The 57,671-nt window shown below is 64.3% G+C and carries 35 protein-coding genes, 1 tRNA gene and 2 pseudogenes (1 of these 38 running past the window's edge); 17 read left to right on the forward strand and 21 right to left on the reverse strand.

The window, feature by feature from the left end; genetic code table 11:
- Positions 1–444: 444 nt before the first annotated feature.
- From FAF44_RS20545 to FAF44_RS20580, 8 genes are all read right to left on the reverse strand, one after another.
- Entirely contained in the window at positions 445–1,809 is a 1,365-nt protein-coding gene (locus FAF44_RS20545) for a tyrosine-type recombinase/integrase (RefSeq protein ID WP_237104833.1), read from the reverse strand.
- Positions 1,806–1,997, reverse strand: coding sequence for an AlpA family transcriptional regulator (locus FAF44_RS20550; protein WP_237104834.1), 192 nt, complete (start codon positions 1,995–1,997; stop codon positions 1,806–1,808). The genes FAF44_RS20545 and FAF44_RS20550 overlap by 4 nt, the downstream gene beginning before the upstream one ends.
- Positions 1,990–3,315, reverse strand: coding sequence for a replication initiator (locus FAF44_RS20555; protein WP_237104835.1), 1,326 nt, complete (start codon positions 3,313–3,315; stop codon positions 1,990–1,992). Before FAF44_RS20555 ends, FAF44_RS20550 begins: the two co-directional genes overlap by 8 nt.
- A 251-nt stretch (positions 3,316–3,566) precedes the next feature.
- Positions 3,567–3,728, reverse strand: coding sequence for a hypothetical protein (locus tag FAF44_RS20560; RefSeq protein WP_237104836.1), 162 nt, complete (start codon positions 3,726–3,728; stop codon positions 3,567–3,569).
- A gap of 13 nt (positions 3,729–3,741) precedes the next feature.
- Positions 3,742–4,071: a hypothetical protein gene (locus FAF44_RS20565; RefSeq protein WP_237104837.1), complete on the reverse strand. Its 330-nt coding sequence runs from the start codon at positions 4,069–4,071 to the stop codon at positions 3,742–3,744.
- Positions 4,072–4,080: 9 nt separating this feature from the next.
- Positions 4,081–4,779 (reverse strand): DUF2637 domain-containing protein, encoded by a 699-nt coding sequence (locus FAF44_RS20570; RefSeq protein WP_237104838.1) that lies wholly within the window; start codon positions 4,777–4,779, stop codon positions 4,081–4,083.
- Between the two features lie 21 nt (positions 4,780–4,800).
- Positions 4,801–6,135, reverse strand: a complete 1,335-nt coding sequence (locus FAF44_RS20575) for an FtsK/SpoIIIE domain-containing protein (RefSeq protein ID WP_237104839.1) — start codon at positions 6,133–6,135, stop codon at positions 4,801–4,803.
- On the reverse strand, positions 6,128–6,457 hold the full coding sequence (locus tag FAF44_RS20580) for a hypothetical protein (RefSeq protein WP_237104840.1): 330 nt from the start codon (positions 6,455–6,457) through the stop codon (positions 6,128–6,130). The genes FAF44_RS20575 and FAF44_RS20580 overlap by 8 nt, the downstream gene beginning before the upstream one ends.
- A 148-nt stretch (positions 6,458–6,605) precedes the next feature.
- Between FAF44_RS20580 and FAF44_RS20585 the strand changes: the two genes are divergently transcribed.
- The 3 genes from FAF44_RS20585 to FAF44_RS20595 all read left to right on the forward strand — a co-directional run bounded on the left by FAF44_RS20585 (position 6,606) and on the right by FAF44_RS20595 (position 8,829).
- Entirely contained in the window at positions 6,606–6,989 is a 384-nt protein-coding gene (locus FAF44_RS20585) for a winged helix-turn-helix domain-containing protein (protein ID WP_237104841.1), read from the forward strand.
- A 524-nt stretch (positions 6,990–7,513) separates the two neighbouring features.
- Positions 7,514–8,266, forward strand: a complete 753-nt coding sequence (locus tag FAF44_RS20590) for an AAA family ATPase (RefSeq protein ID WP_237104842.1) — start codon at positions 7,514–7,516, stop codon at positions 8,264–8,266.
- A complete protein-coding gene (locus FAF44_RS20595; RefSeq protein WP_237104843.1) occupies positions 8,263–8,829 on the forward strand; it encodes a guanylate kinase in 567 nt (188 codons plus the stop codon). Before FAF44_RS20590 ends, FAF44_RS20595 begins: the two co-directional genes overlap by 4 nt.
- Here FAF44_RS20595 and FAF44_RS20600 read toward each other — a convergent pair.
- Together FAF44_RS20600 and FAF44_RS20605 are read right to left on the reverse strand one after the other, a co-directional pair.
- On the reverse strand, positions 8,817–9,074 hold the full coding sequence (locus FAF44_RS20600) for a hypothetical protein (protein ID WP_237104844.1): 258 nt from the start codon (positions 9,072–9,074) through the stop codon (positions 8,817–8,819). The genes FAF44_RS20595 and FAF44_RS20600 overlap by 13 nt on opposite strands.
- Positions 9,075–9,109: 35 nt before the next feature.
- Positions 9,110–9,253 (reverse strand): hypothetical protein, encoded by a 144-nt coding sequence (locus tag FAF44_RS20605; RefSeq protein ID WP_237104845.1) that lies wholly within the window; start codon positions 9,251–9,253, stop codon positions 9,110–9,112.
- Positions 9,254–9,458: 205 nt separating this feature from the next.
- Between FAF44_RS20605 and FAF44_RS20610 the strand changes: the two genes are divergently transcribed.
- From FAF44_RS20610 to FAF44_RS20645, 8 genes are all read left to right on the forward strand, one after another.
- Positions 9,459–9,710, forward strand: coding sequence for a winged helix-turn-helix domain-containing protein (locus FAF44_RS20610; protein WP_237104846.1), 252 nt, complete (start codon positions 9,459–9,461; stop codon positions 9,708–9,710).
- A 34-nt stretch (positions 9,711–9,744) separates the two neighbouring features.
- Positions 9,745–10,218: an NUDIX hydrolase gene (locus FAF44_RS20615; protein ID WP_237104847.1), complete on the forward strand. Its 474-nt coding sequence runs from the start codon at positions 9,745–9,747 to the stop codon at positions 10,216–10,218.
- A 1,146-nt stretch (positions 10,219–11,364) separates the two neighbouring features.
- Positions 11,365–14,871 (forward strand): helicase-related protein, encoded by a 3,507-nt coding sequence (locus FAF44_RS20620; protein ID WP_237104848.1) that lies wholly within the window; start codon positions 11,365–11,367, stop codon positions 14,869–14,871.
- Entirely contained in the window at positions 14,868–17,615 is a 2,748-nt protein-coding gene (locus FAF44_RS20625; protein WP_237104849.1) for a DUF1156 domain-containing protein, read from the forward strand. The genes FAF44_RS20620 and FAF44_RS20625 overlap by 4 nt, the downstream gene beginning before the upstream one ends.
- A gap of 28 nt (positions 17,616–17,643) precedes the next feature.
- The gene (locus FAF44_RS20630; RefSeq protein WP_237104850.1) at positions 17,644–21,057 is read left to right on the forward strand and encodes a Swt1 family HEPN domain-containing protein; all 3,414 of its coding nucleotides are present in this window, start codon (positions 17,644–17,646) and stop codon (positions 21,055–21,057) included.
- Positions 21,058–21,157: 100 nt separating this feature from the next.
- Positions 21,158–23,149: a DUF262 domain-containing protein gene (locus FAF44_RS20635; RefSeq protein WP_237104851.1), complete on the forward strand. Its 1,992-nt coding sequence runs from the start codon at positions 21,158–21,160 to the stop codon at positions 23,147–23,149.
- 371 nt (positions 23,150–23,520) lie between these two features.
- Complete coding sequence (locus tag FAF44_RS20640) at positions 23,521–24,627, forward strand: hypothetical protein (protein WP_237104852.1); 1,107 nt, start codon at positions 23,521–23,523, stop codon at positions 24,625–24,627.
- Positions 24,628–24,642: 15 nt separating this feature from the next.
- Positions 24,643–25,665 carry a hypothetical protein gene (locus FAF44_RS20645; protein WP_237104853.1) on the forward strand — a complete coding sequence of 341 codons (1,023 nt, stop codon included), beginning with the start codon at positions 24,643–24,645 and terminating at the stop codon, positions 25,663–25,665.
- 1,342 nt (positions 25,666–27,007) lie between these two features.
- Here the strand turns inward: FAF44_RS20645 and FAF44_RS20650 are convergent.
- Entirely contained in the window at positions 27,008–27,172 is a 165-nt protein-coding gene (locus FAF44_RS20650; protein WP_237104854.1) for a hypothetical protein, read from the reverse strand.
- A gap of 575 nt (positions 27,173–27,747) precedes the next feature.
- On the reverse strand, positions 27,748–27,984 hold the full coding sequence (locus FAF44_RS20655) for a hypothetical protein (protein WP_237104855.1): 237 nt from the start codon (positions 27,982–27,984) through the stop codon (positions 27,748–27,750).
- Positions 27,985–28,289: 305 nt separating this feature from the next.
- On the opposite strand from FAF44_RS20655, the gene FAF44_RS20660 reads away from it, so the two are divergent.
- Complete coding sequence (locus FAF44_RS20660; protein ID WP_237104856.1) at positions 28,290–29,252, forward strand: RNA polymerase sigma factor; 963 nt, start codon at positions 28,290–28,292, stop codon at positions 29,250–29,252.
- Between the two features lie 2,393 nt (positions 29,253–31,645).
- Here FAF44_RS20660 and FAF44_RS20665 read toward each other — a convergent pair.
- Positions 31,646–32,068, reverse strand: a complete 423-nt coding sequence (locus FAF44_RS20665) for a hypothetical protein (protein ID WP_237104857.1) — start codon at positions 32,066–32,068, stop codon at positions 31,646–31,648.
- Positions 32,069–32,312: 244 nt separating this feature from the next.
- Between FAF44_RS20665 and FAF44_RS20670 the strand changes: the two are divergent.
- From FAF44_RS20670 to FAF44_RS20680, 3 genes and pseudogenes are all read left to right on the forward strand, one after another.
- Positions 32,313–32,961: pseudogene (locus FAF44_RS20670) on the forward strand (transposase family protein); the annotation flags it as partial.
- Positions 32,962–33,106: 145 nt separating this feature from the next.
- Positions 33,107–33,784 carry a transposase family protein gene (locus tag FAF44_RS20675; RefSeq protein ID WP_237104858.1) on the forward strand — a complete coding sequence of 226 codons (678 nt, stop codon included), beginning with the start codon at positions 33,107–33,109 and terminating at the stop codon, positions 33,782–33,784.
- A 12-nt stretch (positions 33,785–33,796) separates the two neighbouring features.
- Complete coding sequence (locus FAF44_RS20680) at positions 33,797–34,429, forward strand: transposase (RefSeq protein ID WP_237104859.1); 633 nt, start codon at positions 33,797–33,799, stop codon at positions 34,427–34,429.
- Between the two features lie 159 nt (positions 34,430–34,588).
- Here FAF44_RS20680 and FAF44_RS20685 read toward each other — a convergent pair whose 3' ends face one another.
- The 3 genes from FAF44_RS20685 to FAF44_RS20695 all read right to left on the reverse strand — a co-directional run bounded on the left by FAF44_RS20685 (position 34,589) and on the right by FAF44_RS20695 (position 44,552).
- Positions 34,589–34,831, reverse strand: a complete 243-nt coding sequence (locus FAF44_RS20685; RefSeq protein WP_237104860.1) for a hypothetical protein — start codon at positions 34,829–34,831, stop codon at positions 34,589–34,591.
- Positions 34,832–35,589: 758 nt separating this feature from the next.
- Positions 35,590–36,180, reverse strand: coding sequence for a hypothetical protein (locus tag FAF44_RS20690; RefSeq protein WP_237104861.1), 591 nt, complete (start codon positions 36,178–36,180; stop codon positions 35,590–35,592).
- A 41-nt stretch (positions 36,181–36,221) separates the two neighbouring features.
- Entirely contained in the window at positions 36,222–44,552 is an 8,331-nt protein-coding gene (locus tag FAF44_RS20695) for a DNRLRE domain-containing protein (protein WP_237104862.1), read from the reverse strand.
- A 1,508-nt stretch (positions 44,553–46,060) separates the two neighbouring features.
- On the opposite strand from FAF44_RS20695, the gene FAF44_RS20700 reads away from it, so the two are divergent.
- Positions 46,061–46,129: transfer RNA gene (locus tag FAF44_RS20700), tRNA-Arg, on the forward strand.
- Positions 46,130–46,381: 252 nt separating this feature from the next.
- Here FAF44_RS20700 and istB read toward each other — a convergent pair.
- Both istB and FAF44_RS20710 read right to left on the reverse strand, forming a co-directional pair.
- Positions 46,382–47,218 carry an IS21-like element helper ATPase IstB gene (istB, locus tag FAF44_RS20705; RefSeq protein WP_237104868.1) on the reverse strand — a complete coding sequence of 279 codons (837 nt, stop codon included), beginning with the start codon at positions 47,216–47,218 and terminating at the stop codon, positions 46,382–46,384.
- 92 nt (positions 47,219–47,310) lie between these two features.
- A pseudogene (locus FAF44_RS20710) lies at positions 47,311–48,122 on the reverse strand (IS21 family transposase); the annotation flags it as partial.
- A 331-nt stretch (positions 48,123–48,453) separates the two neighbouring features.
- Between FAF44_RS20710 and FAF44_RS20715 the strand changes: the two are divergent.
- Positions 48,454–49,137: an IS3 family transposase gene (locus tag FAF44_RS20715; RefSeq protein ID WP_237104863.1), complete on the forward strand. Its 684-nt coding sequence runs from the start codon at positions 48,454–48,456 to the stop codon at positions 49,135–49,137.
- A gap of 122 nt (positions 49,138–49,259) precedes the next feature.
- Here FAF44_RS20715 and FAF44_RS20720 read toward each other — a convergent pair whose 3' ends face one another.
- The 3 genes from FAF44_RS20720 to FAF44_RS20735 form a co-directional block, all read right to left on the reverse strand.
- Positions 49,260–49,499 carry a hypothetical protein gene (locus tag FAF44_RS20720; RefSeq protein ID WP_237104864.1) on the reverse strand — a complete coding sequence of 80 codons (240 nt, stop codon included), beginning with the start codon at positions 49,497–49,499 and terminating at the stop codon, positions 49,260–49,262.
- A 9-nt stretch (positions 49,500–49,508) separates the two neighbouring features.
- Positions 49,509–56,072, reverse strand: a complete 6,564-nt coding sequence (locus FAF44_RS54795; protein WP_308193348.1) for an RHS repeat-associated core domain-containing protein — start codon at positions 56,070–56,072, stop codon at positions 49,509–49,511.
- A gap of 859 nt (positions 56,073–56,931) precedes the next feature.
- Positions 56,932–57,671 carry the 3' portion of an IS256 family transposase gene (locus tag FAF44_RS20735; protein WP_237104865.1) on the reverse strand. 502 nt of this gene lie beyond the right edge of the window, so only the last 740 of its 1,242 coding nucleotides appear in the window; its start codon lies off the right edge, out of view; it ends in the stop codon at positions 56,932–56,934.

Below are 57,671 nucleotides of genomic sequence, written 5' to 3' on the forward strand. Positions count from 1 at the left end.
CAGCAATCCCCGCAGATACTGCCGGAAGTGCTCACGCGGCTCCGGCCGTGACCACCGGCCCTCAAACCGCGCGCACACCTGCTCAAATCCCCATCTCCATGCGGCCAAGTCCTCAGTGGTTACCGCATCGGGATGCTCATGGGGCTGGGGCATGTCATCACGTTCACATACTCCAGCCCTCGCACACCAGGAAACCGAAAGATCACCCAACGTGATCTAGCCATGTAGTACTAGACCGAGACCGGTCCCGCAGCGGCGGGTGGAGTGCTTCAGGTGAGGGGGTGGGGTGGGTCTGGTCTTCGTGCATGGTCCTCCCTACTCGCCGCCCGTGCCTGCCAGCGTGCCGCAGGACACTCACATCCAGCGGGAATGAACCGGCAAAGACAGCGGCGTAAGACGAACCGGCCCCGGGGACGAGCGGGGCCGGAAGTGGATGAATGCGGGCTATGTGTCCAGGGCGTCGTTGATCTTGCCGTTGATCTGCTCCTGCTGGCCGTCCATGCACTTGGCATAGACGCGCAGCAGGACGTCAACGCTGTGCCCGGCCCTCTTGGCGACCTCCGGAGCAGGAACGCCGGCGTTCAGCCAGAGCGACACCGCCGCATGGCGGAGGTCGTACGGGCGGGCGGCCAGCGACGAGGCGATCTGTGCCGGGGTGAGCGCGAGCTTGCGCGCCTCCTGCCAGACGTAGGAGTGCGCCGAACTGGAGTAGGTGCCACCGGTTCTCGTGCTGAAGATCCTCCCGTCCTTCGTAGTGCCGAACTCGGCGACGTGCTCGCGGAGCATGGCCACCAGGGCGGGCGGGATCGGGATCTCTCGTGTCTCCTTGTCCGCTCGGTGCTTCAGACTGCGCGACTCGTGGGTCTGGCCGGAGTCGGTCCAGCGCTTCGTGGCCTGCGGTCGCGCCTTCTCCAGGACGATCAGACCCCAACCCGTCTCGGGCAGCGTGCAGTTCGTCAGCCGCAGGTCCGCCGCCTCCTCCGGCCGCAACGCCGCGTAGTAGATACAGGCGAACAGCGCCTTGAGCCGGGGACCGCGCTTGCGGCCCACCTTGGGCACGGCGTCGAGCAGTTGCCGGGCTTGGACCGGGTTGACCACGGTACGCGGGTCAACGACGGTGACGGCCTTCGGGGCCGTCCATTTGATCTCGTCCAGCGGATTGCCGCTGAATACCTTTTCCTCCACCGCGTGCTCCAGCAGGTGATGGAGGATGGCGCGCTTGCGCCGCACCGTGTTCGCTCCGGCTGGAGTTCCGGCGAAGGTGACCGAGATGGCGGCCAGGCCCGTACGGAGGACATGCGGCTCCCCCAACGCGGACAGCGGAAGAGACGTTCGCTCCAGCCAGCCCAATGCCGCCGTTTGGGCCGCGGTCAGGACAGGGCGCCTCTTCTCCGGGATGAGCGCGTAGACCCTCAGCACTTCCCGCAGTTCCTCGGTCGAAGGACGCCGCGGCGCGTCGGCCACCAGGGCGGGGACCAGTGACAAGAGCGCATAGGCGTCCGTCTCCCGGGTGCGGGGCGCCGAGGTGCTCCAGCGCCGGAGCACGTACGCCTGAGCGAACTCGAAGAACGTCGGGCCGGTAGACGCACGCGCCAGCATCGACACCGGCAGTCCGGTGGCGGTGTCGAACTCCTCCCCCGTCTTCGCCGCCTGCCGCAGGTCAGACATGAAGGCGTTGGCCAGGCCCTTGGTCCGGAAGCTCTTGGACTTCGGCTTGCCCGCGACGCGCCAGCGGGCGATGAACAAGGGCGTGTCGCGGTCCGTACGGTGCTGGATCGCGCCGAGCTTCACGTCGTACGTGGCGTTCACACCGTCTCCCGTCGCGAGTCCAGCCAGGTCGTGAGGTCGCTCCGCCACACGCGAAGTTCGAGGTTGGGCAACTGGACGCAGACCGGCGCACGGCCCAGTTCGCGCCAGCGGTAGAAGGTGCGGCGGGAGACGCCGCCCAGTTCGGCGAGCACCTCCGGGACAGTCAGCAACTCGTCGCGCCTACTCATCGGCAGCCCCGGGTAGACGGGTGCCAGTGAGCGCAGCCGCGAGAACCTGCTCCCCGATGGAGAGCCCTTGACCGGCGTACTCCCAGTGGGCGATGACGAGGACGGTGTCCTCGTCGAACAGCGGGAGCCGTCCGGTGCTGACCTCCTCCGCACGCATGTGTTCCTCACGGGCAGCGCGAAGCTCTCCGAGAGTGGTGGAGTAGCGGCGGCTCTTGGTGGAGAAGTGGCCGCGGAAGCCGAGCATGTGAGCCCAGCGAACGAGCCTGAGGTCGGCCAGGGCCGCGTTGTCGCCCAAGCGCATGCACGCCGCGATCAGCCGGCGCGCGTGCTCGCGGACGGGCAACCCGTCGAGGTCGTCGAGAGGCTGGACACGCCGGTCCAGGGTGCCGACGCATTCGGCGGCCTTGGTGGCGTACTTGGCGATGTAGGCGGCGACGGCCTGTTCGGTGAGGTCGCCGTCCATGGTGATGCGGCGGACGTCGAACTGGGTGCCCCAGCGGAAGGCCCGGCCGAGCGGCTCGACCTCTGCGGTGACGACCGCCGCCGCATGCTGCGCGGCTTCCGCCAGCGCATCGGCCCGCGCCCAGGCCGGTGGCGGCGAGGACGGTCCGTCCGGGCCGTCAAGGCGAATCACCGCGTGGAAGTGGACGACGCCGCGCCGCTGGTACTCGGCGACCTTGGCGAAGGAGATCATCACCTGTTCGCGCAGGGCCTTGACGGTCAGGCCGTTGAGCCTGGCGAAGCGCCGGCGCAGAGCCAGCGTGAAGCGCCGCCACAGCTCAGGACTGACCGCGTTGAACAGGACGGAGCCGTCGTAGTCGTAGCAGTCGGGGCACAGCGGCTCCCCGAGCCGCTGATCGTCGGCGTTGTGCCGCTCGGTGCAGGACATGACCTGTCCGTGTGAGCACGTCTCGGCGTCACGGCGGGCGTGGCAGGGCAGGACCTTGCCGTTCTTCTCCCGCCGTACGTGGACGGCCCCGAACGATGGCGCGGTGAGAGTGACGAACAGACACGGGTGACTGCTGACGGTCTCGGGCACGCCCTTTCCGCCGACGAGGCCGGCGCGGACGAGCTGGTAGGTGTCGGCGCGGTAGACCTCGGCGCAGGCCGGGCAACGCGTCGCGCGGCGGGTCTTGCACGGGACGCGCAGGACGCCGTTGGGCTCGGTGCGGGTGGTGTAGCGGTGCAGAAGCCGGCCGGTGGCCTGGTCGTAGTGGTCAACCTTGCCGCGCAGGTGGATGGGCTGACGGCAGCCGCCGGTGCGCTTGATCTGGCCGGCCCAGCGGTCGTAGTCGGGTTGGTTGAGCCGGTGGATCATCCCGGCTACAGCGTGGGAGTGGGCAAGGTGGGGCAAGATGGGTTCCGTCCTATCCAGTGACGCTGGTGTGGATGGCCCCCGGCCTGGCGGACGTCTTGGCGGATGTGTGGCCAGGCGGGGGGCGCTACGGCGTTACGCGCCGTGGTTGTCGATGCCGCTGCCGTTGCAGTCGGCGCAGGTCTGGTCGTCGGTGAGGCCGGTTCCGTTGCAGGTGCAGCAGCGGAAGTGAGCGAGTGCGGCGTCCATGGTGATCACCGGTTGTCGCGCGGGATGACGCGGACGTAGACGCGGTACTTGCGCGGATGGGCGCGGTCGGGGAACGCCCTGGACATCGCGGTGACGGTGAAGACCTCACGCAGGTGGATCACGCCGAGCACGATCTCCGCGCGGTTTCCTTCGAGGCGAATGCGCATAGTGGTTGTCTCCTCAGTTCGAGTCGGGCTCGATGCAGCCGCGGTAGCTGCTCTCGGCGTCGTGGCGGGCGCGGGCGGCGGCGAGGATCGCCACGGCGCGGTACTCGACCGGTCCGAAGAAGACGGAGGTCGCGTAATGGCCGTACGGGGAGTCCTCGAAGTCGATGTCGGAGCCGACGCGAGCGGCGATCCCGTCGACCTCCGCGCGTAGGTCGTCGTCGTTGTCGTGTTTCGGGAAGTGATAGAGGGTGAAGCTGGACGAGGCGGGCACGTCCGGGTGGGTCTCCAGGAAGACGGCCAGGTTGAGCAGGCCGTTGATGAGGGCTCTGCGGTGGTCGTGCATGGGTCTCCTTCAGGCGTTCTCTGGTGTGCACGGCAGGGTGCGGAGCAGGTTGGTGGCGAGTTGGTCGGACACGCCCAGGCGGGCGCGGAGCAGGTCGCGGGTGATGGGCTTGCCGTGCTTCGCGTGGTGTTCGGTGGCGACGCGGCGGGCGTAGTCGATCAGTTGCGGGTCGGGCGCGGGTCCGTCGTTCTGGCCGTCCTCGTCGGCGGGGACGAGGGCGGGACGGTCCGCTTGCGGGACGGCCGGTGTCCGGTCCGGGACGGACGGGGACGCCGTCGCCCAGGACGAGGACGTCTGCGGGACGTCCGGGGACGGTTCGGTACGGGTGGCGGTGGCGCGGCGTTCGAGCATGGAGACCGCGACCAGGAACGCGCCCGCCGGGGTGGCGGCCGTGATCCAGCCCCAGACGGTCGGGGCGGCTTGTTGCAGGTTGGCGGCCAGCGAGAGGACGATGCCGCCGGTCAGGACGAGGACCGGCCAGGAAACCAGGCCACGCCGCACTTTGCCGGTCTTCCTGTCGTGCTGGCGTTCGCGGGCGGCCATGACGCAGGTCAGGTCGACGCAGATGGCGATGGCCCAGGCCATCCAGCCCTGCTGGCCGTTCTCGGTGGCGGTGTCGCGGATGTGGGTGAAGGAGCCGGCGCCCGCGATGGCGGCCAGGACGAGAACGGGTCCCGTGTCGAGCAGCCAGGCGGCGAAGCGGCGCATCTCGTTTCTCCTCTCGATCCCTCAGGCGGACTGCGAGTCCGGTGTCGGGTGAGGCTGGGCCGCCATGACCTCGTCCCAGGACGGCGCGAGGTCGGCGTGAGAGCGGGCGGCGTGTTCGGCGGTGAGTTCGCTGACGTAGAAGGAGCGGGCGCGGTACCACTGGCCGTCCTGTGAGGCGACGATGGCGACGCCGGGCGTCTCGGCGGCGATGGCCCGTGCTGAGTCGAGCGCGGCCGGGTCGAGGTCGCCGAGAGTCATGGTCGCGGTCTCGGGATCGTTGACCCGGTGGCAGATCCGTCCCGAGCACTGGGCCCGGAGCGCGGTGACGCCGGGGCCGAGGTCGGAGCCGATGCGCTGACCGCAGCAGAACAGGTAGATGCCGAACGCCCGCCCGAGCTGCGCCACCCGCAGCAGCGCGGTCGAGGTCTTGGCGACCTCGTCCTTCTCCGACTTGTCGGCCATCAGGTACAGCTCGGCCAGCTCGTCCACCAGGACCACGACCGGGACCGGACGCAGACCGGGCGGAAGCTGCCAGATGTTGCGCGCCGAGGCCATCCGGCACACGCCCATCCGGTCGGTCATCAGCGCCACCAGATCATCGAGCAGGCCACCGCACTCGGCCCTGCTCGTGGCCAGCGCCGACAGCCGCGAGGCGTACGGAGTGAACTCGACCCCGCCCTTGAGGTCGAAGCCGACCAGCGCCACCGGCTGCGGTGCGAGTCCGACGATGAGCGCGTTGGCGAGGTTGGACTTGCCGGACTGGGTGGCCCCCGCGTTGATCCAGTGCGGCACAGTCTTGAAGTCGACGACCCACGGCCCGCCTGTCTCCAGCCGTCCCACGGTGACCTTGAGCAGTTCGGTGGACGGCGGTAGCTCGTCCACCTTGACCAGCGGGTCACGGACGGTGGCGGCGAGCCGTACCCGGCCGGGCTTGTCCGAGGAGACGCGTACGGCGTGCACGCCCCAGGAGTGCGCGAGTCGTTCGGCGACGTCGGCGTAGTCGGCCGGGATCTGTCCTTCCAGGGTGTGCAGGGTGACGCGCCACCCGTGCCGGGTCGGCAAGGGCAGCCACATGAACGGTGCGGTGTCCACCGCGATGCGCTGAAAGCGGCGCCGGACCCGGACGACACCGGTCGAGGCGACCAGGCCGGGGACGGTGGTGAACCAGAAGCGCTGCCGCTTCTTGGTCAGGTTGCAGCCGAGGGCAACCTTGCGCCAGGACGCCCGGATACTGATGGCCGCGATCGGGAACCCGATGACGAGCCAGAAGGAGCGGTAGTGCCAGCGGCGCCAGGCCCAGAGCCCGGCCGCGACGGCGGCCAGGACTCCGAGCACCGTGTAGAGCTGGTCAGACACCGGCGGCCTCCTGCCGCGGAAGCAGCGCGGTCGCCCGGTAGGAGATGCCCCACTTCCCGGCGATCTCCCAGACGTAGCCGAGCAGGCCGACGGCGTTGACGGCGTCGCCGGCGGTGATGGGTGGTTCACCGGTGATGCCGATCTTGACGAGTTCGATCCGGCCGAACTCGTCCTCGACGGAGACGGTGACCTCGTAGACGGTGTTGCCGTTCTTGTCAGTCTTGATCTCGCCGGTGTCGCGGTTGAGCACGCGAGGGCGCGGGGCCTTCACGCAGGTGATGGTGAGCTTGCTGGTGTCCACAGGGATGGGGACGGTGCGCATGGTGTGCTTCCTTCGTTCGTTCGGACTCTTGGTATACATAGAACGCTTAGAATTCTAAGTTGTCAAGGGCTTCCACGAAGACTTGGTTGGCATGTCGTACGGGCTGTGCTGAACTGGAGGGGCACTCAACCCTCGCGGAAGGCACCTGATGGTCGAGAAGACCGGTCGCCCCGGCTACCTCCAGATAGCCGACGACCTTCGTACGCAGATCAGGACGGGCTCACTCGCTCCCGGTGCCGCGCTGCCCTCGACCGCCCAGCTCTGCCAGCGCTACGACGTGTCCGCCAGCGTGGTCAAAGCAGCCATCAGCGTGCTTCGCACCGAGGCCCTGATCGTCGGCCAACAGGGCAAGGGCGTGTTCGTCCGCGAGGGCGCCGCAGCTTCGGCGTCGGCTTCGGCTTCGGGTGACGAGCCGGCCGCGTCGGAGATCATGGAGCAGCTCGCTCAGATGCGGAGCACTCTGGCGACTCTTGGCGATCGGATCGCCGAGCTGGAGAAGGCCGTGTTCCAAGAGCGGAAGCGATCTCGCTGACCCGGCAGGCCAACTCCTCCATTTCAGACCGAATGGCCTGAAGTTCGTCGATAATTCGCTGATTTGCGGCCACTCCGGCACCCCTTTTCTGGTCGGTCGTTATCCCGGCGGGGATGCCGTTAGTTCATCGCGTATCGGCGCTGGTGAGTATCACGGAGCGTTAGCTAAGCTTCTTCATTGCTGCCTGCACGGCGGTTACACATGCGCTTACACATTGGGCACCTCTCAAAGTGCGCAAAAAGGATGCGATGAAGACAATTCACCGCCCCGGATGGCAGCCCCTGATCCTGCGCCAGCACCGCGAAGCACACGGTCTCACCCTCGAAGCCGCAGGTGACCAGCTCCGCAGGGTCGCCCATCGGCATGGCCTGACCGCGCCGGCTGCCAATTTCCAGACAATATGGGCACACGAACAGGGATCGGTATATCCCGGACCTCACTACCGAAGAGCGTACTGTCTCCTATACCAGGCAAATGAACCCGCCCTGGGTTTCCGCCTCCCGCTCCCCGGCGAAATACCCGAAGTGGAAAATTCCATCTCGGATTTGCCCCAACCCACCGATCCCGCCACCGATAACGCCGCCGCCCAGGTAATCGAACAAACGCTGCTCAAAGTCTCCGGCGCCCCATCCAACGCCGAACAGAACGCCCTTCTCAGCCGAGTCGTGGACGCCTGGCGACGCCGACACGGGCAGGGTAGCCCCAGGCCCATCCTCGTCCTCGTCGGCGGCTATGCCGGATCTGGAAAGACCGAGTTCTCCCGGTTCCTCTCCGACATCACCGGCTGGGCCTTCCTGGACAAGGACTCTCTGACTCGCGCCATGGTCGAGCGCCTGCTCGTCTCGCTCGGCGGCGATCCCCACGACCGGCACACCGGGCTCTACCTGCGCGAGGTTCGCCCTCTGGAGTACCGCTGCCTGATGGAAACGGCCTTCGACAACCTCCACGTCGGAACCTCGGCGATCCTGTCGGCTCCGTTCATCGCCGAGTTGGCCGACCCGGATTGGGTGCGCCGCCTGACCAACCGGTGCGCGGCCAAGGGCATCGACGTCGCGGTGGTCTGGGTGCGCTGCGACGCCGAATCCATGCGCGAGTACATCGAGTTCCGCGGCGCCGCCCGGGATGCCTGGAAGCTCGGCAACTGGGAGACGTACGTCAGCGGCCTCGACACCGAGACCTGCCCACCGACCGCGCATATCACCGTGGACAACCGGCTCGGCTCCGCTATCAGCCTGGCCGACCAGACACGCGAAACGCTGAAGCGGATCCTGACATGACAGGCATCGTCCTGTACGGGCCGCCGGCCAGCGGCAAGAGCACCATCACCCTCGCACTCGCCGAGCTCGATCCGCGGTTCACGCTGGTGCGCAAACTCAAGGCGGGGAACCGGCGCGGCACCGAGTACGACTTCGTCAGCGTCGAAGAACTCGCCGAACGGCGAGCCGCGGGGCGGCTCCTGGTCGAGTCCCACCGCTATGGCAACACGTACGCCATCGACCGCGACCAGGTCGACCAGCTCACCGCCGCCGGCCGGGTGCCGATCGCCCACCTGGGCGACATCTCTGGTATCCGCCGGCTGATGCAGTCAGCCCCATGGCTCGTCGTCCTGCTCTGGATCCCCCGAGACGTCTGCGAGCATCGCTCCCGAGAGCGCGGGGACCGCGACACCGTTCGCCGCCTCCAGGCATGGGACGAGACCCTAGCCGACCTGGACGCCAACGGAGACCACCTGTTCGCCTCGCGGCTCCGCACTGACCAGTTCACGCCGGCGGAGATCGCCCGGCAGACCGCCCACACGTTCTTCGAGCAACAGGTGATGCCTGTTGGTCACCACGCCTGACCGGTCAGGATCCGCATCCACAGCTCCCGGGTGACCTGTGCTCGCATCCACGGGCTTTCCCGCATCTCGTCGAGGCCCTCGAAGGGGTACTGCCGGATGAACGACAGACCGCCCCCCGAGCAGAGCTCATACACCGGGTACGTGCACATGCACGTGTGCTCGCGCACCCGGACCAGAGTCGAACGACCATCGGCCACGGACCAGCGCACCCGGAAGGCCCTGTCATGCGGGGCGACCGCGTGCACACCGTGATAATCGAAGTGCGAGGGCGGCGGGGGCTTCACGACCTCACCACCATCCGGGACTGCTCCTCCAGCAGCGACACGAGCGTCTCCACGTCGCCCGCGCTCACGGTCTGCTGGAGACCCCTGAAGATGTCGACGTTCCGGAGCCGCACACCACCGCGCCGAGTCGCGTAGAACACGCCTGCGTCACTGCAGAAGACCGACCAGCCGGGGAACCGAGCACGGAGCGCATCAAGGTCGTAACCAGTTGCTTCCATATAAGCAGCGTAGGAGCGAAGCCGAAGCCTGTCTACCCCTATAGGTACCGAGGGATAGCTAGGGGTTCCGATAGATACCTAGAGGCGAATGAAGACCCGTCGTGCCCCCTTTCTACCCTTGGAGCTTGTGATTGACTTCGAGCCGGACCGTCCTCGCTGGCAGCAGATCGCCGACGTGCTCCGCAGCCGTATCACCGCTGGCGAATACCCGCCGAAGTATCTCGTCTCGGAGGTTCGCCTCGTTCAGGAGTTCGGCGTGGCCCGCGACACGATCCGCAAGGCCATCCGCCAACTGCGTGAAGAGGGTCTGATCTACACCGTGCCGAACCTCGGCAGCTTCGTCAGCCCGCCGGCCAACACCGAACCTGCCGGAAGCTGAACGCCGCCGTCTTCCCTTAATAGGCTTACGTAGCGTGAGCAGACGGATCGACTTCCACGACGACCTGAACGCGCCTGAGCCCAATAGCCTGGTGCCATCCGTCAACGTCGTCGTCACCAACGAGGCCGGCGACGTTCTCCTGATCCGCCGTACCGACAACGGCCACTGGGCCCTGCCCGGAGGGGCGATCGACCTGGGCGAGTCCATCCCCGCGGCTGCGGTACGGGAGACGAGAGAGGAGACGGGGATCATGTGCGAGATCACCGGCATTGTGGGCACCTACAGCGACCCCAAGCACGTCATCCTCTACACCAGCAACGGCGAGGTTCGACAGGAGTTCTCCATCGTGCTCACCGCCCGCGCCGTCAGCGGCGAGTTGACTCCGAGCGCTGAGTCTTCGGAGGTGCGTTGGGTGCCGAGGGGTGCGCTCGACGACTACGACATGCACCGGTCGATGCGCATGAGAATCAGCCACTTCCTCCAGGGCAACTGTCCCCACATCGGCTGAGTCGGTCCGACAAAGCGGCGAGGCAGCCAGCACCGCCCGATACCGCTGCTCAACCACGGACATATCCACCGAGGCCAATCCCGGCTTCCCGACGCACGACGCTGCTACGACGCACGCCAGACTGGCCGACGACAGCACCTGTCGCCCATCTCCTGGGACTCATCCGTCAAGCATGTCCCGGGACAGCACACACACCTTGCGGGGCCGATGGATGAGAACTTTCTCCACGACTTTAAAGGCGGCCCGCTGCGCGGCCCGCCGGCGCGCGAGCGGTCTGCGTGCCCGGCTGCGGCTCTTCGGCCGGTCCGGGCACGCACCGCCCACGCACCCAAGAGGCCAGGAGAAGCCACCAATGAAGGCCGTGACGATCGCTCACTTCGGTTCTGGCCATAGGTCGTTGGGGCGATCGGCTGCCGCGCGGCTTCCGCTCCTCGGGCCTGGCGGCCCTGCGGTGCGGGTCCGCTTGCCATCGAATGAGATCATGGTGCTTGCCTGGTGGCTATGCTCTAGTCCGTCGGTCGGGTATCGAGATGCGGCATTCTGCTTCCGCTGTCATGGGCAAATGCAACCAAGTCCAAGTTTAGGTGAAGGAAACGGCCGATGGGTGGGCTCTCCCGCGGAAGCAGCCCGTCTGACTCGATTCGGAAAACTGGTTCGCATCCACCTCGTGTGGCGCGCTTCGGAATGCTCTGCGGACTGACAAGCTCGCAGGCGCGCCAGAACTCCATAATGAGGGAACGGCTTCCGCTCAGATGACGCACGGCACTCCTTGCTGGACCGGCAAGAGTCCGGGACACAGGAGCTGTGACGGCCGTTAACCCGGAGCTGATCTCAGATTAGCCGCGGTTGGCCAGACTTGAGGCGGTGAAATCGTTACGAAGAGCCGCCTTGCACGTGAGCTCCAGCCCTGCTGTAACGCGGCGCGGATGCATCGCGATATACCTTGCTCGGCACCATGCCGTACTGGCTAAATAGAGTTCTCATCTTCTTCGCCACCATACGCTGTGAGAAGGTTACGGAGAGTCGCACGCATACTTCGAAGGCTTCCGAACTGATCTACGGGGCCGCCGCCATATTCTGCGTGACTCGACCGGAAGGATTGCGAAATAACGTGAAGCACGGGGCCAGGGCTAAGGGGAGGCGTACGTGGCGGGGGTAAGGCTGGAGGACCTGACGCCCGGCACCGTTGTGGGCGGAGTGACGAACGGCAACGTCACCGTGGTAGCGGCCAAGTGGTACGGCAACAACGCCGTCATGTTCACTTACCGTGCTGAGGACGGCAGCGTCGCTGACCAGCTCCTCTATCGCGACTCGGAGGCCCACCTCACCATCTGGACTGCATCGGCGGCCTACAGCTTCAACGGCGATGGCATGCTTTTCAAGCTGGCCGCCGAGGCCCTCCGCATCCGCATGGCCGCCCGCTTCGACCCCATGCTCGCGGTCACGACCAGTGACCTGGAGCCACTGCCGCACCAGATCCAGGCCGTCTACGGCGAGCTCCTTGACCGCAGCCCGCTGCGCTTTGTCCTGGCCGACGACCCAGGCGCGGGCAAGACCATCATGGCCGGCCTCTACATCAAAGAGCTCATGCTCCGCAGTGACCTGGAGCGCTGCCTGATCGTCGCCCCAGGCGGCCTCGTCGACCAGTGGCAGGAAGAGCTCCTCGACAAGTTTGGCCTCCGTTTCGACGTGCTCACCCGTGACCTGATCAACGCGCAGCTCGACCAGACCGCCTTCGAGAAATACCCGCTCCTCATCGCACGGATGGACCAGCTCTCCCGCTCCGAGGAGCTCCAGGACCAGCTCAAGCAGTCCGACTATGACCTGGTCGTGGTCGACGAGGCCCATCGCATGTCCGCCAGTTACTTCGGCGATGAACTGAAGAAGACCAAGCGCTACCAGCTCGGGGAGATCCTCGGCAAGCACACCCGGCACTTGCTGTTGATGACCGCGACCCCGCACGCAGGCAGCGAGGCCAACTTCCAGCTTTTTATGGGCCTGCTCGACTCCGACCGGTTCGAGGGCAAGTACCGCGAGGGTGTCAGCTCCACCGACACCGACGGTCTCATGCGGCGCATGGTCAAGGAAGACCTGCTCACCTTCGAGGGCAAGCCGCTCTTCCCCGAGCGACGCGCATACACTGTCCCCTACTTGCTCTCTGACGCCGAGCGCGAGCTGTACGAGGTCGTGACCGAGTACGTCCGCGATCAAATGGGCAAGGCGCAAGCCATGGCAGATGGCAAACGCGGCAACACCGTCGGCTTCGCCCTCACAGTCCTCCAGCGGCGCCTGGCCTCCAGCCCGGAGGCGATCCTCCAGTCGCTCATCCGCCGTCATAAGCGTCTGCAACTCCTGCGCCAGGAGATGCTCACCGGCCGCAGTCCGATGGAGGCCACGCTCCGAGACCGGCTTGCCGCGATGCTCGGCAAAGACCCGTCCGAATACGACGCAACCCTGGATGACCTGCCCAGTGTAGAACTCGAAGAGCTGGAGAACGACGTCGTCGACGCCGCGACTGCCGCGCAGACCCTCGCCGAACTCGACAAGGAAATTCTGATCCTCGCCGATCTCGTCGAGATCGCCCGTCGGGTACGGCACAGCGGCACCGACAAGAAGTGGATCGAGCTCCGTGAACTGCTGCTCAGCCATCCCATGGTCCGCGACGCTGACGGCAGCCCGCGCAAGCTGATCATCTTCACGGAGCACAAGGACACCCTGCAGTACCTTCGTGATCGGATCAGCGGTCTTCTCGGCAGCGAAGAGGCGGTCGTCACCATCCACGGCGGTGTCTCCCGCGACAATCGCCGGAAGATTAAGGAGCTGTTCACCCAGGACAAGGACTGCCGCATCCTGATCGCCACTGATGCGGCTGGCGAAGGTCTCAACCTTCAGCGCGCCAACCTCATGGTGAACTACGACCTTCCGTGGAACCCCAACCGGATCGAGCAGCGTTTCGGCCGCATCCACCGTATCGGCCAGACTGAGGTCTGCCATCTGTGGAATCTGGTCGCCGAGGACACGCGCGAGGGCGCGGTGTTCATGCGCCTCCTGGGCAAGATCGAGGAACAGCGGAAGGCTTACAAGGGCAAGGTCTTCGACGTCCTCGGTGAGGCGTTCCAGGACCGGCCCCTCCGCGCACTACTCATGGAGGCTATCCAGTACGGCGACCAGCCCGAGGTACGCAACCGGCTCAACGAAGTCATCGACTCCTCGGTCGGCGACGGTCTGGAAAAATTGCTGGTCGAGCGGGCCCTGGCGCACCAAAAGCTTGCTGAGGCCGACGTCGCCGAATGGCGGCTGCGCATGGAGGAGGCCAAGGCCCGCCGCCTCCAACCGCACTACATCAAGGCATTCTTCCTTACTGCCTTCAAGCTGCTCGGGGGCCGGATCGCCGAACGTGAGCCAGGCCGGTACGAGATCACCCACGTTCCGGCCGACGTCCGCCACTACGAGCACCTCATCAAGATTGGTGCGCCGGTGGTTCACCGCTATGAGCGGGTCACCTTCGACAGGTCCCTTGCCCGTCAGGCCGGCGCGCCCCAAGCAGCGCTGCTCGCCCCGGGGCACCCTTTGCTCGACGCGGTAGTCTCGCTGATCGTCGATCGGTACGGCTCGCAGCTCAAGCAGGGCGTTACCCTTGTCAACCGACGCGACGTAGGTGAGGAGCCACGGTTGCTCGTCGCAGTCGCTCAGGAGATCGCCGACGGGCATGAAAGGCCGCGGATCATCAGCAAACGCTTCGACTTCGTCGAGATCGGCCGTTTCGAAGCCCGCATGGCCGGAGCAGCCCCCTATCTCGACTACGCGTCGGCGACCGAGGAGGAATGCACCCTGGTCCAGCCCATCCTGGGAGAGTCCTGGCTGGCCAGTGGTGTCGAGGACATCGCCATCGGCTGGGCTGTGCAAAACGGCCTGAGCGCACACATCGCCGACCTGCAAGGGCGCGTCACCCGTGAGGCCGAGCGAACCCGGCGCTTGGTACGGCAGCGCCTCCTTCAGGAAATCAATTACTGGGACTCGCGCCATGCAGACCTCCTCGACGCAGAGCAGTCCGGCAAGTCTGTCAAGATGAAATCCGAGTTCGCCGACCGCCAGGCCCGGAACCTGGAACAGCGGATGGAACGGCGCATGGTCGAACTCGACCGCGACGCCCGCCTCCAAGTTCGACCGCCTCGGGTCGGCGGAGCCGCTCTGGTGATCCCTCAGGGACTGCTCGACCGGTTGGCCGGGCTCCGCAACCAGCCGCCGGAGGCGTACGCGCGGGAGACCGAGACCGTGGAACGCCGCGCGGTCGACCGGGTGCTGCAAGAGGAGCGGAAGCTCGGCCGGATCCCGGAGGAGATGGCCCATAATAATCCCGGGTACGACATCCGGTCGCGTACCGTGGATGACCACTGGGTGTTCATTGAGGTCAAGGGCCGGGTCGCCGGAGCAGACGGCTTCCACGTCACCCGGACCGAGGTCCTTACCGGCAAGAATTCAGGGCAGAATTTCCGGCTGGCGCTGGTAAGCGTCCATCCGGACGGGCCTGAAAACGACGATGTCCGATATGTCGTTGACCCCTTCAAGAACGTAGATTTCGGGAAGTTCGACGCCACCGAGCTCGGTGGTGACTGGAAGAAGACGTGGAAGCGAGGAGGAGCCCCGATATGAGCCAGGGAATCAACAGTAGATACCGGCGCAAGCTGATTGATGTGACGCTGCCTCTGACCCAGATCAGCTATGCGAGCATCGCGTACAAGGAGCGCAAGGTCGGCACCCTAAAGAACCTGCACAAGTGGTTCGCCCCGATGCCGACGCCCGCACTGCGTGCACTGATTTTTGCGTCTCTTGTTGATGATCCAGGGCCGGGCAAGGAACGTGATGACCTGATCGAGTTCATCAAGGAACTGGTACCGACCGATGGGACTGCCCCTCCAGATGACGTGCTGCGCAAAGCACAGGGCCTGATCACAGCATCGAACCCAGAGTTGCCGACTGTCATCGATCCGTTCGCCGGTGGCGGCTCAACTATTGTGGAGGCGCTCCGGCTTGGACTTCCAGCGGTGAGTTCCGACTTGAATCCAGTCGCAGCACTTGTGACCCGTGTCCTGGGCGAACTCTTGCCCCCCATATCTCTTAGGGCCGCTGTTTCCACAAGCAACAACGCTGCTCGGATGCGCGACCTTCCTTATGACGGAGTCGCTGACGATCTCCGCCATTATGGAGCCATTGCGCAGGAGAAAGTCAAGGAGCGGATCGGCCACTACTATCCCGTTCCTTCCGGCGGTGAGCCTGTGGCTTGGCTCTGGGCCAGAACCGCGCCCTGCACGAACCCCATGTGTGCAATCCGCGTTCCATTGTTCGGATCGCCGTGGTTGAGCAAGCAAAAGGGCAGAGAAGCGACAATCGAACCGATTGTTGACGGAGATGAGGTCCAGTTCATCGTCCATCAGGGCAAGAACGGGCCAGCCAAGGCAACCAAAAGCAGCGGGCGCGCTCAGTTTGTCTGCCCGAAGTGCTCTACTCCACTGGGAGAGAAAGAACTCCGGGCCATGGGTATGGCAGGGGAACTCGGACTGCAGCTCATGGCATACTGCATGGATACGAGATCAGGTCGGACTTTCATCAGCCCATCCAAAGAGCTTCAGCAGGTTGTGGAAGTTGAGGTTCCGGACGACCTCGATGAGCTTGAACTTGTCGGAAACACGAAGAATGTCCGCCACCAGCTGTATGGTATGGGTCGGCACATTGATCTCTACACGCCTCGGCAGTTGGCCGTACTCGCAGCGTTCGCTGATGAGATTGCCGAGATCTACGGTCAGATCGTTGAGGACGGTGCCAGCCGAGAGCAAGCACGTACCATAACTACTTTGCTTGGTATATGTGTTAGCAAAATGGCCCAGGGAAACTCCAGTCTGGTTCGATGGCGTACGCGTCTCGGTCCTTCTAAGCCTGAACCCGGATTCGGCACACAGGCGATGCCGTTTCTCTGGGACTTTGCGGAGGCTTACCCCTTCGGGGAGTCCGTTGGCAGCTGGTCTGCACAGCTCACCTCGGTCATCGGAGTACTAAAATCACTTCCGTTCGGTGTGGAGCCGGGCCGGGTTGTCCAGATTGATGCACGTCGTGCGGGCGACCTCGTCGAGCCCGGTACGGCGCTCATTGTGACCGATCCGCCATACTTTGGTCAGATAAATTATGCGGATCTCAGCGACTACTTCTACCTGTGGCTCCGTCGGGCCTTGAACGGCGTTCACAGCGATCTATTTGGAACGATCGCAACCCCAAAAAGCGCGGAGCTCGTGGCGAATCCATTCCGCCATGGCGGTAGCAAGGAGGCCGCGCAACAGTACTTCATTGAGGGATTCACCGAAGTCTTCACCTCTCTCCAGAAGGCATCGCGGGCAGACTTGCCCATTGTTGTCGCATACGCGGCCAAGCAGGATGACGAAGAGGGGCGAGGTGCGGTGTCTTCAGCGTGGGTTTCCATGTTGCAGGCGGTGCTGGCCTCCGGACTCGGTGTGGTGGGAACGATGCCTATCGAGTCCACGATGAGCACCCGTCAGGTCAGCCAAGGGACCAATGCGCTTGCCTCCTATATCATCCTGATCTGTCGACCGCGACAGGCCACGGAAATCGCCGACAAGTCGGCCTTTCTCTTCCAGCTCCAAGAGAAGCTCCCCGAGGCGATCGAGGCACTCCGTAAAGGTGGCGTCTCGCCGCTGGACATGGGGCAAGCAGCGATCGGCCCTGGCATGCGGATCTTCTCGGACTACAAGGAGGTTCTACAGCCCGAGGGACGGTCGATGACCGTGCGCGAGGCACTGATTGAGATCGACAAAGCCGCCACCGCGATCATCGATGGCGAGGAGGCCGAGTTCGATGCGCCTACGAGATTCGCGCTGAAGTGGTTCCGCCAGTTCGCGTTCGACCGCGGCGCGTATGGGGATGCCGACGTTGTGCTCCGCCAGACCGGCACCGCAATCCGCGACCTCGTCGAGGCGGGAATCGTCAGCAACACCCCCCGGTCCACGGTCTGCCTGCTCGACTTCGACGACCTGCCAGCGAACTACGATCCAGTCAAGGACGATCGGATCTCACACTGGGAGGTCGCGATGCACCTGGCCAAGCGCTTCAATGAGCAGGGTATTGACGGCGCGGCCCGCCTGGTTGCCGGGGTACGAAGCCGTACGGACACCGCGATCAGCCTCGACCGGGTTAATCGGCTCGTCCATCGGCTCTTCAAGATTTCCGACCGGAAGTACCAGAAGACAGCCGCGATGTTCAACGAGCTCGGCACCGCTTGGCCGGACATTATGACGGCTGCCCAAAATGTCACACCAGAGCGTTACGTTACGCCTGAGATCGATAATCTCTTCTCCTCCTTCGATGAGGAGGCCGACGACGATGAGTGACGAGTGACGACTGACCGGGTGGATGAACATGAATGGCGAGGGGTTAGGCAAGAAAGACATGGCGCTGTCGCATGCCCAGCGGGTGGGCAAGGGGTTCGAGATCCTCGCTGAGGAGTTGGAGCCGGTCGTTAACCGGCTCATGCAGGATGCCGCGCCCCCAGGAAAGGACTGGCTCGACCTGATCGCCGCCAATGAAGCCAGCAAACACGGCGGCGGGATGAAACTGTCCAAGCACGATCCGCAGCTCCAGCTGAAGGTCATTACAGACTATCGGAAAGTCTTCCACGATCTGATCGGCCACTCCGGCCAGCGCTACGCAAGCGAGCTGCGTGACGCCCGCAATGCGTGGGCGCACAACGAAAAGATCACCTACGACGACACCTACCGGATCCTGGACACAATGGAGCGGCTGCTCCGCTCCGTTGGCGCGGCGACCGCCGCTGACCAGGTCCGCGAGCAGCGCGATGAGCACCGCACCCAGATCGACAACAAGCGGGCGCTCGACCGCGCCCGCAAGAGCGCGTCCGCGTCCATCACCGTCTCAGCAGACAAGCTGGGTAGTTGGCGCGACGTCATGATCCCGCATGAGGACGTCCGCACCGGAAAATACGCCCAGGCGGAGTTTGCCGCCGACCTCTATCACGTAGCGAACGGCAAGGCGAAGAGCCCCGAGTACGCCGACCCAATCCAGTTCTTCCAGCGCACCTACCTCACAGACGGTCTTAAGGAGCTGCTGTCCAACACCGCCCGCCGGATCGCCGGCGACGGCAACGCGGAGCCGGTCTTTAATCTGCAGACGAACTTCGGCGGCGGCAAGACCCACTCGATGCTCGCGGTCTGGCACCTCTACGCACCCGGCCACGAGGCGGCCGACTTCCCGCAGCCAGTCCAGGACATGCTGGACGACACCCAGATCGTCCCAGGCGTGCGCCGTGTCGCCATCGTCGGCAACCACATCGAGACGGCCAAGCCCTCCCACGAGGGAGGTCGCCCGGGAATTAACACGCTCTGGGGAGAGCTAGCCTGGCAGCTTGGTGGACGGGACGCCTTCGAAATCGTCGCTGAGTCCGACCAGCGGCGGGTTCCGTCGGGGGCATCGCTCCGTCAGCTGCTGGAAGCGTACGCGCCCTGCGTGGTCCTCATCGACGAGTGGGTGGCGTACGCCCGCCTGCTCCACGGTCGTGAGGACCTGCCAGGAGGCAACTTCGAGGGGCAGTTCACCTTCGCCCAGACCTTGACTGAGCTGGCCAAAGCCATCCCGGGTGTCATGCTCATTGTCTCCGTGCCCGCCTCTCATGACCCGAAAGACCGCAATGCCCGGGGCAACGAGGCCGAGGTAGGCGGTGTCCGTGGCCAGGAGGCCCTGGAGCGACTGCAGAATGTCGTCGGCCGACTTGGGAAGCACTGGAGGCCTGCCACTCCTGACGAGTCGTTCGAGATCGTCCGGCGACGCCTCTTCGAGGAGCCGACTGCCGCGGCGAAGAAGGAGCGCGACTATATCGCCAAGGCGTTGGTGAAGTTCTACCGCGAGCACGGAGCCGAGTTCCCGAACACGGTGCTCGACCCCAAGTACGAGGACGAGATCAAGGCGGCATACCCGATCCACCCTGAGCTGTTCCACCGGCTCTACGAAGACTGGTCGACGCTGGAGCGATTCCAGAAGACCCGCGGCGTCCTCCGCCTGATGAGCGCAGTGATCTACCGACTCTGGCAGGCCGAGGACCCGGCTCCGCTAATCATGCCGGGGTCGCTGCCGCTCGGCGACGAATGGGTGCTCGGCGAGGTTACCCACTACCTGTCCGACTCATGGAAGGCTGTCATCGAAGCGGACGTTGACGCCCCGAACTCCACCCCGGAGCGCGTCGACAAGAGCCGCGCCGTCTTCGCTCAGCGGCACATCACCCGCCGCCTGGCCCGGGCCGCGTTCCTGGCCTCCGCCGCCCGCACCGGCGCCCAGCAGAAGGGCGTCGAGCGGAAGCGGATCTGGCTCGGCACCGCCCTGCCCGGCGACATCGTAGGCAACTTCGCCTCGGCGATCCACCTGCTCAGCGAGCAGGCGCTCTACTTCTACGTGGACGGCAGCTCCTACTGGTTCGACACCCAGCAGTCGGTTAACCGGCTTGCCCGTGACCGTGCCGAGGAGTACCGCAGCCACCCCGAAGACGTATACGTGGAGATCGTCCGTCGGCTGAAAGAGCGCGACGCCGCGAGCAGGCACAAAGGGCTCTTCGGGAAGGTCTTCCCCGGCCTGGAACGGGGCGACATCCCCGAGACCAACGAGGTCGCTCTCTCCATCATTCACCCGCGCTATCACTTCTCTGCGCAGAACCAGGTCAGTCCGGCTCGAGACTTCGCCACTCAGGCGTTGGAGGCCCGTGGCGACACACCTCGGGTCAATCAGAACATGCTGGTTTTCGCTGCCGCGGACCGAGAGCTACTCGACTACCTGAAGGACGCCACCCGCGATTACCTCGCGTGGGATTCCATCGTCAACGACCGGGACCTGCCCCTCGTCCCTGACCAGGCGGCGATGGCGAAGAAGCGCCGCAAGACCGCCGACGATACCGTTTGGCTGCGACTCACCCAGGCGTACAACACGGTGATCTATCCGATCTGGGACGACAAGGCCGGCCGCATCGGCTTGCGCTCGGTCACACTCGATGACGAGGGCGATGTCATTCCCGCTCGGGTGGAAACCAAGCTGCGTAACCTCGACCAGCTTCGCGCGGTCCAGGGCGCCCGGCTGATCCGCCACGACCTGGAGAAGAAGCTCTCCAAGGTCTGGGAGAAGGGGCACATCTCCCTCGGAGACCTGTGGCAGTACTACTGCCGCTTCCCCTACCTCAGCCGCTTGCGCAATCGGAAGGTCCTCGAAGAGGGCATCTTCCGGGTCCTCGAAGAGCTCACCGGCGATGTCGAGGGCTTCGCAGTCGCCGCCAGGTACGACGAGGAGGACGACCGCTACATCGAGCTCGTCATCCCTGGCACCGGCGAATACTTCAGCCAACTAACCGACCGCAGCGTCCTGGTGGAACTCGGCCGAGCCAAGGCCCAGCGCGCCCGTGAGGAGCAGGAGCGCCAGCCCGCTCCGACGCCGGGCGGGGACGGAGCAGACCTCCCCGAGACGACGGGAGCCGACCCCTTCGAGCAGCCGACACCTGGCGGCTCCACGGGACCGGGCCCGAATCCCCCGGCACCACCTGCCGTACGGAACACCAGGTTCTGGGGTTCGCTCAAGGTCAACCCGGAGCGCTACTCCCGCGACCTCAACAGCCTAGCGAAGGACCTCCTCGCCCTGCTCACCGCCCCCGACGACGTAGAACTCGAGGTGGAGGTTCAGATCACCGCGCGACGCACCGAAGGCTTCTCCGACGACACCGTCATGAAGGTGCTCGAGAACCTCGGCCACCTCAAGGTCGAGGGCAAGTTCGAAGACCGTTGACCCGGTACGGCTGGCGCCCGCCCGTCGACAGCCGTATCCAGGGTTGATTTCATCCACATCGCTCCTCACAGACCAGGAACGAGGCAACACCCCCATGCCCGTGGAGAAAACCGAGCGCTCCGTCAAGATGCTGATCGACCAGATCTCCGCCGGGGAGATCAAGCTCCCGGAGATCCAGCGCGGCTACGTCTGGCAGCCCACGCAGGTCGCGAAGCTGATCGACTCGCTCTACCGCGAGTATCCGTCGGGCTCCCTGCTGCTGTGGAAGACGGGCGAGACGCCGCTGACGCGCGAAGCGGCAATCGGGGCCACCCCGCAGGAATCGACGATGCCTCCGCTCTATCTCCTGGACGGCCAGCAGCGGCTCACCTCGCTTCACCGGATCTTCAACAACCACGAAGACGCCCAGATCGTCTTCGATATTGAAACCGAGACGTTCCAGAACCAGAGCAGCTCGACCAAGAACGACTCTCGCTGGATCAAGGTCTACGACGTGCTCCGTGACGACGCCGACCTGTTCGAGATGCAAGGAAACCTGCTTGAGGCCGGCGTCCAGGCAACGTCCAAGGAGATCGGGCGGCGGCTGAGCAAGCTGGCGGCAATCAAGAATCGCATCTACTACATGGAGCTGCTCGTCGGATTCGGCTACGAGGAGATCGCGCAGATTTTCGTCCGCGTCAATAGCGGCCGGGCGCTCAAGACTACCGACCTGACGCTCGCCATGCTCTCTGCCCGCTGGCCGGGCATCTTGCAGAAACTTGAGGACGAGGCGGCGTACTGGACGCAGCGCCACTACCCGGACCTCGACGTCACATTCCTCACCCGTGCCCTGGCTGGGGCCGTTCTCGGCCGTGGGCTCTCCACATGGTCACACGGCCGCTTGGTCGCCGCGACCGACGATGCACTGAACACCGGGTGGAAGACGGTCCAGCGTGGCCTGCGACATCTGGTGCCGCTGCTCAAGGAGAACCTGAAGATCACCAGTAGCGCGCTCATCCCGTCCCACATGGCACTGCTACCGCTGGTCATCTTCCTGGGCGAACGGCCGGACGCGCCGCTCGACACGGAGACCCGCGACGGCATCCTCTACTGGTTCCTCCTGGCCAACTTGCGCAACCGCTACAGCAGTTCGACCGACACCATGCTCGGCCGCGACATCCCAACGGTGCGCGAGCCGGAGCCGATCAGAAAGCTGCTCGCAAACCTTGGGATCATTGGCACTCGGATCGAGATCACCCCACAGGACCTGACTGGTAAGACGCGGGAGAGCGCCTATTTCCCGTTGAGCTACCTCGTGGCCAAGAAGGCAGGCGCTCTGGACTGGTGGTTCGGCACCGAGATCTCAGCGATCGCTGAAGACCATATCAAGCTGGAGCACCACCACATCCACCCCCAGGCCACGTTGAAGAGCCACCCGCAGAGGTACAGCAAGGCGGAGATCAACGACCTCGCCAACCTGGCTTTCATCTCCGGCAAGGCCAACCGGAAGATCAGCGACCGTTCGCCGAGCGTCTACTTCGTCGACGACGGGCCGCCCCTGACCAAGGAGGAACTGGCCGCCCACCTTGTCCCGTACGACGAGCCGCTCCGCGACGCCGCCAGCTACCGCGAGTTCCTGACCGAACGCCGCCGTCTCCTCGCTACGGCTATGACCGAACTCCTCGACAGCTTCCGGCCATCTTGGCTCTACCAGGCCGCCGCGCCGGTCGAGGTACAACCGGGCTCCACTCTGGAGTTCATTCTCTACCAGAGTCGCTGGGACGTCAGCAAGATCGTGGCGACCGCCAGAGTCAACGACGTGACATGGACCGGCTCCTTCAGCTTCGACAACCTGGTGGCCGCGATCGATGCCGCGAGCAATAGCCTCGACAGCGACCTCGAAATCGCGGGCCAGACCGCTCCGGTCCACGTGGAGGGCGACACCGTGGAGATCGCTGTCGGTCCTTACCTTGTGTCGGGCACCATCGAGGCCTGGCGCGACATGATGGCCCACGAACAGGACCAGGCTCTGCCGCTCTCCCAGCTTCCTGACCTGGAAGAGACCCCCTGGATCGGTGAACTCATCGCCTTCCCCGTCAGCAGCGTCGAGTAGTCGGCATCGAGAAGCTCCGTCGCTGACTCATATATCAGACGAAACCATGGGCGCCAGACAGCTGCATGACTTCCGGATGCGCTTCCGTGTTGGGAACACGTCCCAGGTGACGGGCGTCGACGTCAACTCGCAGATCCGCATGGATTCCGCAGGTCAGGTCACACTTTAAGGGACCCAGAGTACCAGCTCTGTGTCAGCCTAACTGCATCCACTCCTCGATTAGCCTGTATCACACCACTTGTCCCCTTCTTGATCAGCAAGCGGTTGTGTACGGTGGATAGTGTTCGCAAGTAACGGAGTAGACCCAAGCGGCGATGCTCATATTGAAAGATCGCAGCTACAGGCACTAGTCCGTTCCTAGGAGGCCAGGGGTGGAACGGCACAACGCTGGAGAGATGTCAAGCTTCGATGAAGTCCTCTGGCGTCGGGCGCAGCAGGGCGAAGGCGGCAGCTTGGCAAGCCTCTTTGGCCCGCGATCGCCAATGCCTGAAGCGCAGCTCACAGTTTCTACCATTGTGACTGAAAATGGCGACACAGATCTTGTTGAAGCGATCAGAAGAAGTGTCGCTAGTGAACAATTGACGTTTGGCGAAGCCAAGCTTGTTCGCGTTCGCGGCGAGACATTCGATTTTGTGCTTGCAATATGGCCAACCGAGCACCCCGGTATTGTCTTCTTGGCAGCAACTGTTCCATTCACGAGTCGCGAATGGAAACGAGTCGATCGCTGGATATCGTTGGTGCGCCCTGGAGTATCGCCATTCTTTCTCAACGATGACGACATCGCAGAAGTCGGGCAAGGGCTTGAGCGCTTCGCCTCTGTAGAGGTCGAAAGATTTACAGCTCGGGATGTCCTAGACTACTCCTCCTATTCTCGTGGATGGCCAAAGCGCGCTGGAGAAGACAGGCCCTCGTTCTCGGAAACTATCAATCATTGTTCACAAATCGGTGCGTCAGTCAGGTCGCTTACTCTGCTGATTAATCAAAAACTTCGCATTCACCTGCGCCGCCAGGCTGGCGCGACGTATTACAATGGCGATTTTCATCTTTTCGAAGCCAGAATACTCCGACCCCTAGCCGAAGCCGCTGAGAGACGCAGGCGACTCCTGTCAGGGAGGGCCCGCACAACCTCGGATCCTGCCCGGCCATTGAATATCAAGCTGTCGGCGGGAAGGACTACCCATCCTCTCACATCTGCCGAGATGATCAAGGAGCTATCTAAGGATAGCTCGCTAGGCGTTGCAGTCCTACATGCTAATCCCTACGTACACATCGTGGTCACGGATTACAGAGATGGTTCGAATTTCGATGTCTTTGTAACTCAATCGGATGCAATCGAAATTCATCCTGGGTGGCGCGCAAGCTTGGCCGCGCTTACTCGGCTGACGGATCAACTAGCTGATATTTTCATGGGTATACAGATCAGTGATGCTCCGGAAGCAGCAGAAGTCAGCATAGATGATCTTGTTGGTTCTCACTAAGCGGAATGTCGTCGCATGGCAGCAGCAGATGAGCGGGCGCTTGAGGATGCCTTAAAGAAATACAGCGTATATGACCGCCACGTAGACGTGGTGTCTGCCTTCGAGTGGCTGTATACAAGCCCCGAAGTTAAGGATGTGCCACAGACAGTTAAGCATTTTGAGCGTTTCCCTCGCATAAGTGTGTCTAGACAGAGGACCCTCACTCCTGATTTCACCATATTATTCAATGATGGTGGCGGTTTGGTGTGCGAAATCGCTGAGATTGCCCTGCATGAGAATAGTGTAAATAAACTGTGCAAGCAGTTAGGTGCCTATGATTCCCTCACGAAGCTCCCAGCGGGTTCGAGCGGACTTGCCGATGTTACGCATGTAGATGTCTTGCTCTTCGTGTCTATGAGGGTGGGGCCGGCGGCAGTTGATCGCATCATAATTGAGCGCTTTCAGTGTGAAGATCACACTTATTCGCCCACCGTAGCCCCAGTTATCGTTCAGTATGCTCGGGATGACGGCGTGTATTCCTTCCAAAGGATCCACCATGCTGATAATGGTGTCCTGCGGGAGAGCGAGCGTGATCCGCAAATCCAGCCGAGACTGGACAGAGGCTTAAACATACCAGCTACGCGGTTCGTAGGTATCAAGGCGGCGAGGGCGTTCATCAATGATGCAGTTGATTCCCTTTATCTTGCTACGCACCTTTGGACCAAGACTTGGCCGAGTGTCTATGGACGAGCCGATAATCGGGTCATTGATGTGAGCATACATGACACGGTAAGTATCTTGCGAGAGCAGTATGGTGCCGTTAGGGCGCGAGATGTCAGAGCGGCATTTGATTTGCTGAATAATGCCTCGCTCGCCCGTCATGAGCAAGAATCTGACCAATGGAAGGTGGCATGGGGCAGAATCGCCAAAACTGGCGATGGTGACATACACAAGCAGATAGCAAGGCGGGCTTATGCCACTCGTCGCCCTGCTTTGCCGCGGCAATTGCAACAAGTGATTCAGCAGCGCAGGCCGGAATCACAGCCCACGCTTTTCTAGCTAGGCCAGCTATACCATATGGTAATTATAGGGACGAAGGCGGTCTGTTCAGGCCAGCCCTGCGTGTGATGCTACTACGTTTTATTTAAGGATTCGAATCATCGGCTGTCCCAAGGTAATCGCCGTTAGCAACCAGGAGCGGGATCACGGCTCAGCGGTAGGCCGGACTCAACCTCTCGTGCGTCTTTATAGGGGGCGCCCGCGTTGAGAGGATCCGCATATATGAGCTCGCCCCTCGGCAGTCTGTCCCAGTGTTGTCCTTGGGGATCCGTGATCCGCAGCGCATAATTTCCATACACAGGGTCGAAGAGCTCATCGGCCCATTCAGGAGCCACCAATATCCGGCCGTATCGACTGGTGGTGCACGGTGGCTGCGCCCCGAGAGGCACCCAGTCCTCATGCCCCCTTCCAGGAGCTGCTCCTCTTCGCCACTCGACGATCATCGGCTCCGTGCTGGTGTTCTGGATAACAAGCACTTCTTTCGGCTCTGATTCGAACCACCATGTCACCTTTGCGGCGAAGGCAGCCCGCTGCTGAGCAAGACGTTCATCACGATCTGCCGTCTGAATTGTGAGGGCCAATGTGGAGACGGCGAGAGCTGCCAGTGCAGCAAAGCCTGCCAGGACGGTTCCGATCATGGTCCAGCGAGAAACGGCGCGCCCACTTGGAGCTGGCTCTCTCGTTGGCGTTGGTGATCCATTTGGTGGATGCGTCACCGTTTGGCCCTCGCGCTGGGAAATTAGGCAGCGGCTTGCTTGAACGACGATGATCAGAAAGGCTGTGCGCAAGAGACGTGCCACAGTCGGAGCGTAGACGAACACGCGATTCGCCAAGCCAGATTGGCGCAAAAGGCGTGTACCGTACTCGGGAGTGTGCCAGCACAGGGACGGACTGGTGCTCCGTGAGGTGGTGGCACGCCTCGACAGGTGCAGGGACATGCGTGGGATGATCTTTCGAGTGCTGCAGGCGACACGAAGCATCTGCGCAGGTCAGAGCATATAATCCAGCCGTACAGCTACCACTCTCCTAAAGCGGGTGCCGCAGGTTCGAATCCTGCCGGGGGCACTCACCTAGATCGGCATTTCAGGCCCCTGACCTGCGGTTTCACAGCCGCAGGTCTTTTGTTTTGTGTCCTTGGTAGGCAGCAGGCGGTGCCCGCATGCAACCGTAAGACCATGATCAGGGGATATACACGGGATGATCTTGATGACGTTTCCCCAGGTCGGGCCATATTTTAGGCGGTCACGTTCGCCGGTACCCGCTTCCGGCCGCGCAGCATGGGGCGAACACAGCCAGCCTGATCGTGCCAAATACGTGCGCAACTTCCGCTTGAAGTCCACCCTCACCGGCCCAGTACGCGGGCCACTCCGGCGACAACTGTGGTCGCCAGCACCCAGCCAGCCGCGACCAGCCCGTAAGAGAGCCACTGCGTCGCTCCAACTGGGTTGAACACCGACTGCTGGCCCAGATCAACAATGGGAAGCAGCAGACCAAGCGCATAGATCACGGTGTTAAAGTGCGGCGATCCGCCCAGCTTCAGCGGAGACGGAGGTGCCACCGAGTAGACGACACCACCGATGGCCAACAGGACAACGAGCCATGTTGCTGCCCGCCACGGCTTGTAACCGAAGCCGACCGTGACGTCCTGCAGGAGGCCCCGCCCCTGACCGAGCAGCGCACTGCTGACGGCCGTTCCTTGGCGTACAGGACTGCACGGGCCTCGTGCTGGCCCTCGGCAACGCAGGAAGCGGCGAGCTACTCATACGGCTGCGGGTGGAATTCCTCGCCCGACAACCAGCGCACACGCTCACGCGCGGAACACCGCGGCTCCAGCACCGTGTATGTCAGCCCGTTAACACGCAGCGGACAGGGCAAGCGCCCAGGATCGTCTCGCAGCAAGCCCGCACGGGCGCGTTCAAGGATGGCGGCTCCGTCGACATCGCGCCCAGGCAGCAGGGCAAGCTCGGCGGTGAGACTTATCCGGCCAACGGCCACGGTCACGCCCGAAGCATCAAAGGAGCCAACGAACGCGCGGTCGAGCGTCAGGCAAGACCAGGAGGAGCAGACGCTTCTTAGCGATCACTAGGAGTTCGTCCGGCCAAGGAGAGTGAGCACGCTGACGAGGGCGGCGCCGCCGGCACCCAGACCGACGATGAGGGACGCGGGCCAGGACGCCTTGTCAGCGAGCATCAGGCCAGTCATGACGACGGTGGCCATTGCGGCGCACAGCAGGGCGAGCGCGATGCGTTCCGCGGGCGTGGGAGGGTTCGCCGACGCAGGATCCGAAGACTTGGCAGCGGTCGCGTCGGGCTTGGCCACGCTGCCACAACTGTTGGGCTCGTGCTGGTGAAGCGGGCACACGGGGTGATGATCGACGTTAGGGTTTGCCTTCACAATGTCCCTTCCACGCGCTTGGCCCTGCTCTGAAGGAGAAGGGCTTGAGTTATGGATGTCTAGGCGATTCGCGTCGCGTTCCCCTCGCCTTCAGACGGCACAAAAAACTTTGGGGAGACCCGAGGGGAGATCTTGCGCGGCCCCATAGAGCTACGCAGTAGACCACCACCTGTCCCGGGCCGTGCGTGCCTTCCCTCGGCCCCCAACCCCCGAGGGGAGCGGGTACGTCGATGGCGCATCTCGAACAGCCCGGCCCACGTCCGAGCACGCTCGTGACTAAGTCGGTCAAACCAGGGGGCATCGACGAGGATGCCAGCAGCGACGACGATCCAATATCGGAGCAAGAAACCTCGGATCTGATCGCCGCTGCCATCATCGAGGCCGAACATGAGCTGGCGCCCCCCGAGCTTCAGGAGAGCGCCGAGGCGCGTCGGTCACGCCTTGAAGAAGATCACCGGATCATGATGTTGCTGCAGCAGGATCTGGCCCAGGGTCGCGTTGATCGCTTCGACAAGATGTGTGGGCGCCTGTTGGGTTCCAGTCTGCCCATCTTGATTGGCTGGTTCCGGGCTGAAAAGATCTTCGCCAAGGTCAACGAGATGCGCGCACGGACGAACAAGGGCAGGGCGAAGAGAGGATTGCCTCCCATCCCCCCGCTTGAGCGCGCCAGGTCCGACTGGCGGCGATGGAGCCAAGACGATGTTGACCAGCTGGCCTTCGAAGTCGCTGAGGAAGGCATCGAGCGCTTTCGCCACACAGTGCGCCACGGCGATTGGAATCCTGAGGGCGGAGCGGCGCTGACAACCTACTTCATCGGTGGGTGTCTGATCGCCTTTGAGAAGGTCTACCGCAGGTGGTGCAAAGCTAAGGTGCTGGACCGGGTAGCCCTACATGCCGGATTGACCGACGATCTTGATAATTTGCCAAGTTTGCGCCCCGCTCGCGTCCGAAGTCCAGAAGATCAGGTGGTTCTGGTCGACCAGGCTCGGCGCATGGTGAGCAAGATCAAGGACCCCCAGCTGCGTGAAGTCCTGTGGTTCCGCAGCCAGGGCTACAACCAGGCTGAGGCAGCCGAACGTTGCGGCCTAAGCGAGAAGGCTGCTGAAGGGCGCTTAGGACGCGCCCGCAAAAATCTTGGCAAGGAGAACCCTGCTCCAAAAGCCCAAGTGGACCCTGACGGTGCGGAGAGGTGACTGCCATGAGTAACGAAGAACGTCGCGACGCTGTGCACTCGCCGTGCATACAACCCGCCGACCCACCGCCACTGGCACCGACGATGGAGATCGACGACGACTTCGACCAGATGCTCGAGCGTTCGTCACTGGGAAGTCCGGTGGCCAAGCACATTCGCGCGGGCCTGCCTGAACACTTGACGCGTCGCATCCAGAAGCGCGACAGATCCGCGGGGATGTCTGCGCAACCGTCCTTCGAGCTCGACGACCTCGTGCTGATGTTGGTGCGGATGTGCCAGTCCACGCCTACGGCCGCACTCAGGCTTCGGCCGCGGAACCCCGGCGGCTGCAACGTCGGCACCCAACGCACCCCACAGACAGCGATGCGGCATCTGCCATCCCCTCCGCCTTGTCCCCACGCTGCGTCTCTCCATGCGCTTACGACGTCCCCATCACCTGGTCACGTACTTCCGCTGCCAGCCTCGCTGCAGTTGCCGAGACAGCTCATCCATAATGTGGTGGCCCTACCTGGAGGGGCTGCCTGCATCCTGCAGTATCTGATTGACGAGGGCGTCATCGCTGACGTGGCCGACCATGTGGCTCAAGCCATCGTCTCGGCCGCACTCTTGCGAGTTGGCCACGCTCCACCGGCCCTGCTACGTGCCTGCGCTACGGTATTGGACCGAGAGCTCTCCTGGCCAAAGAGCATGAATTTGCCGCAAGATGGCTTTGACGAGTATTCCCGAGATCTTATGGCTCGGTCACTAGGGTTGGTCGAAGCACCTGCGTCAGCCTCCGATCTGCAGGAACATGCGACGCCAGAATGGCAACAGTCCCGGCCGGGGCGTCTATATGCCGTCGAGGAACCCGGGAGCATAGTCACAAGCTCCGCGTCAGGCGAAGCTGTACCTACGATTAAGCCGACGCAGGTGAGCGCCGGCGAACTTGACACAGCAAACAATCGGCGTGCCCAGAATCTGCGGTTGCTCATTCCGTGGGCGGGAATCGCGGCTGAAACCCCAGCCTCGGCGCTGGCAGCGATGGATCGGCCGCAATCGGAACGAGCCATACCGCACAGGACCATCGAGGTGTTGACGGGATGTATACCTCCACTCGTCTACGGCCATATAGGAAGCGGCAAAACTCGCGCCTTTCTGAACACGATTCTGGCTAGTTCGTTAGATGTTGGCCACGGCAACCGTTTCCGCACAGTGGTTCTACTGCTCGATGAGAATGTCTCAACGCGCCTGACTGACCTCACCGATTCACTGTGCGCAAACATCCTACTCAATCGGTACAGGCAGACTAGCCCAGCAGGCCTGGATACTTCCACGAGGAATTCGCCAGACGTTTCCCCCGCCAATCCCCCATCGCCGACTCGGCGCACCTTCGACAGGCTCACAGATAACGTGCCGCACGCCTTGCCCAGAGAACTGGCGAGACTATTCACCCCCACGACAACTGCCGTCCGAGTCGTGATCCACAGCCAGGGTGGCGACACAATCAAGCCTTCGGACGTCGGCGCACTCGCGGCCTTGCACTTTGTCGATCCCAGCGGAGGTTGGGACGCCTATAAGAACTACTGGGACACTTGCAATTCCCCCTTCGCCTTGACCCTGCTTTCCTGGCCCGAAGGTGCGCCAGCCTCCATATCTTGGGACCCCAGTGGCGCCCGAACACAGCCTGCGGCAAGGACGTGGGCAAAACCGAGAGAACGCACAACGGCGCATGTCCTACAGCGTCACCTTCTCTTCACCTCTAAGCTCAGTGATCTCTTTCGATATGCCATCAGTGGAAGCAGCGAGTGCCTACGCACAAAGGCGCTAGACCCACATGAATCTGCAGCCTGTGTGCGTGCACTCATTCCACGAATGCGCTGGTCAAAATGGCCGCTAAACCTCGCCGGAGGTCTGCAGCTTGAAGCGACCACTACGCCAACTGTCCCCACTTGGCATGTAACAGCGCCAGTTCTCCACCTCCCAGGCTTCAGCAATGAGCGCCTTGAGCATGAACTGGATTCTCATCACGGGACTACCACTTTGTGGCTCCTGGGCCCGCATTTCTACCGTGACCCCTGGACGATAGAGGACGCGGAAGAGCTCTCTAGCCGCGCCCAGCCCTCATCTCCTCTCTTCCAGGTGGCGAACGCGAATGTTTGAGGTGGCTACGGGCTCCGGCTGAGCTATACGACTATTCCATAGACTGAGCCTTTTCCAACCTGATGATGTGGGTCAGTAGGGGTAGGTGCAGGCGAACATGATCTAGTCCCCCAACGGCAGCCTCGTTGCGGCCTTACCCAGTTGCCGCTGCCACATCACACCGTGGTTCGGGTGGCTGCGTTGATCCAAGCTCCGCGCCCTGATCCCGTCCGCCGAAAGGGCGCGGGTCGGTCTTCTGCGGCCTCTCTGACATCGTCACCGTTGGTCGCTGGCTTCCGTTCGGACGATGGGCAGATCTCTACATGCCGTCAGGAACTTCTCGAGATACCAGCCCAGATCGACGAACTCCGGCATGTGCGCGATGGTGCGGTAATCCAGCAGAGGGATCAGGGAGACCGACGTCCTTTCCTCGTGGAAGAGCACGTTTGCGAAGGTCTCCTCGTCGGGCAGCCTGGTGGTTATGCCTACCGCCTCTCCAGCCTCAAAGGAGGTGCGCATGTCGCGCTTCGCCTCGGCCAGGTCGTCCAGCGGCAGGATCTTCCAGTCGTAGTCGGTCATGTACCAGATGGCGTCTTCTTCGCGGCGCAACTCCCAGCCCATGCGGGCGAGCCGATCGAGGACCTCCATGAAATCGATGTTGTGGTGGAACTCCAAGTCGATGGCGACGTCGCGGCTCATATCTCCTCGTGCCAGATCGATGGAACGGGGGCGCTCCCGACGAGCGACCTCGCGGCGGATCGCTGATCTTCCACACGGATGGCGCAGGTCAGTAGCGGTAGACGCTGGGGCAGGTCGGCGTTGAGGCCCCTCCAACCCGATCGTGTAGGTCGTCACGGGTTCGTGCAGGAGCAGGTTGGCATGACAAGAGGCTCCCGGTAAGACAGCAGTCGACGAAGATCCGATGCCCCAACCGGGAGCCTCGTTGCTGTCTTACCGTGCCTCGATTCCCCTGTCCAACCACACCCTGACCCGTCTGGCCGAACTTATCCGCAGGCAGCGGGCTGAACGCCGTTGCCGATGGCGGCGGTTACCCGGCTCAGCAAGCGCTCCTGGTCCTGGCGCACCTCCGTAACGGCGGCACCTACGCACGTCTGGCTGCCGGCTTCGCTATCGGCACCACCACGGCTTGGCGCTACATCCGCGAAAGCGTCGACCTGCTGGCCGCCCTGTCCGACGACGTTTACGCCGCCGTTGAGCGCGCATCCAGGCTGGCCTACATCATCCTGGACGGCACCCTCATTCCTATCGACCGCCTTGCCGAGGAGCAACCGTACTACAGCGGCAAACACAAACAACATGGGATGAACGTGCAAGTGCTGGCAGATCCCGTGGGTCGTCTGGTGTGGGCCTCACCTGCGCTGCCGGGCGCCGTCCATGACCTGACCGCCGCTCGGACGGTCGGTCTGATCGATGCCCTGACTGGCGTCGGCGTCAAGACCTTCGCGGACAAGGGCTATCAAGGAGCGGGCGGAACAATCCGCGCGCCGTTCAAGCGCCATCGCCATCGTCCCCTGTTATCGCGCGGACAGCTGGACGTCAACTGCGCCCACGCCCGTATCCGAGCCATCGGGGCTCTTCGAACTTGATCGGGGTTGAGGCTTGACTGCCGCCCCCGCTCGCGTGGCTGGGGGTGAGATCGCCTCTTGAGGAAGCTCGCGGCTCCCGTCGATCATTTCTGTTGTCTACGCAGAAGATCACAACAGAAGAGCCGCGAGCATGGTCAACGATACGACGCGATTGCTGGGCCTGGATGGCCTGGCCGTCGTCGAGGTGATCGAAAGAGATGAACACACTGGTGAGGGGCCTATCGTCTGGTTGGCGACGATGGACGAGCGGGCGCGGGTGTGCCCCGGTTGCGGGGTGACGGCCACCCGGATGAAGGAGTGGGTGACCACTCGGCCGCGGGATCTGCCGGTGGCCGGCCGCCGCTGTCTGCTGTTGTGGCGTAAGAGGCGCTGGATCTGTTCGGCCGCCTGTCCGCGCAAGACATTCACCGAGCAGGTGCCGCAGATCCCGGCACGGGCGCGGCTGACCGAGCGGTTACGCCAGGCCAGCGGTGCGGCGGTGGCCGATGGCGGCCGCACGATCGTGCAGTCGGCACGGGATCACGGTGTGTCCTGGCCGGTGGCCTCGGCGGCGTTCACCGCCCATGCCGGCCGGGTGCTGCCGGCCAAGCCGCAGGCGGTCACCGTGCTGGGGATCGACGAGACACGCCGTGGCCGTCCCCGCTGGGTCTATGACGAGAGCGCGCAGGCGTGGAAGGCGGTGGTGGACAGGTGGCATGTCGGGTTCGTGGACCTGTCGCACGGTCAGGGCCTGCTCGGCCAGGTCGAAGGCCGGACCACGGAGGCGGTCATCGGTTGGCTGCAGGCGCGTGGCCAGGAGTGGAAGTAGCAGGTGAGGTTCGTGGCGATCGACATGTGCACGATCTTCAAGGCGGCCATCCGGGCCGCGCTGCCGCATGCCGTGCTGGTCGTCGACCATTTCCACGTGGTGCAGCTGGCCAACACCGCTGTCACCGAGGTCCGGCGCCGCCTGACCGTGCAGGTCCGCGGCCGGCGTGGCCGCAAGGGCAACCGGGAATGGGAACTCCGCAACCGGCTGACGCGCTCGGCCGCCCGGATGCACAGCTCGCAACTCGATCCGATGATCGACGACCTGATGGCCCTGCCCCAACGGCTCGGAGCGCCGATCCTGGCCGCGTGGAACGCCAAGGAAGATCTGCTGGACGTGCTGGCACTGGCGCGTACGCACCCCGACCGAACGGTGATCGCCGACCGGCTGTTCCGCTTCTACGACCGGTGCGCCTCCTCCGGCCTGCCCGAACTCGAACGACTGGCGAGCACCATCGAGACCTGGTGGCCGCAGATCCTCGCCTTCATCCGGACCGGCATCACCAACGCCGGATCCGAGGGGACCAACCGCGTGATCAAGACCGTCGCTCGTGACGCGTACGGTTTCCGCAATCCCGAATCACAACGACTCCGTACGCGCTGTGCCACCACGCGAAAGAGCCGTGGCTGCCTCAACCCCGCTTAACTTCGAAGAGCCGCCATCGGCGAACGTTCCGTCGCGACTTTGAAGTCCTGGAAGGTGCTGACCAAGCTGCGCTGTTGCCCCCATCGTGCGACTGCGCTCGTGCGCGCGATCCTTGTCCTGCAACTCGTCGAAGAGGGCCGCTACCAGGATGGAAAGGGCTCACTCTTCTAGCGCCACACCCGCCCGGCCGGCGTTTTGATGAGGGACGACCGGCGCAGGCAAGCGACGTCGAACGATCGGAGTCCACCTCGACTCGGCGATCGCGCCGTTCGGCTCAGCCCGGAGCCAGCCGCCGGTGATGCGGATCCGGTAGAAGATGCCGACATTCCGATGCTCGGTACCGGCACGGGCTACGGCGGCGGGGATCACCCTGGAGTCCACGCCCAGCAGGCGTTCGACCACAGCGTCGAACGGATCCTCCCGTGCTCGACCCCGCCGCCTGGAAGAGTCCAGTCAGAATCGCCCGCGTCGAATCGCTATCGGTAGATTCGGGTTGAGATGCTGGCACCCGCCTTCACAACGCAACCGGGAATAATCGCAGGTGAGGACTAACTACATCGTCGGTCTCGCGGCGCTGCCGGGTGGGGCTGCAGCGGATCCCCGTACCAGGCGCATAGCCTGGTGTCTGATTCGTTATGGAAGGTAACGTGCGTTCGCGATTTGCTTGAGAAGCTCAATAAATCGAGGCTCTAGGGTTGCTTTCTCATTCGGTTCGGACAGTCTTTGCATCGCTCTTTCTGCCCAGTATGGACTCTTGCCGTCGAGTGCCATATAGATCGCGCTCTGGAGCGGTAGCGACAATACTAGGCTATCTATTTCTATCCGCAGCCGGAGGCGGTTGCAAGCGTTCTCTATTTTTTCCTTCAGATCGTGCATGCTGATTTCTAGCAGAGTTAGCCATGTAATGGATAGATCTTTCTCTGACGACGCCACAGTCCTGGCAGGCCTCCCGATTGCCCAGAAGCCTCGAGAGGTCACTCCGATCCATATCTCTGATTCGCTGATCCACTCGAGCGGTGCCCACGTGACCCATTTACCACTGGTGTCTGGCGAGTCGACCCCGAGCTTGCTCGGACTCTTGGATACCAGTTCGCGAAGTGGCGGCTGATGTCTTTCCAGGCTACAAGTCGCCTCTCGTTTGAGTGCGACCTTAAATCTCGTCAATTGGTCCAGTCGACAAAGGGGCGTAGTTGCGCAATGGGAGACGACAGACGACGCAGCCCTTGAGCAAAATCTCCGGCAAGCCCGGTCAGCATCTTCTCAATGTCTGCATAATTGTGAATTTCGAGAGGCGGGTCAGGATGCCAGTGCATCCTTGAAATGCATGTGACTTCGACAAGATCAGCGCACCGCTGAAATCGCAACATTCTTTCGATGCCTTGCGAATAAAGATCAACCTCTCCCGCTCCCGTACTTTGAAGGCTTTGAAGAAGGCTCGGAAGGCCTTCAATAAGAGTCGACATATCATATTCTACATCCATATTCCAGTTTTCGCTCCCGAAGCCTCCCATGTAAAATTGATAGCCAGCGGCCCCCAGTTGCTGACTGCCCGTCATTACAAGATATTCATAGTCTTCAAGATCTTCGAGTGGTACTCGAACATCTATTGGCAGGCTTATGCGGTCTGGTGGAATCAGACGAAAGCTAAGCATTGTGCTCCATCTCCGCAGTTGATGGGCCTGCGTGCCGTGGCGGCCCTGGGCATGCACGGCAAAGTATATACCCAGGGTCGCCGTCGGCGTGCTATTCATCCCAATCGGATCCTACACGAGGGCTCCGATTGAGCACTTGATCACTCGTCCAAGATGGGATATGCGGTCTTGTACAGGCCGTTCTTGCTCGGCACAAGCTTCGCGCGTTTGGCGGTAAGTGTTGTTCCGTCTGCGAAGACAATCTCACCGAGACCTGCGGGGATCTCTACTTCCCGCACGCCGGCGCCCTCCTCCCATACTGAACGCATGAAGTCTGCAGCAGCTTCGTTGTCAGTCCATCGTCCCTGCGGCCCGCCTTTCTTGCGTGCCCTATCTGCCAGTTGCGCGACACTCTTTCCGTGATCGCTGAAGGTGTGTCCGAATGTTTTAACGCTATTCGAGCTCCAATTGATAGTTGCCAGTCGAACGAGAGCCTCAGCTGACTCTTCTATCGCCTTGCCCAGCTTTTTGGCTGCTTTCCCGCCACCGGCAACGACCATATTGAGAAGCGCGTCCTCCGCCACGCTTTGGCAGGCGCTCTTGTTACTCTTCCCGCATTCGACATAATCGTCAACGGTTAGATTCCAGATAATGTTCCATAGCGCTCCCGGGCCGCCACGTTCGTCACCGGCGTAGTAGTCGGGGGTGACTGCCAAGGGGGTGAAAGGATCGTATGGCTTTTGTGTGCGCTTCCCAGTATCGGGGTTATATCCGTTTTGCGCCAGCCATTCCTTCATATCCCGCTTGACGAAGTTCGCAAGCATTCTCTCGTGCCCGGTGCGGTTTTCGGCGTTTGCCTTGTCTATTTCAGCTTGAGAGGTGGGGCAGGTGCTCTGGCAATGGCCGGGTCGTGGTTCGTGCCCGTCGAGTTCGACGTTGTTGATGGGGTTGCCGCCGGTGAAGGCGTACCGGTTGGCGGTCCAGGGATCGAGGCCGAGGGAGAGATCGTTGAGAGCGCCGTTGTAGGTGTCGAGGTTGAGGAAGCGGTTGAGGCTGGGGTTGTAGTTGCGGAACCCCATGTCGTACATGCCGGTGGAGTTGTCCCAGCGCTTGGCGTTGAAGCGGTAGGGGTTGTACTCCTCCTTGGCCGTCGGATCGACGGGGTCGGGCTTGTCGACACCGGTGAAGAGTTTGTCGTCATTCTTGCCATAGGCGGTGTAGCCGTAAGTGGCTCGAGTGTCACCCGTCTCCGAGGTGATCTGTTCAACATCAGTGTGCGGGTTGTAGCCGTAGTAGGAGGACTCCTCCGTACTGTCGGCCTTCACCTTCACCTGGGACAGGCGCTCGCCCCACGGGCTGTACTGGAAGGACTTGACCAGCTTGCCGGCTACTTCCTCGTCCAGGACCTCGCCGGACAGGCCGAGGTAGGAGTAGGCGGTGGTCTTGGCGGAGGCGGTGCCTTCCTTCTCCGTCTTGGACGTCGTCCTGTCCAGCGGGTCGTAGGTGTAGGTGGTCACTGTGGACGTTGCCCCGTCGGCGCCGAGCTTTTCGTGCTTGGTGACGTGGTCGAAGCCGTCGTAGGTGTACTTCTCCCAGGTCTTGCCGCCGCCCTGAATGGTGCGCAGGCGCCCGTAGGGGTCGTAGGTGTAAGTGCTGGTGGCCCCGTCGGTGACCGAGGTCATCAGGCGGTTACGGTCGTAGGTGAAGGTGGTCTTCTTGCCGAGAACCTCTTCTTCCCACACGTTGCTGTTGGGGTCGTGAGAGTAGGTCTCGGTCTCGACCGGGCCGCCGCCGGTCGGGGTTTTGACGGTCTTGGCGATGCGGTCGCGCGGGTCGTAGGTGTAGGCGTAGGTGTTGTCCAGGTAGGCGCCGAGGCTGTCGGCGTTCTGGATCTTGGCGTGGTCGCTGGCCCGTTGCAGGTTGCCCTGGTAGCCGATGGTGTGCTCGGCCACGATCGCCGCGTTGGGCTTCTTCTCCACAGAGTGGCGCAGGACGCCGGACAGGAAGTAGTCGTAGGTGACGGTGTTGTTGTTGGCCTTGGTCTCGGTCTGGCGTTCGGCGCGCGGGGTGTAGGTGTAGGTGGTGGTCTTCGGTAACGGGTCGGTGGCCGTCTTCTTGTTGACCACCTGGTTGACCAGGTCGCGTACGTCGTAGCCGTAGGTGGCCACCGTCTTGTCGTGGGTGCGGACGGTGACGGCGCTGTTCTCGTTGTAGTCGTAGGTGGTGGTGTTCTTCAGGGCGCCGTCGAGTTTTTCCTGGATCTGGTGGATCTGGTTGAGGTTGGTGTAGCCGATGTCCCACAGGTCGATCTTGGCCGTGGGCGAGTTGTCGTCGATCCGGGCCAGGTTGGCGTTGGCGTCGTAGGTGTAGGAGAAGTCCTTCTTCTCGCTGTCGGTGGCGCCGCCGGTGTCGCGGACGAGCTTGACGGCGTCGGCGGCCAGAGTGCCGTTGGCGGCGTCGGTGAGGGTGATGCTGTGCGCGGTGCTGGCGGTGAAGGTGTAGGAGCCGAGCTCGACCCAGGTGCCGGCGTTCTTGGTCTGGTCCACGACCACGTCATCCGTGCCGCCGTCGTGCTTGACGGCGTACTTGGCGTTGGTGGCGGTGGCGCCGGGGGGGTACTGGACGGCGACCTTGTAGATGCCGGCGGTGGGGGTGGTCAGGTTCCAGGTGAAGCTGCTCTGGCCGGTGCCGGCCGGCGCGGTGGCGTAGTCGTAGCCAACGAACCCGGTCGAGGCCGCGACCTGGGGGCCGGCGATGTTGGAGGCGGAGGTGCCGCCTGAGGTCGGCGTCCAGGAGCCGGTGGAGACGACCTGGCCGGTGTCGGAGTTGTCCCCCAGGACGACGTCCAGGCCGAGCGGGACGCCGTTGTCGGAGTGGGTCTTGAGCTTGCCGTCGGGGTAGTAGTCCCAATCCAGCGCGCGCTGGGAGGAGCCGCCCGCGGAGGTGACGGTGCGGTTGGTCTGCAGGCCCAGCTGGTTGTAGTCGTAGGTGGTCTGGATGTCCCACGGGTCGGTGGTGGTCTTGGACCAGCCGTTGTCCCAGTAGGTCAGCGTGGTGATGTTGCGGACGGTCTGGCCGTGGGAGGGCGGGGCGGAGATCTCCTTCAGCCGGGAGACCTCGTCGTAGACGTAGGTGGTGCTGTCGGGCTTGTTGTAGGCCGGGTCGTCCTTGTCGAAGGGGTAGATCTCCTCGACCGGCCGGTTGAGTTTGTCGTACTTGGTCTCGGCGATGAAGTCGGCGGGGTCGTCGGCGGTCTCCACGCCGCGCGGGGTGATGGTCTTGGTCTTGTTGCCGACCTGGTCGTAGGCGTACTGGGTGGTGATGTACTTGATGTCGCCGCCGGTGTCGGCGTGCGGGACCTTGGTCTCGATCACGGCGCCGCGCTTGTCGTACGTCGTGATCGTCTTATTGTTCTCCTGGTCGGTCTGCCCGACCACGAGCCCGTCCAGGTCGTAGTCGACCGCCGTCACAAAGCCGGCCGCGTCCTTGGACGTCTTGACCCGATGGTTGAGGTCATAGGTGGAGGTGGCGGTGAAGTCGGCAGCGTCGGCGGTGGCGTTCTTGCGCGGGTCGATGACCTTGGTGGTGTTGCCGACGTTGTCGTACTCGTAAGTGATCTTGTGCTGGTCGGCATTGATGATGTCGGTCAGCTGGTAGATCGGGTCGTAGACGTAGGTGGTGGTGTAGTCGGCCGCGGTCGCACCGGCCAGGTTGCCCTTCGCCTCGGTCTGGGTCTTGAGGTTGCCGGCCAGGTCCCAGGTGAAGGTGGCCTTGCGCTCCGGACCGTCCGCACTGTCCTTGGGCAGTACCGATTCGGTGAGCTGGTCGGCCGCGTCGTAGGCAGCGGTGGCCACGGCGCCATGGGGCGCGGTGGACTTGGTGACGTTGTCGTTGCGGTCATAGACGGGGGCCGGGGTGACGATGAAGTCGTTCTTGTCCTGGTCCTTGGGGACCTTCGACTCCAGCGGGCGCTTGAAGACGTCGTAGGTCTGGGTGGTCTTCTTGTCCAGCGCGTCGGTGACGGACAGCACGTTGCCGCGCACGTCGTAGACAGTGGTGGTGACGTTGTTGTAGGCGTCGGTAATGGTCTTGGGGTAGCCGGTCGGGTCGTAGTCACCGAACGTGGTCGGGTTGGTGTTGGTGTCCGTCGACTTGATCAGTTGGCCGTAGCCGTCGTAGTCGTACTTCGTGGTGTAGTCATCCGCTGTCGCGGTTTCGACGCCGAGCGGGTCGGTGACCGTCTTGAGATTGCCCTTGGCGTCGTAGCCGAACTTCCACTTGCGGCCCTCGGGCGAGGTCTTGTCGGTCAGGTCCGCGACGTAGCCATTGAGGAAGCTCTGGTAGGCCAGGGTGGTGGGGTTGGTGCCGTTCTTGTTGGCCTCGGCGTCCTTCATCTCCAGCGGGTAGCCGGTCTTCTGGTCGAACGTCCAGGTCGCGTACGCCTGGTTGGCTTCGGTGAGTTTGGTGACGTTGTGGTCGGGGTCCCACTCCAGCCTGGTGGTCTCGTTCTTGGCGTTGGTAATCGACTCAGGCCGGCCGTAGGCGTCCAGCACGTACTTGGTCTGGTGCGTAAGCGGGTCGGTGACCGTGGCGTTGATCACGCCGCCCTGCGGGCCGTCCGGGTCGACGTAGTCGAATTTGGTGACGCCGTCGAGCCGGTCCGTCAGCGTCTCGATCTTCCACAGGTCCTTCGGATCGACCGGCGCCTCGTAGTACTTCAGGTCCGTGTCGTTGCCGCGCGGGTCCGTGATAGCCACAAGCTTGACGTTCTTGTTGCCCTGCGTCGCGTCGTAGCGGAAGCCGAACGTCTTGGCCTCGTCGTCGCCCGCGCCGTCGATCATCCGGGCCATCAAGCCCTTGTCGGTGTAGGCGAAGGTGACCTTGCGGCCGGCTATGTCGGTGATCGACTCGACGGTGTCGATGATGTGCGGGTTGGTCAGCTTGGTGTCGGCGACAGGCTGCCAGCTTTCGTCGTCGATGTAGGTGTAGTCCTGGCCCTTGACGTGGTAGTCGAACGTCAGCGTCCTACGACCGGCGGCGTCGGTGATGTACTGCAGGAACTTGGTCGGCTTGTTGTTGGAGTGACGCCGTTCGTAGGTGAACGACATGGAGTTGCCGTTCTTGTCGACGATCGCCGACTGGAAGCCCTCGTCGTCGAAGAAGAACTGGGTGCGATCGGGCTTGGTGAAGATCCACTGGCGGGCGGGGTCACGTGAGAAGACGCCGGGCCGGTCGGGGGATTCGGCGGCGCGCTGCAGGTATAGGTGTACGCCGCGCGGGTGCTTGTAGTCGCAAGTGTTGGGCACGCAGGCGCTGGCGGCCTGGCCGTGGGTATCGAGCGTCCACACGTGTGTGGTGCCGTCGCCGTCGGTCAGCCGCACCTGTTCGGGCCATCTCTGGCCGGGCGGGTGGAACTGCAGCTGCGAACCCAGTTTGGCCAGGGTGGAGGTCTGCAGACTCCAGCCGTAGCCGAGCGAGGCCGCCGACGTGTCCAGACTGTTGTACGTCATCCGGGCGAACGTCTGCACGCCCCGGGAGGGGTTGGAGAAGGCGTTGTAGCCCCACACCACATTCCCGGCGTACGGGTTGACCAGGGCGGACCCCCCGGCGCCTGTGTTCTTGCCGGTGTAGGCGTAGAACTTCTCCAGGCCGAGCAGGTCAGAGGTCGGCGAGTCGATGCGGATCTGCTGTGGCAGCTGCGGCAGGTGGTGGGTGGCCGACTTCCAGTTGTTCGTGCTCGTGTCCTGGACGTCCCACACCAGCTGGGCGCCCTCGGCCAGGTTGCCGACCGACGCCGGCGCCTTGGCCTGGGCGTCCACCGCGACGGCGTCTCCCGGTTCCAGGTCGTACGGCAGATCGGTCCTGAGCTGTGTTTCGGAAGTGGAGACGTCGGTGCCGTCAGGCAGCTTCCAGTGGTAGGACAGCTTGGTGGTGGCAGCGGGCCAGGTTTCGGTGGTGGTGTTCTTCACCATTACCGAGACGACTGCGCTCTCGCCGACGTCGAGGCGATCCGGGGTATCCGGGGCATAGAACGACGTCACCGCGGCCGGTTCGGCGTAGGTGACGGCCAGCCTGGGGCGCAGCGGCGGCTCACCGGTCTCACTGGCCAGGAACTGGGCCGACTGCTTGGCGGTGCCGGCTTCGTTGCCGACCTTGACCAGCAGACCGTGGCCGGCGGACGGGGTGGCTGTCCAGCTCTTGGCCGCGTCGGTGACGTTCCACTGCCGCCAGCCGGCGGTGTCGGTCAGGGTGGTGACGGTGTCCAGCGGAGTGGCGGTGAAGTCGCCGCCGGGCGTCGTCCAGGGGGTGTTCCAGGTCGCGGCCTCGTCGAAGGCCCTGGTGAGGGTGTGCGCGGTGAAGGCGGCGCCGGTACCGGTGGCGGTGGCCTGCCACAGCGACAGGCGGGCGTCGGCGATCTGCGCGTCGGCCGGGATCTGGCCGGTGTAGTCGTCGAACTTCACCACCGTACGGGTGTTGCCGAGCGTGGTGGCGGTGTTACCGACCTGCAGCCGCTTCTGCTGGCCCACCACATCGTGCCCGGTACCGGGTTCGCCCGAGGCCAGCGTGGTGTCCGCCGAGGCATATAGGGTCCTGGTGACGTAGCCGGGCTTGGGCAGGAACGCCCGCACATGCTGGGAGGGCACCACCTTGCCGTTCTTCAGCACCGCCTCCACCCAGTAGTCGGCTCTGTGGGTGTAGTCCGGGTCGGCGGCGGCATCTGGCTCCGCACCACTGCTCGTGTCCACGTAGGAGGTGACCTCCGGGGGCAGCGCCACCACCAGGTCGTCGTAGTCCCCGTCGCTGTTGTTGGAGCTGCGGTCACAGGCCGACGGGCACTGGTGGCGCAGCCGGTACTCCACCAGGTCATCGGAGGCGTCGTCCGGAGTGGGATCGGCGTAGGCGCTCCACGACAACGATGCGCCCACCGAGGTGGCCAGCGTGGGCTGGTGCAACGTCACCGACGGCTCGCCGAAGGTCACGAGCAGCCGCGGGTGCGCGACCGGATCAACGGTGAGCGGGTTGACGCCAGTAAAGTCGTCCATCGCGTGGTAGGACACCCCGCCCACCGGGGCGGTCCTGGCCTCGTCGACCGCCTTGATCAGGACGCCGGCGATCGGGACGGAGCTGGTGGAGTACCAGGAGTTGGCCATCGCGGTCACATCGAAGGAGTGCCAGCGTGACAACTCCCCGACGTTGCGCGTCACCGTGGATGCTGCGGTCGTGGCGAAGGACGGCTGGTTATTCCAGTTCACCCCCTGCGGGTCCCACACCCAGGACTCGTCGGTGATCTCGTGCGCTGCCAGCGTCACGGCCGCTGTCTCGCCCAAGGCCTGATCGAAGTACATCTCCAGCTTGGCTTGGTCGATGTGGGTGCCGAGCGGCAGGATGTCCGGATCAGAAACAGGGCCGAAGTACAGCAGCGCCCGGTTCAGCCCAGCCGCCGTCTTACCGACCGGCAGCTTCCAGGAGTCGGCATAGTTGGTGGTCACCGAGGCGTTGCTGACGTAGGAGTCGTAGACGTCAGGCCGCCAATCGTTGATCTTGATGGTGGGGTCGATCAGCACCGGGTACTTCCGATCCGGTACGGCCAGCCAGGCCGCGTCCGGCTTGAGCGTGACCGTGGTCTCCGCGCCCTGCTGCTCGGCAAGTTCCTGCGTGATGGCGCCTGTCCTTCGGCCGTACGGCGAGGCGGCGTCCGGCTCGGAGTCGATCATGTACGGGCGGGGAATGGTGAACACCCTGTCACTGTCGTCACCGGTGAAGGTGATCGACCCGTCGCGGTTCTGCCCGGCGCTCAGTCCTCCACCGGTCTTGACGGTGAACGCGAACGTGGCGCCCGCGGCCGGCGGCTTGGTCAGCCGGATGTGCTTGCTCACGCCGGAGGCGGTGACGGCGTAGATCAGGTCCGCGCCGTCCCAGACCTGCGGGTAGGTGACCGTCGAGCCATCTACCTGCGGGGTGATCTGCCGACTGTCCCCGGCCAGGCCGAGCGTGACGTGCCGCTTTCCGGCGGTGATCCGGACCAGCTTGTCGGTCCTGTCGCCGAACCGGGTTTCGAAGCCGGTCTTGTCATTGCCGTGCACGAACCCGTCGCCCTCGGCGGCGGAGACGGTTGTGTCGATGGGCTGCCAGGCACCGTCACCGTCCTGGTAGTACACCGGGCGGGTGGAGATCTCCGCCTGCGAGCGACCGTCGTCCAGCTCGTACACGGTGCCGAGCCGCCACCGCTTACCGGTGAACTCCTTGACCCGCTTGCCCGGCGGATCAGCCTGCTTCGGCACCACCGGGTTGGTGTCACGTCCCGGCAACGTGATCTTCTGGCCGGACGGGCGCATTTCGCCCTTCGGCTCTTCGGCGAACCAGCCCGCCACCTGGGCGGCCAGCCAGCTCGACACGCGGGAGACGAGGCTCGGCTCCTCCGCGAGTTGGGTATTGGTCCGCGCGACGGCGGGCGGCGCGGGGGCCATGGTGATCAGAAGGGTGGCGGTCACCGCCACGCTGATCAACTTGCGTAACCGTGTGTGATGGCGAGGTCGGGTCGGTCGGGGTCGGTCGAGGGGTAATTGCGGCACAGGCACACTCCACGAAGCACGCGGCCACGGGGACCGCGGATAAGGAGGACGTAAGGCCCTCGGAGCAAAACATCCGCATCACGCCATAAAACTGGACATTCGGTCAAGAGTTACGGAACGTGGCCTAACTCCTTTTGCGAACACACTGTTGAATCCACTGCTGGGAGCGGCTCCCGCTGCGGAGATCCACCACATGAAGATCATCTAATTCGATCCGGCAAAATACTACGCACAGTGAAAACCCCTGGTCGCGATCAACACCGCACACCAGTGCCGCGCCTCGATTCCCAGCGAACTCACAGCAACCGGCAGCGGTCGACCCAATCGGCGCCTCCAACCCCTCACCTGCGGAAACGCCGACCCTCTGCCTTCTTCACGTCAACGGCTCTTGACCACCGTCAACATCCGTGTCTAGATCAATAAGGCCGCCTCGCCGCACCCCTCTGGAGGACCCCTCGCATGGCCGCAGCAGCGACTCTCAGGCCACGATGACCCGCCTGGACCAGGCGACCACACAGCACCCACACCACCGGAGACAGGCGTTACGGATCTCCACCGTCCTGGCCGGGCTCCTCAACATCGCCCTCGCCGCACTGCTGGCTGGCATCCCGTCCAGCTCCCCCACCCTCGACGAACTTCCCACCCTCGAGGACCACACCGCCGCCCCACTCCCCGCCATCGCCGCCCACGTCCATCTCATCGCCTCGCCTACTACGAGCGCCACACAGCCGCGTCGCTTCACCACCGCTCCGACGACCACACCGGCCCGCAAGCACAGCAATCACCGTCCGACGGCCATCCCTAGCCCTCAGCGCCCCCCACGGCCCACGGTCCTCCACACGGCAACGGTCAGACCGACCCTGGTGGCCGCCGCCCCGACCGCATCGCACCGCCCGCAGCCGGCCACGTCATCCAGCCCCGCCAAGGCCGAAAAGACACCAGGGTTGCCGCCGTCCAGCACTCCGGAACCGGAAGCGGCATCCCAGCACACTCCACCGGGACAGACCCGAGAACCCCCGGGACAGATGGCCAAGGAGCAGGAAGTGAAGAACAACGAAGACACGCACTCCCCACCCGGCCAAGCCAAGAAGTCTGATGGATAGCCGCCCGCCGACTACCGTTACGCCAAGTCGTGTCGCGGACCGCGGCGTGGCAAGACGCTTGTCTCTCGAGAGAGCGAACGCCCTTGATCTTCGCTGCGCTGCATGTCGAACTTGGATCGGTCAGATCGATGACCTGCCGACCGATCCGGGCATAGGGGATGCACCGGTCCGGTGCCCTCATCTGAAGAGCGGGAACGCCTTGCGATCTTCCTGCGACGAATATGGCCCCGACCAGGTTAAACACCCGTCATGCGATGAGCGCCGGGAGGCCCTCGCCGAAGAGCCCAGCTCACGCCGAGCAGCACCCATATATCGCCCGCCAGCGGACAAGTCGGACCCGGAGTTGCTCGAGCTCTCCTAAAGCGGGTGCCGCAGGTTCGAATCCTGCCGGGGGCACTCACCTAGATCGCCATTTCAGGCCCCTGACCTGCGGTTTCACAGCCGCAGGTCTTTTGTTTGTGTCCTTCGTAGGCAGCAGGCAGTGCCCGCATGCAACCGTAAGACCATGATCAGGGGATATACGCGGGATGATCTTGATGATGTTTCCCCAGGTCGGACCACATTTTAGGCCGCCACGTGTCAACGACGGCCGAATTCTGACCCCCTGACGACGGTTGAATCTTGACCCCCTGATGTTGTCGTTGGCTACTGCTCGTGCTCGGGTCGGGCTGGTGGGATCCGGCCCAGATCTCGGTTCTTCAGCCGGTAGCTGTCTCCCTTCAGCGAGATCACTTCCGCGTGGTGGACGAGGCGGTCGATCATGGCGGCGGCGACCACGTCGTCGCCGAACACCTCGCCCCAGCGGCCAAACGGCTTGTTGGATGTGACGATCAGCGAGGCCCGCTCATAGCGGCTGGAGACGAGCTGGAAGAACAGGTTGGCGGCCTCGGGCTCGAACGGGATGTAGCCGACCTCGTCCACGATCAGGACAGGGATGCGGGCTAGTTTGACCAGTTCGTCCTGCAAGCGACCGGCGGCGTGGGCGTCGGCCAGGCGGGCGACCCACCCGGCGGCGGTGGCGAAGGCGACCCGGTGTCCGGCCTGGCAGGCGCGGATCCCCAGCCCGATGGACAGGTGCGTCTTGCCGGTGCCGGGCGGGCCGAGGAAGACCACGTTCTCCCGAGCGGTGACGAAGTCCAGCGTGCTCAGGTGAGCGATGGCCTCGCGTTTGAGCGAGCGCTGATGGTCGTAGTCGAAGTCCTCCAGGGCTTTGCGGGCTGGGAAGCGGGCGGCGCGGATGCGGGCCTCGCCGCCGTGGGAGTCGCGTGCAGTCACCTCACGTTGCAGGCAGGCGGCCAGGAACTCCTCATGCGTCCACGCTTCGGCCCGAGCTCGTTCGGCCAGCCGTTCAACGGCGGCGGCCAGCGACGGCGCCTTCAGTACCCGGGTCAGGTAGGCCAGCTCGGCGGCGACGTTGCGCCCGCTCGCGACCGCCGTCGCGGCGGTGGCGGTGGTGGCGGCGGCGCTGGTTCGTGCGGCCATCACGCCACCCCTTCTTGGAGGTCGAGCAGCGCGTCGTAGTCGCTGAGCCGGCGTTGTTCCACCTCGGTGTCGATCGGCGTGGCCACCCTCGGCAGCCGTGCCGCGCGCAGCGTCGCCGCGGCTTGGGCGTGGGCGGGGTCGGTGAGCGTCTGATGGACGTCCCAGCAGCGCTGATGCCGGGCCACCACCTGGCCGGCGCAGGTCACCGTGACATGTTCCAGGTCGGCGACGACCTCGACCAGGCGGCCGATCACGGACGGGTGGACGGAGTAGTCGTTGGAGGCGACGCGCACGTAGTGATCGCGCGCCAGCCGGGTCGCGCTGCGCCAGCCCACGGTCGGCGGCACCGGCGGCAACGCGACCATCGCCGCCCGATCCGCGCCGATCCGATCGGCCGGGCGGCAGTCCAGGCGCCGATGATGGCGCTGGTTGGCCCGCTGCAGCCAACTCTCCAGCTGAGTGTTGAAGTCGTGTGGGCCGGTGAAGGCCCGGCCCGGCATGAAGGAGGTCTCCAGATAGCCGTTGGCCCGCTCCACCAGGCCCTTGGCCTCCGGATCGGCCGGCCGGCACTGCAGGATGCGGGCGCCCAAAGTGCCGCGGAAGGCCTCGGCGTCCTGGGTGAGCTGCGGACGGCCGCGCTTCCACCCTCCGATGGCCCCCTCGTTGTCCCACACCAGCGTCTTCGGCGTTGCGCCGAGCAGCGACAGCAGCGCCACATCCCGGCGAACAGGTCCCCCGCCGCGCGAGAGGGCAGCATCCGGGCCAGCAGCCAACGCGAGTAACCGCAGACCAGCACCAGCACCAGCAGGCTCATCCCCCGATCAGGGCCGACCGGGATACGCGCCGGCGGGAACCACAGATCGCACTGCGCGAGTTCGCCCGGCTGGTAGCTGGTCCGCGAAGATTTCGGCCGTCGCCTGGGGGTCAGTATTCACGCGACGTCGACACCACGTTCGCCGGTACCCGCTTCCAGCCGCGCGGCATGGGTCGAACACAGCCAGCCTGATCGTGCCAAATATGTGCGTAACTCCGCTTGAAGTCCACACTCACCGGCCCAGTACGTGGCCGCTCCGGCGACAATGGTGGTCGCCAGCACCCAGCCAGCCGCGATCAGCCCGCAAGAGAGCCACTGCGTCGCTCCTCCTGGGGTGAACGCCGACTGCTGGCCCAGATCGAAGCCCGAGCAAGCCGATGGAGGGCCTTCCCCCACGGAAGTGGACACGCGGTGGGGTGTCATGGGCTGGAAGCTGTCGGAGAACACCGTGGCCAGGCGGATGGCCGGACTCGGCTTGGCCGGCCGCAGGCCGAAGAAGCCGCGTTCGCTGACCCGGCAGGGCAAGCGGCCGGCCGCGCCGGATCTGGTCCGCCGGAAGTTCGACGCGGTCGCGCCGGACGTGTTGTGGTGCGGTGATGTGACGCAGATCGACACCGATGAGGGCAAGTTGTACCTGGCCACGGCGGAGGATCTGTTCTCGCGCCGGCTACTTGGCTACGCCATGTCCGGACACCATGATGCGGCGCTGACGGTGGCCTCGCTGCAGATGGCCGTGGTCACGCGTGGTGGTGACGTGGACGGGGTGATTTTTCACTCCGATCGCGGCTCGGAATATACGGCTGCCCGCTACCAGGCCGAATGCCGCAAGCACGGGATGGTGCAGTCGATGGGCCGGGTCGGGTGCGCGCTCGACAACGCCGCCTCGGAAGCGTTCAACAGCACCCTGAAGGTCGAGTTCGTACATCGCCACCGCTTCCGCACCCGCGCGGAGGCCCGACTGAAGATCGCGACCTGGATCGCGGACTTCTACAACATCAACCGCAGGCACAGTGCCAACGACGGGCTGCCGCCTGTCACATTCGAGCGTCAACTGATCGAGAAGCGGCAAGCATCAACGGCCCTGCTGAGGACCGCTGTGGCATAGGACCGTCTCCACACTTTGAGGGGATTGACAGAGCGAGGGTGACGATTTTCGGAAATCGTCACCCTCGTCGTCAACCCGCTCGGCGATGCGATGCGATGCGATGGGATGCGACGTGGCCAGGATCAGGACACGGTCCCATCCCCGGCCCGTCTGTGCAAGTCGGACCACGCCGGGCTGGAGGCGACCTTCTCCGTCGCTTCCGCCAGCGAGCAGCCCAGCAGGTCAATGACCCCGCGGATGCAATCGACCGGCGTGAACCCGTTCCTTCTCATGGACCCGATCAGCACGTTGACATCGACGCCCGCCTCCAATTCCTTCTTCGCGTTCGCGAGGAATTCGGCATGCTGTTCCTTGGAGAGCATTCTCTTCGCCTAGCTGTCTGCGCCCGGCACCTTGAATTCGAGATCCGGCCGGTGCCCGACCGGGCCCGTGACGCGTACTCCGCGAACGCGCAGGGACTTGAATCCCTGAGCGCCCAGCGCCGGAAGAAGGACCTTGCGTACTTCACGGAGCAAGAGACCCGCGCCTCCCGTTCCGAGCGATCCACGTGCCATGTCACCCGTCGTGCCGAAGATCGCGATGTCCGACAAGGTCACCTGCCCATTTTCGATACTTACCGTAGCCAATATCTCGATCTTGCCTTGAGGCGTGTCGATGGTGTGGTAAAGCATCTTGCCATGGGCGAGGTTGTCGATACCGCAAAGATCGTCGTTGTGGACGAGTGCGTCGGCGCCTCCGACGGCCACGTGGTAGGTGGAGGAGCCGGCGACATCCAGGTTGTAGACACGCTGATCGCTGCTGGAACTCTTGGCGATGGCGCTCACCTGCACGTACGTACCGGCGCTGGTACGCAGCCACGAGCCGGCCGACAGATCCCCCGCCTCGACCCATGCGCGCTGGTCCGGTGACCAGAAGGGGTGCTCGCTGGTGGCGACGACCACACCCACGCCGTCACCGCGCTCGCCGTCCGTGTCGACCGTGACCTGGACGAGGTTCTTGGCGCCCTTGCCGGCGATCACCGCGATGACCCGCTCCGCCCGCGTCTGACCGGACTTGGGATCGGTGGCGAGGACCATGTCGCCAGTGGCTACCTCTTCGATCGGTTTCCGGGATCCGTCGGCCATCACCACCAGGGTTCCGGGCGTGAAGCTGTTCTTCCGGCCTATCGGGCAGGACTTGCCCACCCCCAGCGCCTCGGTCGCGCTCTGCACCTTTCTCGCGGCGAGCTTGAGCCGGTCCTTCGCCGCGAGCCAGTTCTTGAAGGCGCTGATGGCGTCGCCGGCGTGTTTCCAGACTCTCTTGCCGAGCTCGTACGCCTTCTTCCACTTCCATGGCAGGGCGTACTTCGCAGCGAGCTTGCCTGCGAGACCGCCCGCGAGCGAACCCAGGATGTTGAGCGCGGTCTCGCCACAGGCGCCCAGGTCCCCGCTGGCGAAGCACTTGATGCCAGCGGTGATGCCGAGCTCGTCGGCCGCGATCTTCGCCAGGGCCATCACAGAGTCGATCAGTGCCTTGAGCTGACGGTCCACCTCGCCCTGGGCCGCTCTGGCCTCGGCTTCGGCCTGACGTTTGCGCTGCACTTTGCAGGCCGCGCTCTTGGGCTTGGCGCACGCGTCGACCGGCCCGACATCGTCGATGACCTTCAGCCCCGAGGGGTCGGAGGCGCCGATCGGGTTGTTCCCGGCGTAGGAGTAAGGGTTGCTCCATTGCGGTTTGGACAGGTCGAGCAAGGGATCGGTGGAGACGAACTTGCCGATTCTCGGGTCGTAGTATCGGGCCGACAGGTAGTCGAGGCCGGTTGATTCGTCCTCGGTCTTGCCGAGGAAGCCGCGGTCGGTGAACAGCAGATCGTCCTGGCCGCGGCGCTGCCCGTACGGGCGATACCTCTCCCGGGCGACCTGGCCGGTGGCGTCGTCGATGGCGAGTTGGGTCGAACCGTGCAACCCGGAGGCCATCCACTTCACACCTGCGGCGGTCCGCATCGCGACCACCGTGCCGTCGGGACCCGAGTAGTAGCGGGTGGCCTGGGCGACTCCGCCAACGGCGCGGATCTCCATCGTCCCTAGGTACAGGGTGGACGAGCCGTCAGGGTCACGCCGAATCAGCCGCTCACCTTCAGCGTCGTAGACCATGGACGTCTCAGCGCCATCGACTGTGGCCTTTTCCATCTGGCCGAGGGAGTCCCAGGTGAAGGTGGCCTGCTTGTTGTCCACGGTGCGGGTGACGAGCTGGCCGGCGTCGTCGTAGCCGTACGTGTCGGTCCCGCCGGGGTCGGTGATCGAAGTGACGGCGTTGGGCCGTACGGACGATGCTCCGGCGGGCGGGTAGCCATAGGTGGAGGTCACGCCGTTGTCGCTGGCGGAGGTCATGTTCCCGACGGCGTCGTAGGCGAAGGACTGGCTGTAGGGGTCAGGCCCCTGGTTGTCGGCGGACGCGGCGCAGGAGGCGCCGGTCGTGGTGTAGGCGGAGGTCAGCCGGTTCAGGCCGTCATAGCCGAAGCACTCCGCCTGCCCGGAAGTCGCGTCCTTGATCGTGCTTATCTGGCCACCCTTGCTGTAGGTGAAGTTGTCGTCCTGGGCGACCTGCGAGCCGGAGGTGGTGGTGAGGCGGTTGAGCCAGCCGGTACCTTCATCCCAGGTGAACGTGCGCCTGACCTGGGAGTTGGCGCCGTATTCGCGCTCGTTGAGCCGAGCGGTCGCCGAGTAAACGCTCTCCTTGACGTAGGTGGTCCCGCTCGCGTAGTCGGACGTCAGGCTGCTGGGCAGACCCAGATCGGTGTAACCGAGGGCGAGCTTCTCAGCCGGGAGATCGCCCTTGCCAGGTGCCCCTTGCTCTACCAGGTGCCCCGCCACGTCATATTTGGCGGTGAACTCATAGTCGCCCGCGAGGGCTCCTTCAGAGGTAGGGATGGTGACCTTGGTGGCAGTGGCCCGGTAGGAGCTGTCCAGGGCCAGGACCCTCTCCGTGTACGCGTTGCCACCGACGTATCGCGTCGAGGATGACGGGTACCCCTTGGCGACCTCGTCGTAGGTCCACTCGGTGAGCTTCGTCCCGTTCTGCGGATCTCCCTGCCATTGGCTGGTGCGCCTTCCGAGGTCGTCATAGACGTTCGAGACCTTGGTGCCGTTACCGTCGATGCTCCACGCGAGCCTTCCTACGGCGTCGTAGCCGTAGGAAGCACTGCCCGAGTCACGGTCGCTCGCGGCTGTGCGGCGGCCAAGCCAGTCGTAGCTCGCCGTACGGGAGTTGCCGTTGGCATCGGTGATCGTGGAGAGGTTGCCGGCGGCGTTGTAGGTGTAGGTGGTGTCGTGGTGGGTGGCGGCGTCCTTCCACTCCTCGGTCTTGATCGTGCGGTCGAAGACGTCGGAGACGGTGGCCGTCTTGCCGCCGACCGGTGGCGTGACCTCGACCCGGTCCAGGCCCGGGTAGGCGGTTACAGTCCGGCGGAACTCGGCGGCAAGGTGATACTCGATGGCCGCGGTAGGCCGTTCCATGCTGTCGTAGACCTTCTTGGTCCACGAAGGAAGCGTGGTCAGCGCCGGGTTGAGCAGACCGCTGCCCGGATCGGCGGCGTTGTGCACGGGCTGGGAGGTCGCCGCCGCCAGGCCGCGGGCATCGTACGTGGTCAGCAAGACCACACGACCACCGGCGGGTGAGCTCATCTGCGTCTCGCGAGGTCGGCCGAAACCGTCGTCGTAGCTGTATGTCGAGATGTACGTGGTGCCGCGCAGGAGCTTGCGCATGGTGGTCCTGGCCGGGGCGGTGGGCTGGCCCAGGTTGCCGTTGAACGGGATGTCGTAGGCCACCGTCGCGGTCGGGGTTCCCGCGCTCCTGGGCTGGTCCGGCTCCCACAGGGTGGACGTCCGGCCGAGGGCGTCATAGTCGATCTCCATGGTCTTGCCGTTGGCGTCCACCACCTTGGTGGGAAGACCGTTGCGGTGGGAGGAGAACGTTGTGACGACGTGATTCTTGGGATTGGTAACCGTCACACCCTGGTGCGGCCAGCCCACCACCGGGCTGTAGGCCGTCGTGGTGACCTTGTTCAGGGCGTCGGTGGCGGTCAGCGGGCGGCCGTAGTCGTCGTAGGTGTTCTTGGTGGTGGAGATGGTGGTGGCGTTCGCGTAGGAACGGGTCTCTGTGACGTTGCCGTCGCTGGGGGTGTTGGTGGCGGGGTCGGTGCCGCCGTCGTACAGGGTGATGGCCTTGCCGAGCACGGTGCCGCCGGTGCAGCTGTCGCCGGAGCGTTTCTCCATTACCGAGGGCAGGCTGGTGATGCCGTTGGCGGGGTTGCGGGCGTAGGTGGTGCTGGTGCATGTGTTGTCCGTGGTCAGCGAGGTGTCGCCGTAGTCGTTGACCGTGGTGGGCTGGCCGTCGCTGTTGTAGGCGGTGCGCTGGTCGCTCCAGCGCCAGGTGCCGCCGGTGATCTGTTCGCGGGTGCGTTCGCGGGTGCGGTGCACGAAGGCCGGGTCCAGGACGCCGGGGCCGGTGCCGGTAGAGACGACCTGGTACTCATACCGGGTGGATTCGGCCTCGGTGTAGGCACGCGGGTCGGTGGCCGTCAGTTTCCAGGTCTGCTCCTGCAGCAGCTGGCCTTGCAGGGCGCGGGAGTCGGTGGCGGTGGTGCCTTCGAAGGTGGTGATGGTGGCGCCGTCGATGCCGCGGTAGAAGGTGTCGGAGGTGACGGTGTAGCCGTTCGGGTCACTGCCGGAGCCGCGGGTGGTGCGGACGGTGCTGTAGCCGCGCCAGTCGCTGCCCGCAGGGGCGAGGTCGGGCTGGGCGAAGGCGACAGGGTTGGTCCAGCGCGGAGAGTCAAGATAGTCGTAGCTGGTGACCATGTCGGGCGAGCCGCCGACCAGATCGCGTTCGACGACCTTCGTCGCGAGTTGTTTGAAGAAGCGGCCCCAGTTCTCCTGGCCGGTCTCCTCGTTGTAGAAGTAGTCGACCTTGTAGCAGTCGCCGGTTGCGTCGGGTAAGTAGCTGGTGCCGTCGCGGCCCTTGCCGCCGCCGCACGGGTCGGCCTGGCCGTAGGTGACCTCGATCCGGCCGCCCATGCCGTTGCCGATCCCGGCCACGCGGGGCACCATCCGCCAGGACAGGAAGTCGGTCCAGTCCGACCAGTTGTCGTACTCCATCCGGCCCGCGACCATGGCGGCGTCGAAGCTGACCGGCGGCAGCTTCTGCGCGCTCGTGCCGGCCAGGCCGGTCTGCTGCACGCTGTCCAGCCACAACACCGGGTCATAGGCCGGGCCGAAGTCGGTGCGGGTGTAAATCCACCGGTAGCGGAAGTCGGTGCGGGTGTCCGGCTCCCACACCCCTGAGGCAGGGTTCTTGGACTCGGTGAGGATCGAGTCGAGCTTGCGGGTGGAGTAGAACGCGACCGCATCGTTGGTCGTGCAAGACGAGCCGCAGGTCAGGTCGGTCGGCACGTCCAGGCCGCCGCGGTCGGAGGTGGTGAACGTCATCCGCGAGGTCGGCGTGCTGCCGGACACCTGGGTGTTGTGGCCGTAGCTGATCTGCTTGAGGAAACCGCCCCGATCGTAGGGCAGCGGCACGTAGACCTCGGAGACACAGTCGGGCATGCAGAAGTAGTTGGTCTCGCGCTCATAGGTGTAGTCGATGACGTTCTCGTTGGCGTCGATCGACTGGTCCAGGTTCCACCGCCACACGCCGGTGCAGGTCGGCGGGATCATGTCGTTGAAGTACCGGTCGGCGCACGGCTCGGCGCGCTGGTTGCCGACGTACTGCAACTGCCACTGCGCGTCCTTGTTGTAGCCGAAGCGGTGGACCTGGCCGTCGCTGGAGGTGACCTTCCAGTACTCCAGGCCGTCCGCACCGCCGGTGAGCTGCTCGATCTTCCAGCCGAAGTCCGGCACCGTCTTCCACAACCCGCTGGTGCGGTCCTTGACGATCGAGGCCGACCGGCCGGCCAGGTTCAGCACCAGCTCCGACTGGGTGTAGTCCTTGGTGACGTCGGTGGCCAGCTCGTCGGGTGACTCCCAGCAGACGGCCGAGCCGTAGGGGCCGTTCTCGTCGGCGTGCCAGATCAGCGCGGCGGTGTCGGGGTCGTACTCGGTCCAGGCGGTGCAGCGGCGGTACTTGCGCTCGATGAACCCGGCCGACAGGTTCCAGCCGATCCCGGTCACGCCGGACTGGTTGTTGGTCCAGTGGCCCTCGCCGTCCACGGAGGAGGCGTCGTACTGCAGCGACAGGTTCGGCCCGTCACCGACCGGTGACGGCGCCTCCGGCAGCGGGTAGTCGTAGGAGAAGCCGCCGCCGGACGTGCCGGCCTGCCAGGTGCCGGACGGCTTGAGGTCGGTGGCGCCGAAGTTGCCGTCCGGGCCGGTCATCCCGGCCGCCAGCACGTACACCGACCCGGACGTGAACGCCTGCCCGGCGCGGGCATCGGCCGTCTTGACGTCCTTGCCGCTCTGGCTCTTCGGCAGCGTCAGCGCCGCTGCCTTGCCGGTGGCCGGGTCGGTGTCAAGGTCGGCCGTCAGCGTGCCGGTCTTGACGTCGTTGTGCGCCTTGACCGGCTGCGGGCGTACGACGCAATCGCGCGGGCGTGGCGTCGTCAGCGCACACGCCGGCAGCCGCAGCAGCTGCAGGCGAGTGGCGAAGTTGCCGCCGTAGGCATCGCGGAAGCTCGCATACGAGAACTCCGCTCGCACCTTTCCAGCGCTGTCGCCGGTCAGCCGGGCGGCGATGCCTATCCCGCCCAGCTTCTGCACGGTGTCGGCGGGCAGCGTCTCCACCTTCACCGCGCCGACCTCGGCCGCGCCTTTGACCTCGGAGAGCCGTACCGGCAGCGCGCCCGCCGCTACCGCCTTCTCGCCGGGATCCACCTGCGCCGTGCCCGGTTTCGGCCACACCGGCTCCTTGCGTTCGACCTTCGGCTGGGACTCCTCCGCCCCCTTGACCGTCTTGGCCTTCGCCACCGGTCGGCCATCCACCGATGTCTCGGGATCCGGCCCGGAAACCGACGCCGCCGCCGGAAACACGAGATTGTCAGGCACCCCCAAGCCGGAGATCACTAATGCCATCGCCACCGCGATGACCAGCACCGTCGTCCGTAACCGTCGCCAGGTTCGCATGTCGCCACCTCTTCAGGGCACGCTGGCGCAGGCCTTCGGAAGAGGCCGCGTCAGGCCGTAAGGAGTAGATAAAGACGATCAGTCCGGATCTTGATCGACGATCATCTAGAGGTCAACAGCCGCAAGTTCGCCGCAAACGTTACGGAATGTCCCTTTTCTGATCCACAGCGAGGCGCACTGCATGTCAACCAGCTTGTAGAAACTCCCCATACCAGATGGTCGATACTTTGTGACATGGGTCACATTGACCAGCGGAGTCAGACATGCGCGACCTTCATTCGACAACGTCTTTGTCGGCGCCACAGGCGAGTCCGCCTCCCCGTTGCGCCTTCCACAAGCTGTCGCATCGCTCAGTACAGCATCCGAGCACCAGGTCAGCGGCCGGGCGCTCGTGGACCGCCGGGCCTGAGCAGTGCGACTGGCCGAGACGCGTTCGATCGCGTCCGACGCCTGCCGGGGCGCGGCCGAGTACTACATCGCCAAGAGCCCTCCGCCTCGTCCGCGCCAATTAGGAGGCCGTGACGGTGGCCGTACGGACGTGCGGCGCGCGCGGGCCGTCCCATCGAACGCGAACGACGCAGCATTGACAAGCTGCTCGGACGCCCGGCAGCGGAGAGACGGACCGCCGACGCCACAGAACCTCGCGGTCACGTCCACGGACGTGGTGTATGAATCGATCTTCGCGTGATCCTGTTTCTGCAGGTTAAGCGGCAAGTGTCTGCGGGGCCGGGCTCTGGGCTGGTGTGTCGCCGAGGATCATCCGGACGCGGGCCTTGGCCAGGACATCCAGGCTCATATAGCGGCGGGCTTCGACCCATTCGTCGGTCTGCTCGGCCAGCACGGCGCCAACCAGCCGGATGATCGAGGGCCTGTCAGGGAAGATGCCCACCACGTCGGTGCGGCGGCGGATCTCCTTGTTCAGCCGTTCCTGCGGGTTGTTGGACCAGATCTGAGGCCAGATCTCGCGGGGGAAGACGGCGAAGGCGATCAGGTCTTCCCGGGCGGCGTCCAGGTGCTCGGCCGCGGCCGGATGCTTGGCCTCGAGGGTTTGCACGACCCAGGCGTGCTGAGCACGCACCGAGGTGGCGTCGGGCTGGTCGAAGATGGTGCGCACCAGGGTGGCCACGAACGGCTGCGCGGACTTGTTCACGCAGGTCAAAAGGTTGCGCAGGTAGTGGCTGCGACACCTTTGCCAGGACGCGCCCGCCAGGGTGGCGCCGATGGCGGCCACGAGACCGGCGTGGCAGTCGGAGATGACCAGTTGCACCCCGGACAGGCCGCGGGCGGCCAGGCCGCGCAGGAACGCCAGCCAGCCTGCGCCGTCCTCAGCCGAGGTGACCTCCAGGCCGAGGATCTCCCGGCGGCCGTCGGCGTTGACGCCGGTGGCCACCAGGACGTGCACGTTGATGATGCGGCCGCCCTCGCGGACCTTCTGGGTCAGGG

This window comes from Nonomuraea sp. MG754425 (assembly GCF_021699195.1).
In the GTDB taxonomy this organism is placed as follows: domain Bacteria; phylum Actinomycetota; class Actinomycetes; order Streptosporangiales; family Streptosporangiaceae; genus Nonomuraea.

Bases quoted from the DNA above. Each gene is read 5' to 3' on its own strand.
- FAF44_RS20570 (WP_237104838.1), bottom strand. From the start codon at position 4,779: ATGCGCCGCTTCGCCGCCTGGCTGCTCGACACGGGACCCGTTCTCGTC.
- FAF44_RS20560 (WP_237104836.1), bottom strand. From the start codon at position 3,728: ATGCGCATTCGCCTCGAAGGAAACCGCGCGGAGATCGTGCTCGGCGTG.
- FAF44_RS20660 (WP_237104856.1), top strand. From the start codon at position 28,290: ATGGCGCATCTCGAACAGCCCGGCCCACGTCCGAGCACGCTCGTGACT.
- FAF44_RS20625 (WP_237104849.1), top strand. From the start codon at position 14,868: ATGAGCCAGGGAATCAACAGTAGATACCGGCGCAAGCTGATTGATGTG.
- FAF44_RS20675 (WP_237104858.1), top strand. From the start codon at position 33,107: ATGGTCAACGATACGACGCGATTGCTGGGCCTGGATGGCCTGGCCGTC.
- FAF44_RS20645 (WP_237104853.1), top strand. From the start codon at position 24,643: ATGGCAGCAGCAGATGAGCGGGCGCTTGAGGATGCCTTAAAGAAATAC.
- FAF44_RS20720 (WP_237104864.1), bottom strand. From the start codon at position 49,499: ATGCTCTCCAAGGAACAGCATGCCGAATTCCTCGCGAACGCGAAGAAG.
- FAF44_RS20555 (WP_237104835.1), bottom strand. From the start codon at position 3,315: ATGATCCACCGGCTCAACCAACCCGACTACGACCGCTGGGCCGGCCAG.
- FAF44_RS20630 (WP_237104850.1), top strand. From the start codon at position 17,644: ATGAATGGCGAGGGGTTAGGCAAGAAAGACATGGCGCTGTCGCATGCC.
- istB (WP_237104868.1), bottom strand. From the start codon at position 47,218: ATGGCCGCACGAACCAGCGCCGCCGCCACCACCGCCACCGCCGCGACG.
- FAF44_RS20690 (WP_237104861.1), bottom strand. From the start codon at position 36,180: ATGAATAGCACGCCGACGGCGACCCTGGGTATATACTTTGCCGTGCAT.
- FAF44_RS20565 (WP_237104837.1), bottom strand. From the start codon at position 4,071: ATGCACGACCACCGCAGAGCCCTCATCAACGGCCTGCTCAACCTGGCC.
- FAF44_RS20715 (WP_237104863.1), top strand. From the start codon at position 48,454: ATGGGCTGGAAGCTGTCGGAGAACACCGTGGCCAGGCGGATGGCCGGA.
- FAF44_RS20665 (WP_237104857.1), bottom strand. From the start codon at position 32,068: ATGAGCCGCGACGTCGCCATCGACTTGGAGTTCCACCACAACATCGAT.
- FAF44_RS20585 (WP_237104841.1), top strand. From the start codon at position 6,606: ATGGTCGAGAAGACCGGTCGCCCCGGCTACCTCCAGATAGCCGACGAC.
- FAF44_RS20595 (WP_237104843.1), top strand. From the start codon at position 8,263: ATGACAGGCATCGTCCTGTACGGGCCGCCGGCCAGCGGCAAGAGCACC.
- FAF44_RS20550 (WP_237104834.1), bottom strand. From the start codon at position 1,997: ATGAGTAGGCGCGACGAGTTGCTGACTGTCCCGGAGGTGCTCGCCGAA.
- FAF44_RS20580 (WP_237104840.1), bottom strand. From the start codon at position 6,457: ATGCGCACCGTCCCCATCCCTGTGGACACCAGCAAGCTCACCATCACC.